The sequence below is a fragment of the Actinomycetospora sp. C-140 genome (genome assembly GCF_054796175.1).
In genome coordinates this window covers 1-55,469 of sequence record NZ_JBTWNF010000024.1, presented here as the reverse complement: position 1 = coordinate 55,469, position 55,469 = coordinate 1, and the positions used below count along the sequence as shown (strand labels likewise).

The following is a 55,469-nucleotide window of genomic DNA, read 5'->3' as shown; positions in this document are numbered from 1 at the left end:
GTCGGGCCCGTAGCGGATCTGGCCCACGCAGGAGAGGTCCTGCGACGGGTAGAGCGGGTCGTTGTCGGGCGGGGCGGCCTCGGCGATCCCGAGCTCGCCCAGCTCGGCGGCCGCGAGCTGCGCCTGGCCGCGCTGGCCGGCACCGTTGAGCACCTTGACGCGGACGTCGCCGGGCGCGGCCGCCTGCTGGTCGTCGAGGGCGTCCGTCGGCTGCGGCGAGCCGGCGCCCGCCACCGGCGAGGTGTTGCAGCTGGTGACCGAGCCCGCGGTGGAGCTCGTGAACACGATGGTCCAGGTGACGATGCTCGCCACGGCCAGCACGGCCACGAGCACCGTCGCGGGCCACATGTTGCGCCGCCGGTAGACGTCGCGGACCTTCTCCGTGCCCGCCCTGACCGTGCCGACCAACCGACGTCCTCCCGCCCCGACTCCGCACCCGTCCCCGCGGGTGCGGACCAGGGTAGTGGTGGTCGCCGCCGTGGCGGACTCCTCCGTCGTCGCGGCGCGCCCCGGGGGTCGGCTGACCGGACGGGGTCCCATGGGTTACCCTCCCGCCGCTCCACAGCCGCGCGGACATCACGTCGTCCGTGCCGAGGGACCTCCCAGATGAGATCCGGGTCACTTTCAGGCCCGGCACAAACGGTCGCCGTCCCGCGTTGTGGAGCCGCACGACCGAGATGGAACCGGGCAGGAAACCGGGCAAGACCGAGGGTGGGAACCGCTATGGCGACCGACTACGACGCCCCGCGCCGCAACGAGACCGACGAGATGGGCGAGGACTCCCTCGAGGAGCTCAAGGCCCGCCGCAACGAAGCGCAGTCCGCCGCCGTCGACGTCGACGAGACCGACACCGCCGAGAGCTTCGAGCTCCCCGGCGCCGACCTCTCCGGCGAGGAACTGACGGTCCGCGTGCTGCCGAAGCAGGCCGACGAGTTCACGTGTGGGAGCTGCTTCCTCGTGCACCACCGCAGCCGTCTCGCGGACCAGCGTGGAGGCATGTTCATCTGCCGCGATTGCGCGGCCTGACGACTCACCGCAGAGCAGCGAGGAGCTGCTCCGGGTGACGGGTGGACACGACCCAGTACGGGGTGGGGTCGTCCGGGTCGAGGACCTCGATCCGGACGACCGGACCCACCCACGGCCGGTGGAGCACGAAGGCCTGCGGGTCGAGCTGAGGACCCAGCGCGAGGCGCTTGTCCTCGCCCGTGACCACGTCGACCCGACCGATCGCCGACACCGGCAGGTGCGCCGGACCGGCCCGCAGCTCCCGCTGCGCACCGGTGCCGCTCACGGCGACGCGCACGCGGCCCATCCACACGAGCAGGGCCACGGCGATCGGGATCAGCAGGACGTACGGCAGCCAGGCACGCACGCCCGGGTGCCCCATGTGGAGCTCCGCGGCCAGCAGCACGGCGACCAGCACCGTCGGCGGCCACCACCACCACGGCACGCCGAGGCGCTCGGCGTGCTCACCGCCGGAAGCCGGGCTCGTGCCCGACCCGGCGTCGGATCCCGGTGAGGGCCGCGGGGAGCTCACGACACCCAGAGTAGTCTCGCCCGCCGTGGTGCCGGTTGACGTCGTCCGCCTCGACCCCGGGCTGCCGCTCCCGTCCCGGGCCCGCCCCGGCGACGCCGGCGCGGATCTGGCCGCGGCCCGCGACGTGACCCTCGCCCCCGGGGAGCGCGCGCTCGTGGGCACGGGGATCGCGCTCGTGCTGCCCGAGGGCTACGCGGCGTTCGTCATGCCGCGCTCCGGGCTCGCGGTGCGCGAGGGCGTCGGGCTGCTGAACTCACCGGGCACCGTGGACGCCGGCTACCGGGGCGAGATCATGGTGTGCCTGGTCAACCACGACCCGGCCGGGACCGTCACGGTGCGGCGCGGCGACCGCGTCGCGCAGCTGGTGATCCAGCGGGTGGAGCAGGCCGAGTTCCGGGTGCTGGAGGGCGTCGACGACCTCGAGACGCTCGCCACGGTCGCGCCGTCGGCACGGGGAGCGGGCGGGTTCGGCTCGTCCGGCACGGGGACGGAAGGAGAGCATCGGTGAGCGAGGGCGCAGGACGGCACCGGCATCGTGGCGGGCGCGTCGCGCAGGTGCCGTCGGCCGCCGACCCCGCGGGGCGGCGTCACCACCAGCGGCAGGGCCCCTGGGACGCCGAGGACGCCCCGCGCGACGGCCGGCTGCGCCTCGACCTGGGCTCGGTGCAGCTGCCGGTGCCCCGCGGGGCACGCCTGAAGGCCGAGCCCGACCCCTCCGGCCCGCTGCGGGCGGTCCACGCGATGATCCCCGAGGGCCGGCTGACGGTCAGCGCCTTCGCCGCGCCGCGCACCGGCGGGCTGTGGCCCGAGCTGGTCGAGGAGCTCGCCGCCCAGCTGCAGTCCGAGGGCGCGACGATCCGACGCGACCGGGGGGAGTGGGGTCGCGAGCTGGTGGCCCGCAACGGCAACACCGTCGCCCGCGTCGTCGGTGTCGAAGGGCCCCGCTGGATGCTGCGCGGGGTCGGGACCGGGCCGGTCGAGCACGCGCTCAAGCTGCACGGGCTGCTGCGGGAGATGATCCGCGGCACCGTGGTCGTGCGGTCGTCGGACCCGCTGCCGGTGCGCTCGCTGCTGCCGCTCGAGGTGCCCGAGGACGTGCCGCCGGAGTTCGCGGACTCCCTGGTCGAGTCGATGCCGACCAAGCCGCGCCAGATCACCCGGCCGGAAGGTCCCGTGATCCCGATGATGCTGCCGCAGCGCGCGGGCGCGGGGACGTCGCCGGGCCGCGGCTGACGCCCGTTCCGGAGTGTGGGACGGGCATACCGATGGCGCACGATCCGTTTATCCTTCAGTCATCCGCGGCCGAGGGTGCCCGTCCGGGCGCACTGCCGCGGGGACGCACGGGAGCGTTGTGATGACCGCCGAGACCGGATTCCTGCGCCGCATGGTCCGCCGCCTCACCTCCGACGTCGGCGACCTCGACGCCGACGACCTCTCCGCCGAGGCCGTGCGCTCGGGATGCAACCGCGCGTGCGACTCGAGCACCGGGGAGTCCGTCACCGTCAAGGGCCGGCTGCGGTCGGTGGAGATCTGCCCGCGCGGGTCGGTGGCCACCCTCGAGGCGGAGCTCTTCGACGGCACCGACGGCGTCACCCTCGTGTGGTTGGGACGCCGCCGGATCCCGGGCATCGAGCCGGGTCGTACGGTGCGTGCGAGCGGGCGGGTCGCCGTCCGCGACGGACGCAAGGTCATCTACAACCCCTACTACGAGCTGCAGCGGGCGCCCTGAGCCGAGCAGGGCACACGCCGCCCCGGGAGACCGCCATCCGACCCGACACGCGCAGCGGCGGCCAGCACGGCGCCGACCCGAGGCCCGACCGCCCCCGCTCCGCAGACCCCGCCGTCGCCGAGAACGCCGACGTCGACCCGCCGACCGGGCCCGTGCGAGGCCTGTGCGGCTCCGGGAACACCGAGCCGCCGACCGAGGTGCTCGCCACGCCGCCCGGCCCGGCCGACGAGGCCGGCGCGCTCGACGAGCCCGAGCAGGCCGACGGCGAGGAGGAGGCCGCCGGCCCGAAGAGGGCGCCCACGCTGCTTGACCAGATGGGCGGGATCTCCGGGATCGTCGCCTCCGGCGTCCCGGTGGTCGTGTTCGTCGTGGTCCAGGCCGTCGCGGGCAACCTCGTCGCCTCGATCATCGCCGCCGTGGTCTCGGCGGTCGCCGTGGCCGGGTGGCGCCTGGTGCGCGGCGAGGCCGTGCAGCCCGCGCTCTCGGGCCTGCTCGGCGTCGCGGTGTGCGCGTTCGTCGCCTGGCGCACGGGCGAGGCCAAGGGGTTCTTCCTGCTCGGCATCTGGACGAGTCTGATCTACGGCGGCGTCTTCCTGCTCTCGGTGATCGCCCGGCGCCCGCTGGTCGGGGTGATCTGGCACCTCGTCAACGGCGAGGGCCAGACCTGGCGGCGGGACCCCCGGGTCCTCCGGGCCTTCGACCTCGCCTCGCTCGCCTGGGTCCTCGTCTTCGGCGCCCGGTTCGTGGTCCAGCGCTGGCTCTACGACTCCGCCTACGCCGACACCTGGCTGGGCTGGGTCCGCATCGCCATGGGCGTGCCGCTCGCCGCCCTCGCCGCCCTCGTCACGGTCTGGGCCATCCGGCGCAGCCGCGCGGCGTCCCACGGCGAGCCGGCGCCCGGGCGACGGAGATCAACGGGGCGAACGCGCGCATAGAAGCAGTGAACATCCAGCTGAGCACGCCGATAGGGCGTTCGCTGCGACACACCTCAGTCGTCCGGGCCGCCCTGGAGGACGCGCTGGATCTCCTCCTCGACGTCCTCGCCGGCGACGAACATCATCTCGTCGCCAGGCTCGAGGGGATCGTCGGCCTGGGGGACGATGACCCGCCCGCCGCGCAGGATGGCGACGAGGGCGGCCTCGCGGGGCAGGGGCAGCTCGCGGACCGCGCGCCCGGCCAGCGGCGTGGTGGCGGGCAGCGTGACCTCGACGAGGTTGGCCGTGCCCTGGCGCAGCGTCATCAGGCGCACGAGGTCGCCGACGGAGACGGCCTCCTCGACCATCGCGGCGAGCATGCGCGGGGTGGAGACGGCGACGTCGACGCCCCACGCGTCGGTGAAGAGCCACTCGTTGCGCGGGTCGTTGACGCGCGCGACGACGCGGCGCACCGCGAACTCGGTCTTCGCGAGCAGCGAGACGACGAGGTTGACCTTGTCGTCGCCCGTGGCCGCGATGACGACGTCGCAGCCCTGCAGGCGCGCCTCCTCCAGCGAGGCGAGCTCGCAGGCGTCGGCGTGCACCCACTCCGCCTGCGGCACCGCCTCGGGCTCGACGTGGGCGAGGTCACGCTCGATGAGCATGACCTCGTGGTCGGCCTCGACGAGCTCGGCGGCGATCGAGCGGCCCACCGCCCCCGCTCCCGCCACGGTCACACGCATCGGTCGTTCCTCCCCGGCACACGCATGGCTACTCCGCCCTCTCCGGGGACGTCGCCGCGGCGGCGGTGACGGCGGCGACCGTGCCGCTGACGGCGGCCGCGTACACGACGTCCTCGGCCTGCAGCACCGTCTCGTTCGTGGTGAGCAGGCCGGTGCCGAACCGCACGATGAAGGCCACGCGGCTGCCGGTGGCCTCCTCGAGCTCGGTGACGGGGCGGCCCGACCAGTCCTCGTGGAAGTGCAGCTGCATGATCGCGACGGTGCCCGAGGGGTCGCGCCAGGCGGTCGCGACGCCGTCGGGCAGCAGCATCCGCAGCAGCCGGTCGGTGGTCCAGGGCACGGTCGCGACCGTGGGGATGCCGAGCCGCTCGTAGACCGCGGCGCGCTTGGCGTCGTAGATGCGCGCCACGACCTGGCCGACGCCGAAGGTCTCGCGGGCCACGCGCGCGGCGATGATGTTCGAGTTGTCGCCGGAGGACACCGCGGCGAAGGCCTCGGCGCGGTGGATGCCGGCGGCGGTGAGCACCTCGCGGTCGAACCCGGTGCCGACGACCTCTTGGCCGTGGAAATCGCTGCCCAGACGCCGGAACGCCTGCGGGTCGCGGTCGACGACGGCCACGTCGTGGCCGAGCCGCTCGAGGGCCAGCGAGAGGGACGACCCCACGCGCCCGCAGCCCATCACGACGATGTGCACCGCGTCATCCCTGCCTCCCCGACCGCTGCCTGTGGGCGGTGCGCACCGTATCGCCCGGAGCGTCCGTCCGACCGACCTCCCGACCCTCGGACGGGGGTCGATGGTCGAGCTCCGCTCCGCTACGTCTCCTGCCCGCGCCGGGTGCGCCGGAGCGCCCCCGCGCGCCTACGCTTCCGGTTGTGCCCAAGCTCGCCACGGCGACCAAGCGACTGCTGCTCGGTCTCCCGTTCCGCAGCGACGAACTGCACGGCACCCTGCTGCGCAAGCGCATCGCCCTGCCGGTGTTCGCCTCCGACGCCCTGTCGTCGGTCGCCTACGCCCCGCAGGAGGTGCTGATCACCCTCTCGCTGGCCGGGCTCGGCGCGTACGTGCTCTCGCCGTGGGTCGGGGTGGCCGTCATCGTCGTGCTGGCGACGGTCGTGGTGAGCTACCGCCAGAACGTGCACGCCTACCCGTCGGGCGGCGGGGACTACGAGATCGCGACGGTCAACCTCGGGAAGTACGCCGGGCTCACCGTGGCGAGCGCCCTGCTCGTCGACTACACGCTCACCGTCGCGGTGTCGGTCTCGTCGGCCGCCGACAACCTCGGGGCCCTGATCCCGTTCGTCGGCGACCACAAGGTGTTCTTCGCCGTCGCCGCGATCCTGGTGCTGACGGCGATCAACCTGCGCGGGGTGCGCGAGTCGGGCATCACGTTCGCGATCCCGACCTACTGCTTCATCGTCTGCCTCGCCGGCATGATCGTCGTCGGCGTCCTGCGCGTCGTCTTCGGCGACGGTCTCGTCGCGCCCAGCGCGGGCTTCGGCGTGCTGACCGAGGACGGCGGCTCCTCGACCAGCGACCTCTCCCAGCTCGCCCTGGTCTTCCTCGTGCTCCGGTCGTTCACCCAGGGCTGCGCGGCGCTGACCGGCGTCGAGGCGATCTCCAACGGCGTGCCGGCGTTCCGCAAGCCCAAGTCGCGGAACGCGGCCACGACGCTCGCGATGCTCGGGCTGATCTCGGTGTTCCTGTTCTCGGGGATGATCGCCCTGGCCCGCGCGTCGGGCGTGGTGATGTCGGAGCGCCCCGAGCAGCTCGTCGGCGCCCCGCCCGGCTACCGCCAGGAGACGCTGATCGCGCAGCTGGCGCGCACGGTGTTCGACGGCTTCCCGCCCGGGTTCTGGGCCGTCACGATCTTCACGGCGCTGATCCTGGTGCTCGCCGCCAACACCGCCTTCAACGGCTTCCCGGTGCTCGGCTCGATCCTCGCCCAGGACCGCTACCTGCCGCGCCAGCTGCACACGCGCGGCGACCGGCTCGCGTTCTCCAACGGGATCCTCTTCCTGGCGTTCTTCGCGGTCGTGCTCGTGGTGGGCTTCTCGGCCGAGGTCACCGCGCTGATCCCGCTCTACACCGTGGGCGTGTTCGTCTCGTTCACGCTGTCCCAGACCGGGATGGTGCGGCACTGGACCCGCCTGCTGCGCACCGAGACCGACACGGGGGAGCGCACCCGGCTGACCCGCTCGCGCTGGATCAGCGGCTTCGGCACCGCGATGACCGGCACCGTGCTGCTGGTCGTGCTGGTGACCAAGTTCATGGTCGGCGCCTGGATCGCCATCGTCGCCGGCGTCCTGGCCTTCCTCATGATGCTGTCGATCCGGCGCCACTACGACCGGGTCAGTGAGGAGATCGCCGCCCCGGACGTCATGACGAGCACGCTGCCCAGCCGCAATCACGCGATCGTGCTGGTCTCCCGGCTGCACATGCCGACGCTGCGCGCCGTCGCCTACGCCCGGGCCACCCGCCCGGACGTGCTCGAGGCGCTGACCGTGAACGTCGACGACGCCGACACCCGCTCGCTCGTCGCGGAGTGGGAGGCGCGGGACATCCCGGTGCCGCTCAAGGTCGTCGAGTCGCCCTACCGGGAGATCACGAAGCCGATCCTGCAGTACGTCAAGCGCATCCGGACCGACAACCCGCGCGACGTCGTCACCGTGTTCATCCCCGAGTACGTGCTCGGGCGCTGGTGGGAGCAGCTGCTGCACAACCAGAGCGCGCTGCGCCTCAAGGGCCGCCTGCTGTTCCAGCAGGGCGTCATGGTGGTCAGCGTGCCGTGGCAGCTGGAGTCCTCGAAGCGGGCCGCGGCGCGCCGGCCCCCGGGCGCCCCCGGCTCGGCCCGCCGGGGCTACGAGCCGCCGCCGGGCACGACCGCGGCCGCCGCGCCGTCCGACGCCGCGCCGGCCCCGCCGCCGAGCCCGGCGACGGCGGGCCGCACCCCGTCGCGCCCGGGCGGCCCGCGCGACGAGACGCCGGCCCGCCCGCGGTGAGGCCCGGGAGACGAAGCGCAGCGGAGCTCGACCCGACGGGTCGGGAGGTCCTCGACTGGACCGACCGCCTGCTCGAGGTCGACGTCGGTCCCGTGGCGCACGGCGGCCACTGCGTCGCCCGCCACGACGGCCGCGTGGTGTTCGTCCGCCACGCCCTGCCCGGCGAGCGGGTGCGGGTGGTGGTCACCGAGGACGGCGGCGGCTCGTTCTGCCGCGGCGACGCCGTGGCCGTCCTGCGGGAGTCGCCGGACCGGGTCGCGCCGGCGTGCGCCTGGGCCGGGCCCGGCGGGTGCGGGGGCTGCGACTGGCAGCACGCGACACCCGCGGCGCAGCGCGCGCTCAAGGCGGCGGTGGTGGCCGAGCAGCTCGCCCACCTGGCCGGGGTCGAGCGCGAGGTCGTCGTCGAGGAACTGCCCGGCGGGCCGCTGGACTGGCGCACGCGGATGCGGATGGCGGTCACCGACGACGGGCGGCCCGGCCTGCGGGCGCACCGCAGCCACGAGGTGCTGCCGGTCGGCGACTGCCCGATCGCGGCGCCCGGGGCGCTGGCCCCGGTCCTGGAGCGCGAGTGGACACCGACCGCCGAGGTCGAGGTGGTCCGCGACGCCGACGGCGAGGTCCACGCCGCCGAGCTGTTCGAGGGGGAGCGGCACCCCGAGGTCGGCAGCGGGGTCGCGCACGAGCGGGCCGCGGGGCGGGAGTGGGCGCTGCCGGCCGAGGCGTTCTGGCAGGTCCACCCGCACGCGGCCGACGCGGTGGTCGACGCGGTCCTCGAGGGCGCCGGCGACCTCGAGGCCGGCGCGTGCGTCTGGGACCTCTACGGCGGCGCCGGCCTGATCGCGGCGCCGCTCGCCGAGCGCGTCGGTCCCGGCGGCCGCGTCGTGCTGGTCGAGAGCGATCCGGCGGCGACGGCGGCGGCGGGCGAGTGCCTGGCCGACCTGCCGGCCGTGCAGGTGGTGCGGGGCCGGGTGGAGAAGACGCTCGGCGGGCTGCCCGGCCCGCCGTCGGTGATCGTCGCCGACCCCCCGCGCAAGGGGCTGGGACGGCGCCTGGCCGGCGAGCTCGGCGAGCGGGGCGCCGCGCGCGTCGTGCTCGTCGCCTGCGACCCCGCCGCGCTCGCCCGCGACGTCGCCGCGCTGGCCGGGCACGGCTACCGGCTGGAGCACCTGCGGGCGTTCGACGCCTTCCCGATGACCCATCACGTCGAATGCGTCGCAACCCTGCTCGCGACGTGAGGCGCTCCGGTACACAGGACCCGGCGGCGTCGAGGGAGTCACCGGTGAGCGGGAGCCCGAGCGGGAGCCTGGTGAGCGCGGGACTCGTGCCGGCCGGGCCGGTGAACTTCCTCGACGGCGTGCGCCTGGTCGACCACCACTGCCACAGCGTCGTCGACGGCCCGCTCGACCGGGCGGGGTTCGAGGCCCTGCTCACCGAGGGCGCGGCGCCGGCGGAGGGCACGAGCAGCTTCGACTCCGCGCTCGGGTTCTCGGTGCGCCGCTGGTGCGCGCCCGCGCTCGACCTGCCCGCCCACGCGGCCCCGGACGACTACCTCGCCCGGCGCGCCGAGCTCGGGCCCGACGAGGTGAACCGGCGCTTCCTCGGCGGGGCCGGGGTGGGGGCGCTGCTCGTCGACCACGGCTTCGCCGCCGGCGGCCTGCTCGCCCCCGCGGCCCTCGGGACCGCGGCGGGCGCCCCGGTCGGCGAGGTGGTGCGCCTCGAGACCGTGGCCGAGGCGGTCGCCGACGCGGGCGTGGACGCCGCGGGCTACGGCGACGCGCTGCGCGAGGCCGTCGCCACGCGCACCGACCCCGCGGCCGACCCGGTGCCCGTGGCCACCAAGAGCGTCCTGGCCTACCGCGCCGGGCTCGACGTCGACCCGACCCGCCCGGAACCCGCCGAGGTCAAGCAGGCCGCCGACCGCTGGCTGCGCGAGCGCGCGGACACCGGCGCGCCGGTGCGCGACCCCGTCCTGCTGCGCCACGGGCTCTGGGCCGGTCTCGACACCGGCCTGCCGCTGCAGCTGCACACCGGCTTCGGCGACCGTGACGAGGACCTGCACCGCGCCAACCCGGCCCTGCTCGTCGACCTCGCCCGGCTCGTCGAGCCGCTCGGCGTGCCGCTGATGCTGCTGCACTGCTACCCGTACCACCGGGAGGCGGCGTGGCTCGCCCAGGTGTTCGCGGTGGTGCACGTCGACGTCGGCCTCGCCGTGCCCTACACCGGTGCCCGGGCCGCCACGGTCGTCGCCGAGCTGCTCGAGCTCGCGCCCTTCGGGAAGGTCCTCTACTCCTCGGACGCCTTCGGACTCCCGGAGCTGCACCTGCTGGGGGCGCTGCGCTTCCGGTCGGCGCTGGGTGGTCTATTGGAGCACCTCTGCGCGACCGACGAGCTCGCGCCCGCCGACGCCGAACGGGTGGCCACCATGATCGGGACCGACAACGCGCGCCGCGTCTACGGGCGGATGCCGGGGTGAGTCCGCACGCCACGCCCCGTCCGGCGGTCCCCCCGCGGGTCGACCCGGCCCTGCGGGCGGCGCTGGACGCCGAGCTGGACGCCGCGGTCGCGCTGCGCCACGCCCTGCACCGGGAGCCCCGGCTCTCCGGCGACGAGGCCGACAGCCGCGACCTGGTGCTCGAGGCCCTGGCCGACGTCCTGCCCGCCACGCCCGACCCGGTCGCCGACACCGGCGCCATGGTGCGGCTGGGCGCGCCCGCCGAGGCCGGCGTCCCCGCCGTCGCCGTGCGCGCCGAGCTCGACGCCCTGCCCGTGGTCGAGCGCACCGGCCTGCCGTTCAGCGCCACCGGCCCCGCCGCCCACGTCTGCGGGCACGACGTGCACGTCGCGGCGCTGGTCGCCGTCCTGCGGGCCCTGGCGCGGGCCGGGGCCGACCGGGTCCCGACACCGGTGCTCGGGGTGTTCCAGCCGCGCGAGGAGAAGGCGCCGTCGGGCGCCGCCGACGTCGCCGCCGACGCGCGCTTCACCGCGCACGGTGCCGGGGCGATGGTCGGCGTCCACGTCCAGCCCGAGCTGCCGCGGGGCACCGTCTCGGTGCGCGGCGGCCCGGTCAACGCGTCGGCGGACGAGATCGAGATCGAGGTGCACGGGCGCGGGGGCCACGGCGGCTACCCGCACCGCACCCGCGACCCCGTGCTGGCGCTCGCCGAGATCGTCAGCGGCGTGCACCACATCGTGTCCCGCCGCGTCGACCCGATGACCGCCGGCGTCATCACGCTCGGGCAGATGGAGGCCGGGTCGGCGCCGAACGTCGTGCCCGAGACCGCGACGGCGCGGGGCACGGTGCGCGCCCTCGACGCCGACCGCGACGAGCTGCTCGCCGCCGTGCGGGCCGTGGTCGAGAACACGGCCCGGGCGTACGGGTGCGAGGCGACGCTCACCGTCGTGCCCAACGAGCCGGCCGTCGTCAACGACGAGGCGCTGTCCCGCACGGTCGCCCGGGCACTCGGGAGCCGGCGTGCCGACGACCAGGTGAACGGCACCGGGACGTCCGGCGACGGAGCGCCCGACGGTCCCGAGGTCACCGGGCTCGTGCTCGACACCACCTTCCGTTCCTGCGGCGCCGACGACTTCAGCCACTACGGTGAGCACCTGCCGTCGTTGATGCTGTTCGTGGGCACGGCCGCGGCCGGGACGACCCCGGGCGAGGGACCGGGCCTGCACCACCCCGAGTTCTCGCCCGACGACGCGATGGTCGGCGAGGTCGCCCGCGCGCTCCTCGCCGCCGTCACCGCGACGGGCGCGGCGCTCGCGCCACCCGCCGTCCCCTCGCACCCCGGAGCCGACGAGCCATCGTGACCGAGACCCAGGCGATCCAGGCCTTCGCCCGCGAGTTCCTCCGCGACCCGCTGCACGTCGCGGCGCTCTTCCCGAGCTTCCCCCCGCTGTGCCGCCAGGCCGCGGCGCCCCTGCCCGAGACCGGTGACCCGGTGGTGCTCGACCTCGGTGCCGGCACCGGCCAGGTCACCGACGTCCTCCAGGAGCGGTTGCACGGGCGGGGCCGGCACATCGCGGTGGAGTTCAACCCCCGGATGGCCGAGGTCCTCGCCGAGCGCCACCCGAAGGTCGAGGTGATCTGCGACGACGCCCACGCGGTGGTCGACCGCATGCTCGCCGAGGGGGTGCGGGTCGATCTCGCCATCTCCGGACTGCCGTGGCTCGCCACGGCGCCGAAGGACCGCTCGATCTTCGCGCCGCTGGCCCGTCTCGTCGCCCCGGGCGGCGCCGTGACGCAGCTCGCGCACGCCTGGATCCGGTTCTTCCCGACCGCGAAGCAGGTGCAGCGCAACCTCGAGGCGAACTTCGAGGAGGTCGTGGTCAGCCGCACGGTGCTGGCGAACGTGCCGCCCGCGGTGGTCTACATCGCCCGTCGCCCGCGTCACTGAGACCCGCGTCGTCGCGCGCTGCGGGGCCGCCGCGCCTCCGTAGACTGGCGGGGCCGTAGCCGTCCACCCGCCGAGCCGAGGTGTCCTGTGACGTTGCTGGACCGTGTCCGCACCCCTGCGGACCTGCGAGGGCTCGACACGGACGAGGTGACCGCCCTCGCGACGGAGATCCGCACGTTCCTCGTGGACAAGGTGTGCCGCACCGGCGGCCACCTCGGCCCGAACCTCGGTGTGGTGGAGCTGACCCTCGCCCTGCACCGCGTGTTCGACTCGCCGCGCGACGCCCTGGTCTTCGACACGGGCCACCAGAGCTACGTCCACAAGATCCTCACCGGCCGGTCCGGCGACTTCGACGGACTGCGCCAGCGCGACGGCCTGTCGGGCTACCCGAGCCGCGCCGAGAGCGAGCACGACCTCGTCGAGAACTCCCACGCCTCCACGGCCCTGTCGTGGGCCGACGGGCTGGCGAAGGCCGACGCGCTCACCGGACGCGACCGGGCGATCGTCGCGGTCGTCGGCGACGGCGCCCTCACCGGCGGGATGTGCTGGGAGGCGCTGAACAACATCGCGGCCGCCCCCGACCGGCCCGTCGTGATCGTCGTCAACGACAACGGCCGGTCGTACTCCCCGACGATCGGCGGACTCTCGCGCAAGCTCTCCTCGCTGCGCCTGCTGCCCCGCTACGAGCAGGCCCTCGAGCACGGCAAGCGCGCCGTGCAGGGGCTGCCGCTGGTCGGGTCGACGCTGTACTCGGCCCTGCACGCCGCGAAGGCCGGCGTGAAGGACGCCCTGAGCCCCCAGCCGCTGTTCGCCGACCTCGGCCTGAAGTACCTCGGGCCGGTCGACGGGCACGACGTCGAGGCCCTCGAGCACGCGCTGCAGAGCGCCCGCGACTTCGGCGGCCCGGTCGTCGTGCACGCCGTCACCGCGAAGGGCCGCGGCTTCGCGCCGGCGGAGGCCGACGAGGCCGACCTCATGCACTCGCCCGGACCGCTCGACCCGGAGACCGGGCGGCCCGTCGGGCCGAAGCCCCGGGACTGGACCACCGTGTTCACCGAGTCGATGCTCGAGCTGGGCCGCGAGCGCTCCGACATCGTGGCGATCACCGCGGCGATGGGGGGCCCGACGGGGCTCGCGAAGTTCGGCGAGGCCTACCCCGAGCGCCTCTTCGACGTCGGGATCGCCGAGCAGCACGCGATGACCTCCGCCGCGGGGCTCGCCGCCGGCGGTCTGCACCCCGTCGTCGCCCTGTACTCGACGTTCCTCAACCGGGCGTTCGACCAGATGCTCATGGACGTCGCGCTGCACCGCGCGCCGGTGACGATCGCGCTCGATCGCGCCGGGGTCACCGGCAGCGACGGCGCCAGCCACAACGGGATGTGGGACCTGTCGATCCTCGGGATCGTCCCCGGCCTGCGCGTGGCCGCGCCCCGCGACGCGGTGACCCTGCGGGAGGAGCTGCGCGAGGCCGTCGCCGTCGACGACGGCCCGACCGCGCTGCGCTGGTCCAAGGGCGCGGTCCCGGCCTCGGTGCCCGCGCTGCGCACGCTCGGGCCCGCGGAGGGGCCCGGTCGGGTCGACGTCCTCGCCGAGCCGTCGCGGCCGTCGCGGGTCGCCCCGCGCCCCACGGCCGTCGACCGCCTGCCCGACAGCGCGCTGCCCGAGCTGCCCGACGTGCTCCTCGTGGCGATCGGCGCGTTCGGCGAGCTCGGGGTGCAGGCCGCGGAGCGTCTGACCGCCCAGGGCATCGGCGTCACCGTCGTCGACCCGCGGTGGGTCCAGCCCGTGCCCCGGGCGCTGACCGACCTCGCCGCCGAGCACCGTCTCGTCGTCACCGTCGAGGACGGCGGGCGCCACGGCGGCGTCGGGTCGGCGCTGGCCGAGGCGCTGTCGGCCGAGGGGATCGACGTCCCGGTGCGCCGGCTCGGGCTCGACCAGGCGTTCCTCGCCCACGCGTCGCGCGGGCAGGTGCTCGCCGCGGCGGGCCTCACCGACGCCGACGTCGCCCGCCGGGTCACCGAGTGGGTGTCGCGCCGGGACGCGCTCACCGTCCCGGACGCGGATCTCGCACGCTGACCTGGGATTGTTCTCAGCGCCTGCTCAGGTGACCTGTGGCACCGTGGAGGACGTGCGAGTACTGATCGTGGAGGACGAGCAGGCCCTGGCCGACGCGCTGGCCCGGGGCCTGCGCCGCGAGGGGATGGCGGTCGACGTCGCGTACGACGGCGACGAGGGCAGCGAGAAGGTCGGCATCACCCGCTACGACGTGGTGGTCCTGGACCGCGACCTGCCGGGGATGTCCGGCGACGACCTGTGCGCCGAGATCGTCGGTGGCGTCACGCGCGTCATCATGCTCACCGCCAGCGGCACGCTGCGCGACAAGATCGAGGGCCTGGCGCTGGGCGCGGACGACTACCTGCCCAAGCCCTTCGACTTCCCGGAGCTCGTCGCCCGCGTGCGCGCCCTCGGCCGCCGCGCCACGCCGGCCGTGCCGCCCGTGCTCCGCGCCGCCGACGTCGTGCTCGACCCGTCGAAGCGCACGGTGACCCGCCACGGCGCCCCCCTGGAGCTCACGCGCAAGGAGTTCGGCGTGCTCGAGGTCCTGCTCTCGGCGAGCGGCGCGGTCGTGAGCTCCGAGGAGCTGCTCGAGCGGGTGTGGGACGAGAACGCCGACCCGTTCACCACCACGGTGCGGGTCACCGTCATGACCCTGCGCAAGAAGCTCGGCGACCCCGGCATCATCGACACCGTCGTCGGCTCCGGCTACCGCGTCCCGGTGCACGCCCCCGCCGCCGTCTGAGGACCCGGCCCGACCGTTCGCGGGGGCCAGACGCCGCGGGTCGTACTGTCCGCACGTGCCAGCCACCCGGGTCGACGCGCCCGCCGAGGTCGAGCGCTCGTCCCACGAGCGCCGGGGCCCCGGGCTGCGCGTCCGCCTGACGCTGCTCGCCACCGGCCTGGTCGCCGTGGTGGCGGTGCTGCTGGTGTGGCTGGGCTGGGTGCTGGTCGGCGAGGTCGTCGCCGCCGTGCCGCAGCTGCCGCCCGGGACGCCGGTGCTGGTCGAGGGCGTCCGGGTCCCGGCCGGTGAGCTGGCGGACGCGCTGGGGAAGTCGGCGCGCACCGAGGTGCTGCGCGTCGGGTCGATCGCGTTCGCGATGGTCGTGCTCGCCGCCGGGCTCGTGTCCTGGGTCCTGGTGCGGCGGGTGCTGCGCCCGCTGCACGACGTCACCGCGACGGCCCGGCGCCTGTCCGCCGAGTCGCTCGACGCGCGGATCGGGGTGTCCGGGCCCCGGGACGAGGTCGCCGAGCTCGCCGCGACCTTCGATGCCATGCTCGACCGCCTGCAGGCCGCGTTCGACGCCCAGCGGCGGTTCGTGGCGAACGCGAGCCACGAGCTGCGCACGCCGCTGGCCGTGCTGCGCACCGAGGTCGACGTGACCCTCGCCGACCCGGACGCCGACGCCGCCGAGCTCCGGCGGATGGGCGAGGTGATCCGCGACGCGACCCGCCGCGCGGAGCACCTCGTGGCGGGCCTGCTGCTGCTCGCGCGCACCGAGGCCGCCGACACGGTGCCGTCCGAGCCGGTCGACCTCGCCGAGACCGTGCCCGGCGCCCTCGACGCGCTGCGGGCCGAGGCCCGGGACCGGGCCCTGCGGGTGCGGACGGACCTCGCCCCGGCCGCCGTCACCGGCGACAGCGCGCTGCTGGGGCGGGTGGCCGGCAACCTCGTCGAGAACGCGGTGCGCCACAACGTCGAGGGCGGCTGGCTCACGGTGCGCACCGGCGCCGAGGACGGCCACGCGGTCCTGGCCGTGTCCTCGTCGGGGCCGGTCGTCTCGCCGGCGATGGTCACCGAGCTCTTCGAGCCCTTCCGCCGCGGCGCCGGGCGCACCGGCAGCGGGACCGGCCTCGGCCTGTCGATCGTGCGGGCGGTCGCCCGGGCGCACGGCGGGCGGGTCGTCGCCGAGCCGGTCGAGGGCGGCGGCCTGGCGGTGACGGTGGAGCTGCCGCTGCGTGCGGAGGCTCAGGTGCCGTCGGAGTCCTGAGCGGCGTCCTGGGCGGAGTCCTGGGTGGCGGGCGGCTCGGCCCGCAGCGCCTCGGCCAGCAGGGGAGCGGCGAGCTCCGCCTGCCAGGGGCGCGCGCCCAGCGCGCGCAGCGCGACGTCGACGGCGTCCGCGTCGGCCTCGGGCGGCGACCAGCACAGCCGGCGCACGAGGTCGGGCGTCACGAGGTTCTCCACCGGTGTGCCGACGCGCTCGGAGAGGCCGGCGAGCGCCGCGCGGGCGGCGGCGAGGCGGGCGGCCGCCGCCGGGTCCTTGTCGCCCCAGCGGTGCGCGGGCGGCGGACCGTCGGGTGCTGCGGCGCTCGCGGGCAGCTCGGTGCGGGGCAGGGCCCGCGCCTGCTGGATCGCCGACCACCAGCGGTCGGCGAGGCGGCGCTGCGCGCGGCCGCGGAAGACGGGCATGCCCGTGAGCTCGTCGCGGGTCGCGGGCTCGCGCACGGCGGCGTCGACGATCGCGGCGTCGGGCAGCAGGCGCCCGGGCGCGACGTCGCGGGCCGCGGCGAGCTCGTCGCGGGAGCGGTACAGGGAGCGCACGACGGCGAGCTGGGCGGGCCTGCGCACCTTGTGCAGGCCGGAGGTTCGACGCCACGGCTCGGCGCGCGGGGGCGGCGGCGGGGCGAGGCGGACGGCCTCGAACTCCTGCTCGGCCCACGCCGTCTTGCCCTGGCGCTCGAGGTCGGCGGCGACGGCGTCGCGCAGGTCGACGAGGAGCTCCACGTCGAGCGCGGCGTAGGTGAGCCAGTCGTCGGGCAGGGGGCGGCGTGACCAGTCGGCGGCGCCGTGGCCCTTCTGCAGCCGCACGCCCAGGAGGTGCTCGGTGAGCGGGCCGAGGCCGACACGCGGATAGCCGACGAGGCGGCCGGCCAGCTCGGTGTCGAAGAGGCGGTCGGGGCGCATGCCGACCTCGTCCAGGCACGCGAGGTCCTGCGAGGCGGCGTGCAGCACCCACTCGACGCCGCGCAGGGCGTCGCCGAGCGCGGTGAGGTCGCCGCCGCAGGCGATGGGGTCGACGAGCAGGGTGCCGGTGCCCTCGCGCCGCAGCTGCACCAGGTAGGCGCGCGCCGAGTAGCGGTAGCCCGAGGCCCGCTCGGCGTCGACGGCGACCGGACCGGTGCCCGAGGCCAGACGAGCGGCGGCGTCCGCCAGCGCGGTCGCGTCCGCGACGAGTGGCGGCACGCCGTCGGCCGGTTCGAGCAGGTCGACGACGTCCGGGTCGGGTGCCTCCGGTACGTCCGCCTGCCCGTCCCGTGCGGAATCCGTGTCGGTCGTCACGGAGGAGGCAGTCTGCCCCTCCGCGCCGTCATCCGCCGGAGATCCGGAGGAAGTCGCGGGCGTGTCGGCCCCGGATCCCCCGGGGACGGTCCGGCCACGGACCCCGCCGGCGCCCCCGGCGGGGTCCGTGGACCGCGAGACCTGGGCCGGCCGCCCTGCTTCGGCGGCCGACCCGCGTGCCCTCGCGCTCAGCGGATGACGCCGGCCCGCATGGCCAGCGCGACCATCTGCGCACGGTCACCCGTGCCGAGCTTGCGCCCGATCCGGGAGAGGTGGCTCTTGACCGTCAGCGCCGAGAGGCTCAGCGCGTCGCCGATCTCCTTGTTGGAGCGCCCGTCGGCGACCAGCTGCAGCACCTCGACCTCACGGGCCGAGAGCTCCCGCGGGGTGTTGTCCGTCGCCGGCACGCGGGTGCCCGCCGCGAGCAGCGGAGCGACCGACGGGTCGGCGTACAGGCCACCCTCGAGGACCCGCCGCACGCCGTCGGTGACGACGCCGGGCGAGGCCGACTTGAGGAGGTACGCCTGGGCGCCGGCCTGGAAGGCCGCCCGGACCGCGGACGGGTCGTCCGAGGCCGCCAGCACCACGACACGGTTCCAGCCCTGCGCACGGAGCTCGGCGATCAGGTCCAGGCCGCTGCCGTCGGGCAGCCCCAGATCCAGGATCGCGAGATCGCACGGCCCGCTGGCCAGCGCCCGGGTGCGGGCCTCGGAGATCGAGGCCGCCTCGTGGACGGTGCCCGCGCCCATCGAGGAGAGCCGCTGGGCGATCGCCTCGCGCAGCAGCGGGTGGTCGTCGACCACCAGGACAGTGAACATCTCTTCCCGCGGATGCGGGACCATGGCCGGCGGCAGCAAGCCGCTCGCGACGCCGCGAAGGGCCATGCCTGGGCCCACGGTTGCCACGTCGAGTACCTCCTAGAAGTCGGTCTTGCCCCCCGACATTCCGCACCGGGCCCTCGAACCATCGACCGCGCCGCCGATCGGACGAGGAAGTGCGTGCGAGAGAAGATATCCCCCCGGGCGAGTTAACGAGAGCATCAGGGCCAACTTCGCTCGGTGGAGTTTCGCGTGTTACGCGGCCGCGGTCACACGTTGGAGTGGACAGACTCCACGAAATCGTCTCTATGTGACACTGCGTGTAGTCGCTGCTACGCAGCGTGCTCGGTGGCGCCGACCGACGCATCCTGGCTGCAACCAACGACGCAGTGCCTGCGCGTGACCGACGCAGCACGCACGGGCTGATCGGACGGCAGCCTGTGCATCCTCAAAATTTGCAGGATGAGCTGCAGATGCATGTACAGAATTGCGGAAGCGATACCGCCAGTACCGGGGAATGTCAGCCGGAACGCCCGGCGCGACGGGCACCGAGCGTCGTCACGCCCTCGGGCGGAAGTCCCGCGGCGATCGCGAGAACGCCCGCGAACGCCTCGCCGTGCGTCGTGAGGATCTCCTCGGTGGGCGTCCACGACGCGCGCAGCTCGAGATCGGTCGCGTGGGTCGGCCCGCTGATGTCGCCGAACCGCACCGACGACGTCTGCGTGACGGTGCCGCCCAGGGCCGTCCAGCTCGCGCCCGAGTCCTCGAGCGCCCCGGTGAGCCAGGACCACGCGACCTCGGGCAGCAGCGGGTCGCCGGCGTGCTCCGGGTCGAGCTCCGCCCGCACGAAGGTCACCACGCGCAGGGTGCCGTCCCAGGCGTCCTGGCCCTCGGGGTCGTGCAGCAGCACCAGGCGGCCCGTGACCACGACGTCGGCGTCGTCCACCTCGCCCGCGCCCGGCGCCGGCGGGGTCGCGAGCACCTCCGCGCTCCAGGCGGCCGAGTAGGGGGCCAGGCGCTGGGGCGGGCGCATCGTGCGCAGCTCGATCTCCGGGCGCGTCCGGAGGTCGTCGAGGGACTCGACCGCGCGCCGGAACGCCTCGGGATGGGTGGTGGGCGCCGTCACCTCGATGACAGTAGGCCGAACGGGTTCCGATCTGTACCTCCCACGCCGGGCTGCCCCAGGCGTCCCTCCGGTGACCGCACGTCCCGCCCGTCACCGGTACCGGCATCCGGAGCACGCGCACGGTGCTCCCGGCGGGTCGTGGGAGGATGGCGGGACCATGAGCGGGGCAGGGGTCGTGAGCACGGGCAGCGCAGGCACCACCGGCGGCACGGCGCGGCGGCACCTGCCCGACGCCCCGTTCCTCGCCGCGGCGCGGCGCGAGCGGCCGTCGCGCCGGCCGGTGTGGTTCATGCGCCAGGCCGGGCGCTCGCTGCCCGAGTACCGGGAGGTCCGGCAGGGCACGGGGATGCTCGAGGCCTGCCTCACCCCCGACCTCGCCTGCGAGATCACCCTGCAGCCGGTGCGCCGCTACGGCGTGGACGCGGCGATCCTGTTCTCCGACATCGTCGTGCCGCTGAAGGCTGCGGGCGTCGGCGTCGACATCGTCGCCGGCACCGGCCCGGTCGTGGAGCACCCCGTGCGCACGGCCGCCGACGTCGCGGCGCTGCCGCGGCTGGAGTCCGAGGGCGCCGCCCCGGTCGCCGAGGCCGTGCGGCTGCTGATCGGCGAGCTGGGGGAGACGCCGCTGATCGGCTTCGCCGGCGCGCCGTTCACGCTCGCGTCCTACCTCGTCGAGGGCGGGCCGAGCCGCAACCACGAGCGCACCAAGGCGCTGATGCACGCCGAGCCGGACACCTGGCACGCGCTGTGCTCCGCGCTGGCGGACATGACGCTCGGGTTCCTGCGGGCCCAGATCGCGGCGGGGGTCGACGCCGTGCAGCTGTTCGACTCGTGGGCGGGCGCGCTGTCCGAGCGCGACTACCGCGAGCTGGTCATGCCGCACTCCGCGCGGGTGCTGCGCGGGCTGGCCGACGCCGGGGTGCCCCGCATCCACTTCGGGGTGGGCACCGGCGAGCTGCTCGGGGCGATGGGCGAGGCCGGCGCCGACGTCGTCGGCGTCGACTGGCGCGTCCCGCTCGACGTCGCCGCCGCCCGCGTCGGGCCGGGCCGGGCGCTGCAGGGCAACCTCGACCCCGCGCTGCTCTTCGCGGGCCACGCCGTCGTCGAGCGCGAGGTCCGCCGGATCCTCGCCGAGGGCTCGGCGGCGGAGGGCCACGTGTTCAACCTGGGCCACGGCGTCCTGCCCGAGACCGACCCGGACGTCCTCGCGCGGGTGGTCGACGTCGTGCACGCGTTCCCGTGACCCGCGTCCTCGTCGCCGGCGGCGGGGTCACCGGGCTCGCCGCCGCCCACCGCCTGCGCACGCTGCTCGGGCCCGACGCCGGGATCGTCGTCGCCGAGGCGGCCCGCTCCCTGGGCGGCAAGCTCTCCGCGCTCGAGGTCGGCGGGCGGCGCGTCGACGTCGGCGCCGAGGCGTTCCTCGCCCGCCGGCCCGAGGCGGCGGCGCGCGTGGCCGAGCTGGGGCTCGGCGACCAGCTGGTGCACCCGGGCGCGGCCGCCTCCGCGCTGCGCGTCGGCGGGCGCACGGTGGGGCTGCCCCCGCGCACGGTGATGGGCGTCCCCGGCGACCCCGACGTCGTGGGCGACGCGCTCTCCCCGGCCGGGGTCGCGGCCCTGCGCGCCGACCGCCCGGGGTCCTGGGAGCGGGGCGGCGACGTCGCGGTGGGCGCGCTGGTGCGGGAGCGCCTGGGCGACGAGGTCGCCGACCGCCTCGTCGACCCGCTGCTCGGCGGGGTCTACGCCGGACACGCCGACGGGCTCTCGGTCCGCGCGACCGTGCCGGCGCTCGCGGCGGCCCTCGACGCCGACCCGCGCTCGCTGCTGGCCGCCGCCCGCGCCTGCCTCCCGGCGCCGCCGGTCGAGGGCGCGCCGCCGGTGCCGGTGTTCGGCACCCTGCGCGGGGGCCTCGCCGACCTGCCCGCCACGCTCGCGCTCGCCGCCCGCGCCGAGATCCGCCTCGGGCGCACCGTGACCGCCGTGCACCGCACCGCCGGGGGCTGGCGCGCCGAGCTGGCCGCGGAGTCGGGGGAGACGGCGGCGCTCGACGTCGACGCCGTCGTCCTGGCCGTGCCGCCCCCCGCCGTGCGGCGCCTGCTCGCCGACCACGCCCCCGTCGCGGCGCGCGCGGCCGGGGAGATCGAGCTCGCCTCGTCGGCCCTGGTCGTGCTCGCCCTGCCCGCGGCGGCCGCCGCGCCGCTGGCCGGGCGCTCGGGGGTGCTCATCGGGGCGGGGGAGCGGCGTCCCGACGGGCTGCCCTGGACGATCAAGGCGGCCACGTTCAGCGCGGAGAAGTGGCCGCACCTCGCCCCCGACGCCGGCGACCCCGAGGACACCGCGGTCCTGCGCCTCTCGATCGGGAAGTACGGCGACGCGGCCTCGCTCGACGCCCTGCGCCGCGACGACCCGGACCTCGTCAGCGCCGCGCGCGACGACCTCGCCGCCCTCACCGGGGTCGACGCGGTCCCGGTCGAGTCCGCCGTCGTCCGCTGGCCCGGCGGGCTGCCGCAGTACGGGGTCGGCCACCTCGACCGTGTCGCGGCCCTCGAGGACGGCGTCGCCGCCCTGCCCGGGCTGGCCGTCGCCGGGGCGGCCCTGCGCGGCGTCGGCGTCCCGGCCTGCCTCGCCACCGCCGACGCCGCGGCCGAGCGCGTCGCCGCCCACCTGAGCACCGTGGCCCGCGCCTGACGAGCGGTCCAGACTCCCCGGGTATGGACGATCTCGCGGGAGCGCTCGGGGCCCGGGACGACGAGGAGCGGACGACGGTCATCGTCGCGACGCTCGCCGACGCGTTCGCCGACCTGATGGCGGTCTCGCCGGCGGGCTTCCGCACGAAGTTCCGCAAGATGGCGGCCGACGCGTTCGCGTTCTACCGGGGCAGCGCGTGCCTGTTCTACGCCGACCTCGCCGACCGCGACGACCCGTGGATCGACGAGCGGACCCGGCGGGTGTGGATCCAGGGCGACCTGCACGCCGAGAACTTCGGCACCTACCTCGACGGCGACGGCGTGCTCGTGTTCGACGTCAACGACTTCGACGAGGCCTACGTCGGGCCCTGGACCTGGGACCTGCGCCGGCTCGTCGCGAGCGTGGCCCTGCTCGGCTGGTCCAAGGCGTTCTCCGACGCCGACATCGACGCGCTGAACGCCGCCTACCTGCGCGCTTACCTCGCCGCCGTGCGCTCGTTCGCCGGCGGCTCCGCCGAGCGCGAGTTCGCCCTGACCCGCCAGAACACCGACGGCCCGATCCGCGCGGCGCTGCAACGCTCGCGGGAGCGCAGCCGGCGCGCCCTGCTCGACGACCTCACCGAGATCGAGGGCGAGGACCGGGTGTTCCGGCTCGGCCCCGGCGTCCGGCGCCTCGACGACGCCGAGCGCGCCGAGGTCGTCGCCGCCTACGAGGCCTACCTCGACACGATCCCGCCGGCGAAGCGCTGGCCGGCGCAGGCCTACACCGTCCACGACGTCGTCGGGCGCAGCGGCTTCGGCATCGGCAGCGCCGGGCTGCCGGCCTACAACGTGCTGATCGAGGGCCCGACCGAGGCGCTCGACAACGACATCGTCCTGTCGATGAAGCAGGCCGTGCGCGCCGCGCCGAGCCGCGCGGTGGACGACCCGGAGATCGCGTCGTCGTTCCGCCACCACGGTCACCGCACCGCGCTGTCCCGCCGGGCGCTGCAGGCCCACGCGGACCGCCTGCTCGGCTGGACCGTGCTCGGCGACGTCGGCTACGTCGTCAGCGAGCTCTCCCCGTACGAGAACGACCTCGACTGGGACGACCTCACCGAGCCCCGCGAGCTGCGCGACGTGCTCGTGCAGCTGGGTCGCGCCACCGCCCGGGCCCACTGCGTGAGCGACGCCGACGCCGAGCAGGCGCTGGTGGCCGGCCAGGTCGAGGACGCGATCCTCGCCGTCGTGGGGGACCGGGAGGACGCCTTCGTCGCCGACCTCGTCGCGTTCGGCCGCGACTACGCCGGGGTGGTCCGCGACGACCACCGTCGCTTCGTCGAGGCGTTCCGGGCCGACCGAGTGCCCGGGGTGTCGAGCGCCGAGGAGTCGCTGTGATCGGCGGGCCACGGACGGCCTCCGGGTCCGGTGGCACCATGGGACCGTGGCCCGGCTGAACTACGACGAGCTCAACTCGACCCTCCGCTACGCGATGTGGTCGGTGTTCCGCACCGACCCGGCGCGGCTGCCCGAGGACCGCGCGGCGCTCGGCGACGAGGTCGCCGGGGTGCTCGAGCAGGCCGAGGGCAAGGGTGTCGTGACGCGGGGGGTGTACGACCTCGCGGGCATGCGGGCGGACGCCGACTGGATGGTCTGGACCCACGCCCCGGACATCGAGGCGCTGCAGGCCACCTACACCGCGCTGCGTCGCACCGGTCTCGGCCGTGCCTCGACCCCGTTCTGGTCGGCCACGGCGCTGCACCGGCCCGCGGAGTTCAACAAGAGCCACGTCCCGGCGTTCATCGCGGGCGAGGAGCCGAAGGGCTACCTCTGCCTCTACCCGTTCGTCCGGTCGCTGGACTGGTACCTGCTGCCCGACGAGGAGCGGCGCACCATGCTGGCCGACCACGGCAAGGCCGCCCGCGGCTACGCCGACGTGCGCGCCAACACCGTGCCGGCGTTCGCCCTGGGCGACTACGAGTGGATCCTCGCGTTCGAGGCCGACGAGCTCGACCGCATCGTCGACCTCATGCGCGACCTGCGGGCCACCGAGGCCCGGCGCCACGTCCGGGAGGAGGTCCCGTTCTTCACGGGGCCGCGGGTCACCCCGGGCCAGCTGGTGACGGCACTTCCCTGAGCGCGCTCCCCTGTTCGGGTGCCGTCCGGCGTACCGGACGAGCCGTACATCGATCAAGTTGGCGCACCACGCAGGGCGACGTGACATATTCCGTGTGTGGCGACCGTCGGCTTCCTGCACGTGGCGGCCGCCCATGTCCACGCGGCCCGCCGGCTGCTGGCCGAGCACGCGCCGGGCGTGACCGACGTCCACGTCGTGGACCGCACGCTGCTGGACCCGACCGGCGACGTCCGCACCCGGATCGCCGCGCGGGTCGGCGAGCTCGTCGGCCGCGACGTCGACGCCGTGGTGTGCACGTGGCCCGCGCTGCTCGGCGACGTCGTCCGCGTGGCGCGCGAGCGCGGGATCGCCGCCGTCGGCGTCGAGGAGCTCGCGGCGGCCGCGCCGGAGAGGCCGGCTCTCAGCGCCTGACCCCTAGTGGTCGATGAGGTGCCAGGTGACGAGGTCGTGGATCTCGGCGGCCTGCTCCTCGCCGCGGCACGCGACCTCGTAGAACGTCCGGCCGATCTGGATGGCGACCGTCCGGGAGAAGATCGGGTCGTCCTCGGTCGAGACGAACGCGACGGTGGTGATGCGGCTGTACGGCGCCGTGATGAGGGCGGCGCGGGCCCCGGGGAACGCGGTGTCGAGCAGGATCACGCGGCGGTTGGTGAGCCCGCACAGCGCGATGGCGCTGTCGCTCGCGTACACGCCGTCGATGTGCTCCTCGGGCATGAGGCTGTCGCGGATGACGTCGTACTGGACGCTCTCGTCGAACCGCGGGAGCCGCGCCGCGAGGGGGTGCGGGCGCCGCGTGTGGTGGGGCGCGGTGCCGGGGCGGGTCGGGTGCGTCATCGACGGCATGTCCTCTCTCCCGTGAGACGGAGGCGGGCGGGCCGTCTCCCGACCGTAACGATCGTGCCCCGACACGCCCCCTACGGGTGGTCACGGACACCGGCGTGCCCCCGGAAAGCCGCATCCCGGGGGCGCACACTGGTCCGGACGGACCAGCGCGACGGTCAGCGGTACTCGAGGAGCAGGTGCTGTCCCCAGCGCGCCATCGACAGCGGCCGCACGGTCTCCGGGTGCTCCTCGACCCACTCCCACACCGCGCGGAGCTCCGCGTCGTGGTCGAAGAGGTCGTCGAAGTAGACCAGCGTGCCCGGGCGGAGGTGCGCCTCGAGCCAGTCGAGGACCTCGCGGGTGCTCGAGTACAGGTCGCAGTCGACGTTGACGACGAGCTCGTCGTGCTCGGGGAGCTCGCGCCCGGGCAGGGTGTCGGAGAACCACCCCGGCACGATCTCGACCCTCGGGTCGTCGAAGCGCGGGACGATCCCGGTGGCGAAGCTGCCCGCGGGGGCGTCCTGGTGCCAGTCGTTCGGCAGCCCGTCGAAGCTGTCGAACCCGACGAACCGGGCGCCGGGGGTGGCGAGGTGCTCGCTCCACCACTGCAGGGTCCGGCCCTCGTGGACGCCGAACTCGAGGTAGAGCGGCCGCGGCGAGCGCAGCCGGTCCACGATCTCGGCGAACACGTCGAACCGGTCCCCGCGGTTGGGGACGTGGGCCTCCATCTGCCGGATCCAGTTGCCCTGCTCCAGCGCCCCGAGGGCGGTGCGCAGGCCCGTCAGCTGGCGGGTCGAGAGCTGGCGGCCGGCCGCGACGAGCAGCCGGCGGGGCTGGATCGGGGCCAGGTGACGGGCGAGGGCGCGCAGGATGCGACGACGGTGAGCGCGCGTCGGGAGTACGGCGGCGGTCATGAGCCGAAAAGCGTAACGACCCCGTCAAAAAGCGAACAAGGTGGGGGGTTCAGGCCGTCGGCTCCAGGCGGAGGCTCACCGAGTTCATGCAGTACCGCTGGTCGGTGGGGGTGCCGTAGCCCTCGCCGCTGAAGACGTGGCCCAGGTGCGAGTGGCACGTGGCGCACAGCACCTCGACGCGGGTCATGCCCATCGCGCGGTCCTCGCGCAGGATCACGTTGTCGTCGGCCGAGGGGGCGTAGAACGACGGCCACCCGCAGTGCGAGGCGAACTTGGTCTCGGAACGGAAGAGCTCGGCGCCGCACGCCCGGCACGAGTAGACGCCCTCGGTGAAGACCTCGTCGTACTCGCCGGTGAACGGGCGCTCGGTGCCCGCCTGACGCAGCACCTGGTACTCCTCCGGGGAGAGCTGCTCGCGCCACTCGTCGTCGGACTTGCTGACCTTCGGGGCGCCGATCGAGGAGTCACTGCTCATGCACCCAGGCTAATACGCCCCGCGAGGTCAGAACGCCGAGCTGAGCACGACCTCGAGCGCCTCGAAGATGACGAAGCCGGTGCCCAGGAGCACCAGGGCCACGAGCACGACCGCGGCGAGCCGGCGCGCCCCGCCGGCGCGGTTGGCCGACTCGGCGAAGTCGCGGACGCCGGCCAGCTGGCCCTCGACCGTGAACGCCGGCGGGGCGACGCGCTCCATGCGGTCCAGGTGTGCGGCGAAGGCCCGGGCCTCGGGGTCGTCCGGGTCCAGGCCGACGAGATCCTCGGCGAAGCGCCCCGGCGGACCGGTGTGATCCCCGTCGCGGGGCATATCGGGCGAGGTCATCGCGCCACGGTAACCCGCGGGTCTTCACGGCGGGCCTACCCTGGTGTCATGAGCACGGACACCACGGCGACCACGACGCTCGACGCGCAGTTGTGCTTCGCGCTGCACGACGCGTCGCGGGCGATCGCTGCGTCCTTCCGCAAGGGCCTCGCCCCGCTGGGCCTGACGTACAGCCAGTACGTCGTGCTGCTCGTGCTCTGGGAGCACGGGCCCACCACCATGGGTCGCTTGTGCCGCGAGCTGCACCTCGACAGCGGCACGCTCTCGCCGCTGCTGCAACGTCTCGAGGAGCGCGGCCGGGTCGTGCGCCGGCGCCGCCCGGAGGACGAGCGCACCGTCGAGGTCACGTGCAGCCCGGAGGGCGAGGCGCTGCGCGAGCCGGTGATCGCGGTCCAGCAGCGCGTGCGGGCCGAGACCGGCATGGAGGAGGAGGACATCACGCGCATGCGCCGCGACCTCCAGGCGCTGGCCGACCGGCTGCGCACCGCCGACGAGAGCATCGTGACCGGCGAGGGCTGAGGGCCTAACCTGCCGCCGTGGCGAAGTCCCCGGCCGAGGAGATCGACGTCGACGGCCTGACCGTGCGCGTCACCAACCCCGACAAGATCTACTTCCCGGACCGGGGGATCACGAAGCGGCAGGTGGTCGAGCACTACGTCGCCGTGCGCGAGCCCCTGCTCGCGGTGCTCTACGAGCGGCCCACGCACCTCAAGCGGTTCGTCGACGGCGTGACCGGCGAGTTCTTCTACCAGAAGCGCGTGCCCAAGGGCGCTCCCGAGTGGGTCGACACCGTCGAGGTCCGCTTCCCCAGCGGGCGGCCCGCCACCGAGATCTGTCCGACGCGCACGGCGGTGCCCGCGTGGGCGGCCAACCTGGGCACGTTCGACTTCCACCCGTGGCCGGTGCGCCGCGGGCAGGTCGACCAGCCCGACGAGCTGCGGATCGACCTCGACCCGCAGCCGGGCACCGACTTCGCCGACGCCGTGCGGGTCGCCGGCGTGCTGCGGGAGGTCCTCGACGACGCCGGGCTGCGCGGACGCCCGAAGACCTCGGGCGGTCGCGGGATCCACGTGCTGGTGCCGGTGCGCCCGGAGTGGGACTTCGTCGGGGTGCGCCGCGCGGTGATCGCCCTCGCCCGCGAGGTGTGCCGGCGCATCCCGTCGGAGGCGACCGTGGACTGGTGGAAGGAGGAGCGCGGCGAGCGCGTGTTCCTCGACTACAACCAGGCCGCCCGCGACCGCACGATCGCCTCCGCGTGGTCGGTGCGCGGCACCCCGCGGGCGACGGTGTCGATGCCGCTCGCGTGGGACGACCTCGCCGACGTCGACCCCGACGACTTCGACGTCCTCACCGCCGCCGGCGTGCTCGCGGAGCGGGGTGATGCGCTGGCGGGCCTGCACGACGACCCGGGCAGCCTCGAGACGGTCTTGGAGTGGGTCGAGCGCGACCAGCGCGACCACGACCTGGGCGACCTGCCCTACCCGCCGGAGTACCCCAAGATGCCGGGCGAGCCCAAGCGGGTGCAGCCCAGCCGGTCCCGCGCGGACACGACGGGGAAGACGGTCGGCTGAGCGCGCGAACCACGCCGCTGTAAGTCACCGGAACGGCCAGTCGTCACACGCGACACTCGCGCCACACGTGTCCCGTACGTGATCGTCGATCTCCAGAGGATCGGGAGGCACTCGCCGTCCCGCCCGAAGGCGGGAGGCGCGGCGTGTCCGGTGCTGGGGGTCGTCACCTGGTCGGGACGCTCGCGTTCCTCCTCGCCGTGGGCCTCGTGCCCGTGCTCGCTGCGGCGCCGGACGGCGTCCGTGTCACCCTGAGCGCGTCCGGCACACCGTCGCCGACGCCTCCCACGCCGGACCCCCGGTCGCGGTACGACGAGGGCTTCGAGCCCCCGCCGCCGAGCGACCCGGCCACGCCCACCACGACGACCACGCCCACGACCACGCCCACGACCACGCCCACGACCACGCCCACGACCACGCCCACCACCACGCCCACGACCACACCCGGGGAGCCGACCACGTCGCCCACACCGACCCCGCCGCCCGAGGACCCGGCCACGGCGTACCCGAACGACCGTGGCGGACCGGTCGTCCCGGTCGGGCCGCGGGAGCTCTTCCGCGGCGACTACGAGACCGGCGACTTCAGCCAGTGGGACATCTGCCAGACGGCGACCACCAACTCGCGGTGCGCAGGCTTCGGGCAGGGGGACCGCACGATGCGGATCGTCACCGACGACGTCCGCCAGGGCCGGTACGCGGCCCAGTTCGACGTCGCGCCCGGCGACGTCCCCGACTTCGGCGGCGGCGAGCGGGCCGAGGTGCGCTCGGACGCCGACGGCGTCGTGGTCCACGACGGCGACGAGCGCTGGTACCAGTGGTCGATGAAGTTCCCGGCGGACTTCCCGAACCCGACCGGCGTGTGGTTCATCGTGATGCAGTGGCACGCGGGCTCCGGCTCACCGCCCCTGGCGATCACCGTCAGCGACGACGGTGACGTCCAGATCGGCGGCGACGGGCTGCGCAGCGAGCCGCGTCGCACCCTCGGGCCGGTCCGGCGTGGCGAGTGGGTCGACTACACCCTGCACGTGAAGTTCTCCCGCGACCACGACGCGGGCTTCGTCGAGGGCTGGGAGAACGGGGTCGCCACCGTGCCCCGCGAGGCCCGGGCGACCATGACCAGCGACGAGAACTACCTCAAGCAGGGCGTCTACCGGGACACGGGTCCCGCGACGTGGGTGCGGCTCGACGGGCTGCGCATCACCGGGCCCTGAGGCACCGATTCCTTCCGGTCCCGCCCCGGGTCCACCTGGGGGGAGGCACGTCCGCCTCCGTTCCCCCGGTGACGAAGGGCCCGTGACGATGCGCGCGCTGCAGCAGACCTCCCTCGACGGACCGCACGACATGCACCTGGTCACCGACGTACCGACGCCGCGCGCCGGTCCGGGCGAGGTCCTCGTCCGCGTCGTCGCGGCCGGGGTGAACTTCGCGGACGTCGCGAAGGCCCGTGGCACGTTCGGGGGCGGCCCCCGCCCCGTGTACACCGCAGGCTTCGAGGCCGCCGGGGAGGTCGTCGCCCTGGGCGAGGGCGTGACCGGTCCGGCGGTGGGGACCCGCGTCGTCGGTGTCGGCGACGGGGCGTTCGCCGAGTTCGTGGTGCTGCCCGCGGCCGCGGCGATGCCCCTGCCCGAGGGCTGGACCGAGCAGCAGGCGCTGGGCCTGGTCGTCAACTGGCCGACCGCGCTCGCCGCTCTCGGCCCGCTCGGCGGTCTCACGGCGGGGCAGACGGTGCTGGTCCACGCCGCCGCGGGCGCGACCGGGCAGGCGGCGGTCGTCGCGGCGAAGCACCGCGGCGCGATCGTCCTCGCCGCCGCCTCGCCGGAGAAGCACGGCGTCGTGCGGGCCCTGGGCGCCGACCACGTCCTCGACGCGCGCGGCGCCGACCTCGCCGCCGAGGTCCGGGACCGGACCGCGGGCGCCGGCGTCGACCTGGTGCTCGAGTCGGCGGGCGGCGCCGTGTTCGCCGCGAGCCTGGCCGCGGCGAAGCGGGTGACCGGTCGTGTCGTGGTCACGGGCTCCGCCGGCGGCGAGGCGGCGCTGACGACCCGGGACCTGGTGTACCGGCACCCGGTCCACGTCGTCGGGTTCAACCTCGGCGCGCTGATCCGGGCCGCACCGGCGGTCTTCGGCGAGGTCATGGGCGAGCTGACCGGGCTCGTCGCCGCCGGCGTCGTGCCGCCCGGCCGGCCCACCGCGTACGACCTGGCCGACGGCGCGACGGCGCTCGCCGACCTGGAGGCGCGTGCCACCATCGGCAAGCTCGCGCTGCTGCCCTGAGAGGACCCGTGACCGGAGTCGACCCGCGCGCTGCCCCCGACCGCGGACGGTTCAGCGCCGAGACCGAGCGGTTCCGTCGGGAGCTGGTGGCGCACTGCTACCGCATGGTCGGCTCGGCGCACGACGCCGAGGACCTGGTGCAGGAGACCTACCTGCGGGCGTGGCGGGCCTACGACGGGTTCGCCGGGCGCGCCTCGGTGCGCACGTGGCTGCACACGATCGCCACGAACGTCTGCCTCACCGCGATCGAGCGCCGCCGCGTCCGGCTCCTGCCCTCGGGGCTGACCGGCCCGAGCGCCGGCGACGATCCGCCGACGACCGTCGGGTCGGGCGAGGTGTCGTGGCTGGAGCCGCTGCCGGACGCCTGGATCGTCGCGCCCGCCGACGACCCGGCGGCGGTCGTGGTCGACCGCGAGTCCGTCCGGCTGGCGCTCGTCGCCGGCCTCCAGCACCTGCCCGCCCGGCAGCGCGCGATCCTGCTCCTGCGCGACGTCCTGGCGTTCTCCGCGTCCGAGACCGCGGAGGTCCTGGGGACCACCACCGCGGCGGTCAAGAGCGGCCTGCAACGCGCCCGGGCGCGGCTGGCGGAGGTGGCACCGGACCCCGCGGACCTGCTCGGCCCCGACGACGAGCGCGCCCGCGCACTGCTCGACGGGTACGTCGCGGCGTTCGAGCGCTCCGACGTCCGCCTGCTGGAACAGGTGCTGCGTGCCGACGCCACGCTCGAGGCGACACCGTTCCGCGACTGGCAGTCCGGTCGCGGCTCGTGTCTCCACGTGCTCGGGTCCTTCGTGCTGGGCACGCCGGGCGAGTGGCGGATGCTCCCGACCCGCGCCAACGGCCACCCCGCCGCTGCGGTGTACCGCCGCCGTCCCGACCACGTGATGCGCGCGGACGGTGTCGTCGTCCTCGTCCCCACCGCCGCGGGCGTCGCGCGCGTCGTCAAGTTCGCGGACCCCGCCCTCGTCGCGGCCTTCGGCTTCCCGGACGCCCTCGCGCCCTGAGACGTCGTGACAATGCCGCGGCGGCACGGTGTCGGCGACCCGTGTGTCCGAATCGGAACCCGCTGCGGAGGCGCCCGACCCGGCGGAGCACCCGTCGCCCCGGGACACGGGTGCTCGTCAGCCGAGGGAGCCCGGCGCCCCGTCGTCGCGCACGATGGCGCCGCCGTCGTCCGCCCAGGCCCGCAGGCCACCGCCGAGGCTGACGGCGTCGACGCCCGCCTCGGTGAGCGCGGCCGCCGCGCGCGATCCGCGCCCGCCGCCGCGGCAGGTCGTGATCACCGACCGGTCGCCGAACTCGGCCGGGTCGAGGTCGCCGAGCGGGCGGTGGAGGGCGTCCGGGGCGTGGCCGGCGTCCCACTCGTCGGGCTCACGGACGTCGACGAGCACCGCCTCGCCGGCGTCGAGACGTCGCCGTGCCTCGGCGGCATCGATCTCGGTCATCCGTCCTCCTCGGGGTGGATCGCGGTCAGGAACATCCGCTGCCAGGCGTCGACCAGGTGCTCGCCGACCGCCGCCGCCGACCAGCCGCGGCCGTCCACCAGCAGCGTCCAGTACTCGGGGCCGTTCATGCTCCAGATGATGTCGGCGACGGTGTCGTCGGTCAGCTCGGGGCGCAGCTCGCCCGTCCCGCGGAGGTCGGCGGCGAAGAGGCGCATGTTCGCGGCCCGCCGGTCGCTGATCTCCTGCCAGAGCGCCGCGGAGTCGGCGTCGGCACCGGCGGCGTCGCGCAGGGCGAGGTACACCGGGGCGAGGCGGACCTGCAGCGCGACCAGCCCGTCGACGTAGGCCCGGACCTTGTCGCGGGCGGTGGTGGCGGCCTGCACGCGGGCGACGTAGTCCCGCTGGAGTGCGGGCACGGCGTGGTCGGTGCCGGAGATCGCGCTCTCGAGGACCTCGCGGAGCAGCGCCGGTTTGCGGCCGACGGTGGCGTAGACCGTGTCGACCGCGACCCCGGCCCGGCGGGCGACCTCGGCGACCGGGGTCGCCCGATAGCCGTCGCGGACGAAGAGCTCGCGGGCGGCGTCGAGGACGGCACGGCGGGTCGCCGCGGCCTGCTCCTCGCGGCGGGGGGAGTGGTAGCGCCGGGTGGACCGCCGACCCCGGGCGTCGCTCGTCGCCAGCGCCTCGCTCCTTCCACGATTTCGCCCGAACGTACATCGGGCGGATTGACAGGAGCAATGCGCCGCGCCAACCTCTGTTCATCCGAACGAGCTTCGGGTCAACACAGAGGGGTCCGATGCCCACGACGAGCACCGCCGACGACCGCGTGGTCGCCCGCGCAGCCGGAACCGGCCCCGCCACCTGGGCGATGGGCATGTTGCTCGAGCGCCTGGTCGGCGGCGAGGACACCGGCGGCCGGCTGTCCGCCTCGGTCGTCACCCAGCCGCCCGGCCAGGCCAGCCCGCTCCACGTGCACACGCGGGAGGCGGAGGCGTGGTTCGTGCTCGACGGCACGGTCACCTATCGGGCGGGCGACGAGCTGACGCGGATGGGCGCCGGCGACTTCATCTACCTGCCGTCCGGGGTGCCCCACGCGTTCCGCGTCACGGGCACGGCCCCCGCGCGGTTCCTGGCGCTCGCGCTGCCGGCCGGCCTGCTCGACATCTACGACGAGGTCGGCCGCCCCGCCACCGAGCGTCGTCTGCCGGACGGCGGGTTGAGCCCCGCCGACCTGGAGCGCTGGACGGAGGCCGGTCCGCGGTACGGGCTCCAGGTGGTGGGCCCGCCCCTCACCCCGCAGGAGGCCTGACGCGGGCCCATGACCTGCGAGGTCATCGACGCCGTGACCTCGCCGGGGTGTGCTGTGGCTATGGACGGCACACCCGGGTTCCGCTACGACGCCACGCTGCGGGCGGTCATCCGGGCCGACGCGTTCCTGTCGGCCGCGGTGGCGCTGCTCGGGATGCTCAGCCCGGTGCTGATCGTGCTGCCGGTGCCGCCCACGGCCGGCACCGCGATCGGCCTCGCCGCCATCGCGGCGGCGCTCGTGCTGGCGGCGCTGGGCGCCGTCACCGCGGTGCTGCTGGCGGCGCGGATGCGGGCCGGGCACGGGCACGCCCCGCCGGGGCTGCGCCTGCCGCTGCCCGCCGGGATGCGACCGGATCTGGACGGCGCACCGACGTCGTGACGCCGCTCAATCCGGGGCGTCCGACGGCGGTGACGTCGTGCTGGGCGGTGTGCTCGTGGTGGGCGGTGTCGTCGATGTGGGCGGTGTCGTCGACGTGGGCGGTGTCGTCGACGTGGGCGGGGCGCTCGAGGACGTGGCGCCGGACGAGGCCGGGGGGCCGGCGGCGAACGCCTGGAGCTGCTCGGGCTTGCCGTGGAAGACGTCCTGGTCGCCCGGCAGGGGACCGGAATCGCTGTACTGCCAGAACGTCTCCTGCTCCCAGCCGGCCGGCAGGGTGCCCACGTCCTCGTCGTAGTGGGCGATGAACAGCGGGTTGTCGCCGAGCGCGGGGGAGTCGCCGGTGCAGGCGCTCCACCAGCGCTGGCTGGTGTAGATGGTGGGCAGGCGGTGGGTGCGGGCGGCGACGGTGTCGGAGAACGACCGGATCCACGCCACCATGTCCTCCGGCGACATGCCGTAGCACTGGTCGCCGTAGGGGTCGTCCTCGATGTCGAGCATCGGCGGCAGGGTCCGGCCGTCCCCGCTCGGAGCCCCGCCGTGGTCGAGGAGGTAGGTCGCCTGGGTCGCGGCGTCCGAGCGGTCCGGCAGGGCGAAGTGGTACGCGCCGTGCAGCATCCCGGAGGCGGCCGCCCCGTCGTACGCGGAGGAGAAGTCGTCGTTCTGGAAGTCGGTGCCCTCGGTTGCCTTGACGTAGGCGAACCGCGCCCCGGCCTGGCCGGCGGCGGGCCAGTCGACGTCGGTCTGGTGCCCGCTGACGTCGACGCCGTGCGGCAGTGACTCCCCGGCCTGATCCGCGTCGTCGCTGCGCGCTCCGTGGTCCGCGTGCGCGCCGTCCTCCTCGGGGTGCCACCCCGGCGGTGGCGGCGGTGTCGCGGGCGTGGCCGCGACGGCCGGGCCGGCCTGCAGGGTGACGGCGAGGAGCGCGGCCAGCGCCGTCACGAGCGCGCCGACCGCGGCGGCGGGGAAGCGATCCGTTGCCACCGGGGCACCATCGACCACACGGGTCCCACCTGTCACACGCGACCCGGTCTCGTCATCCGGACGGGTCGCCACAGCCGTGCGGACGGGCGGCCCGCCGCGCCGCCGTGGCGCGACGGGGCCCACGTCCCCGGTGCGCCTGCTACGCGGCGTTGACCTTCGGCATGATGTCGTTGTTGATCCGCTTGAGGTCGTCGAGCGTCTTCGACACGGGCACGTCGGTGAACGGCGGCCAGATCAGCGGCATGGTCATCCCGGCTTCCTTGTAGGCCTTGAGCCGGTCGGTGAGCTGCTTCTCGGTGCCCACCAGGAGGTTGGACGGCACGCCGTTGTCGGTCTGGTCGGTCTCCTGGTCGGTGATGACCGTCCAGATCATGCTGCAGATCTCGAGGTCCTTCGACCGCTTCGGGCTGCCGATCTCCTCGAACTGCTGGTCGATGGCCTGGATCCACCTCCCGAGTCCCTCGGGCGAGTCCTGGATGCCGATCCAGCCGTCGAGGTCGTACTTCGTGATGCGCTTCGCCGAGCGCAGCGGGTCCTTGAGACCGCTCATGAAGATCGGCGGGCGGGGCTGCTGGAGCGGCTTCGCGCCGAAGCCGCACCGGTCGAAGTCGGCGAACTCGCCGTGGAACTCGAAGAGGTCGTTGCCCCACACGCCCTGCAGGACCTCGATGGTCTCGCGGACGTGCTTGTGCCGCTTCGGGAAGATGTCCGTCGCGCTCGCCGCGGCGAACTCCTCGGGCATCCACCCGGCCCCGAGGCCGACGTTGAGGCGGCCGTTGGAGAGGTGGTCGATGGTCGCGAGCTCGGCCGCGAGCACGCCCGGCGCGCGGAACGGCGTGTCGATGATGCTCTGGCCGATGCGGATCGTCGAGGTCCGGGCGGCGAGCCACGGGAGCAGTGGGTAGCCCTGGAACCACTGCCCGCGAGCGGCGACCGGCAGGGCGTGGGGGAGGCCGTCCATCATCCCGAAGGTGTGCTGGAGCTGCTCGTTGTCGGACGCCTCCGGCACGACGATGCGGTCCAGCGTCCACACCGAGTCGAACTCGAGCTCCTCGGCGAGATCGGTGAGATCCTCCAGCTCCTTGATCGTCACCTCGGTGCGGAAGTTCGGCAGGTACAGAGCGAGCTTCATCGGGCTACGGCCTCCTCGCCGGGCGTGTTAGGCGGATCACAGTCCGCTGTGAGGACGCTGCCGCACCCGTCGATCCGACGCAAGCGTCGTGCGCAACCGACCCCTGGCCCGGGGAGGACGGCGACCGGCATGATCCCTCCGTGACCACGACCGGCACGCCCGGGACCTTCGCCGACCTCTGGCAGGACGCGGTCGCGCGACACGGCCGCCGCCCGTTCCTCGTCTTCCGCGGCGAGGACGGCGAGGTGGACACGTGGACCTACGACGAGTTCGACCGCGTCGTGCGGGACACGATGGCGCTGCTCATCGCCCACGGCGTGATCGAGGGCGACGCCGTGCACCTGTGCCTGCGCAACTGTCCGGGGTTCGTCGCGCTGTGGCTGGCCTGCGCCGAGCTGGGCGCCTGGATGGTGCCCGTCGACCCGGCGTCGAGCAGCCGCGACATCGAGACCCAGCTGGCCCGCGTCTCCCCGAAGGTCGGCTTCCACGCCGCCGAGCGCGCCGAGACCTATGGCGCGGCTGCCGAGGGCTCGAGGGTGCGGCCCCTCGCGCTGGAGGAGACCGCCGTCGACGTCCGGGCGGGGGGACGCCTCCGGGCCGGCGACGGCCGGACCGTCGACGCGGACCCGGTCGGGGCGGACGCGCGCCTGGCCGTGATGTTCACGTCGGGCACGACGTCGCAGCCCAAGGGCGTCGTGCTCACCCAGGCCAACTACCGCTACGTCGCCGAGGCCATGGCGGCCGCGGCGGCCCTCGCGGCGGGCGACCGGTGGCTGGTCACGCTGCCGCTGTTCCACGCCAACGCCCAGTTCTACTGCTTCGGGCCGGCGATCGCGGTGGGTGCCTCGGTCGCCCTGACCGCGACGTTCTCGGCGAGCCGGTGGGTCGGGCAGGTGACCGAGCTCGAGGCGTCCCACGCCAGCCTCTTCGCCGCCCCGGTCCGGATGATCCTGGCGCGCACCCCCGAGGGCACCACCTGCCGGCTGCGGCACACCTGGTTCGCGCAGAACCTGGGACCCGATCACCACCGCCGCTTCGGCGAGCTCACCGGCGTCCTGCCGCGCCAGCTCTACGGCATGACCGAGACGACGGCGATCGTCACCGCGGACCGCGGCGAGCCGCCCGCCCCGGACCTCATCGGCGAGCCCATCGCCGGGCGCGCGGTCCGCCTCGTCGACCCGGCCACCGGCGAGGAGGCCGCGTCCGGGACGCCGGGGATGATCACGCTGGCGGGGGAACGGGGCGTCGACCTCTTCCGCGAGTACCTCGACGACCCGGCGGTCACGGAGCGCTCCTTCACCACCGACGAGCAGGGCGGGACCTGGTTCCGCACCGGCGACCTCGCCGTGGACACCGGCGGCGGGGCGCTGCGCTTCGTCGGGCGCGTCGACGACGTCATCAAGGTCGCGGGCGAGAACGTCAGCCTGACCGAGGTCGAGGCGATCCTCGCGCAGGCCCCGGGCGTCTTCGAGGTCGCCGTCCTGGCGCGGGACGACGAGGTCCGCGACCACGTGCCCGTCGCCTACATCGTCCCCCACGACCCGGCCGACCCGCCCGCGCTGGACGACCTGGCGGCCTGGGCCGCCGAGCAGCTCGCGCCGTCGGCACGCCCCCGGGAGTGGCACTACATCGAGAGCCTCCCGCGCACGAGCGTCGGCAAGGTGCGCCGTTTCAAGATCGGGACGGACGCGGTCGGCTGAGCGGCGGGTGCTTGCCCGCCGGGCCCGGTCGGCGGTCTGATGATCCCCCGATCACGGTGAGGAGCAGCGGATGGACGATCTCGACCGGTATCTCCCGCCGTACACCGCGGACGTCGCCCGGGCGCGGCGCCAGTCGATCGGCTCGCTGCTGGCGCGCACCGCGATCAAGTACCCGCAGAAGACGGCGGTGGTGCACCGCGACACGCGCAGGACGTTCGCCGAGCTCGACACCGACGCGAACCGCGCGGCGAACGCGCTCGCGACGCGGGGCGTGGTCCGCGACCAGCGCGTCGCGATCCACTCGCACAACTCCTACGCCTTCGTCGTCGCCTACTTCGCGCTCGCACGGCTGGGCGCGATCTCGGTGCCGGTGAACTTCAACTTCGTGCCGTCCGAGGTCCGCTACGTCCTCGACGACAGCGGCGCGACGGCGGCGATCGTGGAGGACGCGCTGGTCGACACGTTCGAGGCCGCCGGCATCGAGGTCCCGCTGCGGATCGTGGTCGGGAACCGCACCGGTGGGACGAGCTTCGACGACCTGCTCGCCCACGGGGACGCGAGCGAGCCGGACCTCGCGATCGGCGACGACGACCCGGTGCAGCTGCTCTACACCAGCGGCACCACCTCGGCGCCCAAGGGCGCGATCATGACCACCCGCAACCTCATCGCGCAGTACGTCAGCGACATCGTCGACGGCGAGTACCACCGCGACGACGTCGAGCTGCACGCGCTGCCGCTGTACCACTGCGCGGCGCTGCACGACTTCCTCACGCCCGACGTCTACCTGGGCGCCACGAGCGTCGTGGTCGACAGCGCGGACCCGGAGACGATCCTGGCCACGGTCGAGGCCGAGCGGATCACGAAGATGTTCTGCCCGCCCACGGTGTGGATCCGGCTGCTGCGCTCGCCGGCGTTCGACACCCACGACCTGTCCTCGCTGCGCAAGGGCTACTACGGGGCGGCGATCATGCCCGTCGCGGTGCTGGAGGAGCTGGGCCGGCGCCTGCCCGACATCCGGCTGTTCAACTACTACGGGCAGACCGAGCTCGCGCCCAACGCGACGGTGCTGTTCCCGGAGGAGCAGATCAGCAAGGCCGGGACGGCCGGGCGCCCGAGCCTCAACGTCGAGACCCGGCTGCACGACGACGAGGACCGGCCGGTGCCGGTGGGCCAGGTCGGCGAGATCGTGCACCGGACCCCGCACGCCATGCGCGGCTACTGGGGCAAGCCGGAGGCCACGGCCGAGGTCTTCAAGAACGGCTGGTTCCACAGTGGCGACCTCGGCGTGATGGACGCCGACGGCTACCTGACGATCGTCGACCGCAAGAAGGACATCATCATCACCGGCGGCGAGAACGTCGCGAGCCGCGAGGTCGAGGACGCCATCTACACCCACGCCGCGGTCAGCGAGGTCGCGGTGTTCGGCGTCAAGCACCCCGAGTGGATCGAGGCGGTCGCCGCCGCGGTGGTCCTGCGCGACGGGGAGCGGGCCGAGGCCGGCGAGATCGTCGCGCACGCCCGGGGGAGGCTGGCCGGCTTCAAGGCGCCCAAGTACGTCGTCCTCGTCGACGAGCTGCCCAAGAACCCGAGTGGCAAGATCCTCAAGCGCGAGCTGCGGGACACCTGGGCCGGGCTCGCGGAGGACGGATGAGATGACCACGACGGCGCCCGTGCCGGATCGCGAGGAGGAACGGCCGACGGTGCCTCCGCGCCGCGGTCCCGTGCCCCGCGACGACGCCGCCCGCAACGTGCGGCTGGTGGCCGTCGCGTTCGGTGTCACCGTCGTCGTCACCCGGCTCTACCTGGCGCTCACGGGCTACCCGCAGATCGGCGGCGGGGAGTACCACCTGGCCCACGCCCTCTGGGGCGGTCTGCTGCTCCTGGTCGGCGGGCTGGTCGCGCTGCTCTACAGCAACCGGTGGGTGCCGACGGCGACCGCGGTCTGCGTGGGTGTCGGCTCGGGACTCTTCGTCGACGAGGTCGGCAAGTTCATCACCGCCCGCAACGACTACTTCACCCCGCTCGCCGCCCCGATCATCTACGCGGTGTTTCTGGGGGTGCTCGGCCTCGCGGTCCTGGCGCGGCGGGCCCGGCTCGACCGGCCGCGGGCGCTCGCGTTCTCCGTCGCGGTCCGGTCGCGGTATCTCGCCGACGGCCCGCTGCGCCCGGACGACCGGGCGGCCCTGCTCCGCGACCTCGTCGCGCTCGAGGCGGACACCGCGCGCCCGGACCTCGTCGCCTACGCCGCCGCGCTGCGCCCCGTCGTCGAGGCCACCCCGGTCGAGGAGCCGCGGCAGCGCGGGCGCCCGGTCGTGGCCGGTCTCCGGCGCGCCGAGGCGGTCCTGCTCCCGCGCTGGGTGCACCGGGTCGTCGTGGTCCTCGGCGCGGTCGCGCTCGGACTGGTCTCGCTGGTCGGGCTCGTCGTCCTGCTGGCCCTGTGGAGCAGCGACCCGGACGTCCAGATCGTCCTCGACGACCAGGTGGTCCCGCGGGGCTCGCGGCCCGCCATGCTCGTCGTCGCCTCGGCCGGCGAGGCGGTCGTCGGCGTGCTCCTGCTCGTGGCGGCCGCCGCGCTGGTCCTGCGCCGCGACCACCTCGGTATCCGGCTCTGCCGGCTCGGCCTGCTGGTGGCCCTGGCCGGGGTCAACGTGGCGCTCGGCTACCTCGACGCCGAGCTGGTGGTCGTGGCCGTCGTCGCCGAGCTCGCGCTGCTCGTGCTCGCGGACCGCTACCGGACCCGCTTCATCGGCCCGGGTCCCTGAGCCGGCGCCCCTCGCCCTCGGCGTGCGCCAGCCGCAGCGTCGTCGACAGCCACAGCAGCACGTCGTGCAGGCGCAGGCGGGTGGGCCGCGCGTCGCCGATCGCCGCCGCCACGGCGGCCTCGAGCTCGGCGAAGGCCTCGTCGTTGGCCCGCAGGTCCCGCCGCACCACCGCCTCGACGCCGCTGTCGCCCTCCTCGAGGTGGGGCAGCAGCGTGCGGCGGGTGGTGCGGGTCAGGTGCGGCACGAGGGCGGGATGACGGTGGTGCAGCGCCGCGAGCACGTGCGCGGCGTGCGACCCGGACTCCTCTCCGACCTGACGCAGCAGCGCGCCCACCGTCCCGGGCTCGCCGAGCACCGAGAGCTCGTCGTCGTCCTGGGCCCAGAGCGGGCTGCCGTCGGCGCGGGCGACCAGCGCGTCGACCAGCGGCGCCGTGCGGTCGAGGGTGTCGTGCACGTCGTGCCACCCGGCGCGGTCGAGGCGCCCGTGCAGGCCCTCGGCGAGCAGGACGTCGGCGTCGAGACCCGTGCTGGCCGGACGGGCGTCGAACCGCGTCCAGCCGAACGCCGGCACCTGCGCCCACCGGCCCTCCGGGCTGCCAGGGGACCGGAACCGCAACCAGCGCGTCGCCCGCGCGTACCCCACGACGGCGTCGAGCGCCCGGTCGAGCCCCATCGGCTCGGGACCGAGGCACGGCAGCCGCAGCACGGCCTCCGTCCGCTGCGCCCCCGCCACCATGCGCCCATGGTGCCGGAGGCGAGCGGCCCGCTACGAGGTGCGCTCCTTGATCTCACCCGCGGCCATGTCCTTCTTGCCGCTGTACTCGAGCTTCTTGTTCTTGGTGGCCTTGCCGGTGACCTCCTTCGCCTTCCCCTTCACCTGCTGCGAACGGTTCTTGACGGTGTCGTCGGCTCCCATGGCGATCGACTTCCCGGCTCGGCGATCTCCAGACGCTCCGGGACCGAAGAGCGGCCGATCGCCCGGAAGGAGGGTCCGTTCGGTCGGCAGCGCGCTGGGCCCGAGGTACGAGCCGGAATGCGGCCGGGGCGGGGCGGGGTTGTCCGGGCGTGACGGATGAGAAGGCGGAGCTGAGCCCGACCGACTGGGTGCGGGGCCAGACGCAGAAGATCCTGGAGACGGGCACGACCGCGGGCGTCGAGGTCCGTGGCGCGCCGATCGTGCTCATGACGTTGCGGGGCGCGAGGTCCGGCAAGCTCCGGTACACGCCGGTGATGCGCGTGGAGCACGACGGCAGCTACGCGGTGGTCGCGTCCAAGGGCGGCGCGCCCGAGCACCCGGTCTGGTACGAGAACCTCCGCGCGCACCCGGAGATCCGGCTCCAGGACGGCGAGACGACCCGGGCCTACCACGCCCGCGAGGTCTCCGGCGACGAGCGCGCGCAGTGGTGGGACCGCGCCGTCGCGGCGTTCCCGTCCTACGCGGAGTACCAGACGAAGACCGATCGGCAGATCCCCGTCTTCGTGCTCGACCCGCGCTGACGGGTCACGCGGTCCCCACGAGCTGCGCCCGCAGCTCGTCGAGGTCCGCCGAACCCGGCGCCCGCCCCTCGCGGGCGGCGCGGCGGGCGAGCCTCGTGAGCCCGGCGTTGATCGGCGCCGTGCGCCCCAGGCGCCGGGCGATCAGCACGATCTCGCCGTTGAGGAAGTCGGTCTCGATGGTGCCGGTGCCGCGCACGAGCGACTGCCAGCTGGAGCCGCCCATCACGGGCGGCTCGCCGGGGACGGGGCGGATCGCGACGCGGTCCGGTTCCCAGCCGGGCCAGGCCTCGTCGTCGGGCGTGACCGCGACGCCCGCCGCGTCGAGCACCGCGCGGGCCTCGGCCTCGGCCGCCCGCTGGATGTCCGCGGCGCCCGAGGCGTCGCCGAGCAGGGCCTGCAGCGCGTTGCCGAGGTTGGTCAGCAGCTTGCGGTACTTCCACGGCATCACCGCGTCCGGGCGCTTGACCAGCAGTCCGGCCGGCGTCCAGTCGCGTTCGAGGGCGTCGAGGACCCGGGCGTCGCCGGCGGGGTCGGCGGAGACGCCGTACCGGCCGACGTGGAAGACACCGCGCTGCGGGGCGGTCCGGACGAGGACCTCGCCGGGCTCGACCATCACGACCGGGAACCAGACGCAGACCGCGACGACGCGCTCGGCGTAGCGCAGCGCGATCTCCTCGCTCGCGACGCCGTTGAGCGCCGTGAGCACCGGCAGCACGTCGGCGGCGCGCCCCGTCACGGTGCCGTCGTCCCCGCGCACCGGGACGTCCGCCCAGGCGTCGATGGCCTGCTCGGCCTGGTGGGTCTTGGTGGTCAGGACGAGCACGTCGTCGACGTGGAGCCGCGCCTGGTCCGGGCCGGTCACGACGGGCACCGGCACGGTCATGCTGGTGTCGGGGCACCGGAGCGTCACGCCCCGCTCGGCCATCGCCCGGGCGTGCTCGCCGCGGGCGACGAGCAGCACGTCGCGGCCCTCCCTGGCCAGCAGGCCGCCGATCGCGCTGCCGACCGCGCCGGCGCCGACGAAGACGTATCGCGTCACCCCCGAACCCTACGCAGGACTCAGAGCGACACCTCGGTGCCGACGCCCACGCGCTCCGCGGCCGCGAGGACGGTCGCGGCACCGGCGGCGTCCTGCACGGCGACGCCGACGGACTTGAACACGGTGATCCGCTCGTCGTCCTGGCGCCCCGGGTGGTCGCCGGCGACGAGCTCGCCGATCTCGACGACGTCCTCCCGGGCGACCTCGCCGCGGTGCAGGAGCTCGGCGAGATCGTTGGAGCCGGTGGGGAACGGCTCCAGGGTCGTGGCGCGGTGCTCGACCGCCAGGACGGCCTCGCGCAGGATCGCGGCGTCGACCTCGCGCCCCTCCGGGATGTAGCCGACCGAGGCGATGTGCGTCCCGGGCCGGACCTCGCCGCCCCGCAGGATCGGCGCGACGGTACTGGTCGCCGCGCAGATCACGTCGCTCCTCGCGACCGCCTCCGGGATGGTGGTGGGTCGGGCGGGCAGGTCGAGCTCGCCGGCGAGCGCCGCGGCCTTGTCCGGGTCGCGCGCCCCGATCAGCACCTCGTCGAAAACGTGGACCCGAGCCGCGTACCGCGCGTGCTCCCGGGCCTGGGGGCCGGTGCCGAGCACGGCCAGGACGCGGGCGTCGGGCCGCGCGAGGTGGCGGATCGACAGCGCCGAGCACGCGGCGGTGCGGGCGGCGGTCAGGAGGTCGCCGTCGACGAGGGCGCGCATCCGACCGGTCGGCGGGTCGAAGACCGCGATGGCCGCCTGGTGCACGGGAAGTCCGGCGGCGGCGTTGTCGAGGTGGACCGTCAGCAGCTTGGCCGCCAGCACGCCGGCGCTCGGGCTGTAGGCCGGCATCGTCGCGAGGAGCCCCGCGCCCTCGACCCGTGCGGCGATGCGCGGCGGGAGAGAGGCGCGACCCCGGCTCAGGTCGACCATCGCCGTCGCCACGGCCGACAGGAGGGCGTCCGGGTCGAGCAGCTCCGCGACCGTCCCGCTGTCGAGCACCCGCACCCGGCCGATGGTCGGGTGCGGGTCTCGGCGGGTCAAGGCACGGGATCACGAGCATGATCGCTCCAGCTGCTCCGCTGACCCGATGACATCGGGTGGGAGGAGCACCTGGAGCGATCATGGCCGGCACCTCGCCCTCAGGCGCGGCCGGCGGGCTCGCCGGCTCGGGACGCTTCGGTCTCCGGAGCACCGGCGCCGGCCCGTGTCACCGGCCGCACGAGCACCGCGACGAGGACCGCGGCGGCGAGGGCGGCGACGCCGGCGACGGTGAACACCGTGTCGAGCCCGGCCGGGAACGCCGCGCCGACGACGGGCCCGAGCGTCGGGTGGGCGGCGAGTACGCCCGGGGCCCCACCGCCGGCCAGCACCGTCGCCAGGCCGTCGGCGTCCGGGACATCCACAGCCGTGAGCGTGGACGCGATCCGCCCCGTGAACACCGTCCCGAGCACCGCGAGCCCGACCGCGAGGCCGAGCTGGCGGAACGTGTTCACCGCCGCGCTGCCGACGCCCGCGCGCCACGGCGGCAGGACGGCGAGGGTGGCCGAGACGAGCACCGGGGTGGCGAGACCGACCCCGAGGCCGGCCACGACCAGGCCCGGGACGAGGACCCACGGCGCGGAGCCGGCGCCGACCACGGTCATGAGCAGCGCCCCGGTCCCGATGAGCGCCAGACCGCCGGCCACGGGGCGGGCGGGGGAGCCGGAGTGCAGGAAGCGCCCGGCGACCGCGGAGACGGCGAACGACGCGAGCGACAGCGGCAGCGCGACCAGCCCGGCGCGGATCGGGCTCAGACCCAGCACCGACTGCAGCCACAGCGACACCAGCGCGAGGTGCGCGAAGGCGGATGCCGAGAGCACGGCGGCGGCGACCATGAGGGCGGTGAACGAGCGGTTCGCGAACAGGGCCAGGTCGAGCATCGGCGCGGCGCTGCGGTGCTCGACGACGACGAACACCGCGAGGGCGATCGCCGCGAGCGCCAGGGCGACGACGGTCGGTGTCGCGCTCCAGCCCCGCTCGCCGCCGGAGACCAGGCCCCACACCAAGGTGCCCGCGGCGAGGGTGAAGCTCGTCGCGCCGGCGACGTCCAGCCGCCCCGTGCCGCGCGACGACGACTCGGTGACGACGGCGAGGGTCAGGGCGACCGCCACCACCGCGACCGGGAGGTTCACGAGGAAGATCGCCCGCCAGCCCCACGCCTCGGTGAGCAGTCCGCCGAGCAGCGGCCCGCAGGCGGCGGCGAGGCCGTTGACCGCGCCCCAGAGGCCGAAGGCGGTGCCGCGCCGCGGTCCGTGGTACGTCGCGGCGATCAGCGCCGCGGTCGTCGCGAACATCGCCGCGCCGCCGCAGCCCTGGGCGACGCGCGCGGCGACGAGGGCGCCGGCGGACGGTGCCAGGCCGCAGGCGAGCGAGGACACCGCGAACACCCCGAGCCCGGCAAGGTAGAGCCGGCGGCGGCCGCAGCGGTCGGCGACGGTTCCCGTGATCATGAGCAGCGCGGCGAGCGCCAGCGCGTACCCGTCGATCATCCACTGCAGGGACGAGAAGGAGGTGCCGAGCGACGCGGCGATCGGCGGGAGGGCGACGTTCACGATCGTCACGTCGACCAGGAGCATGAAGGTGCCCAGGCAGATCGCCACCAGGGGCCACCACGGACGCATGTGCTTCTCCTCGGGAGGCTCGACGACCGGACGTCGTCACTGCGACCATCGTCGACACCTGGTGCGGAGACGGACGACGTTCACGGACGTTCTCGGCGACTCTCGACCTCGGAGGTCCTCGTGACGGTGGAATTCGACGACCTCGACCGGGGTCTCGTCCACGCGCTCCAGGTCGACGGGCGGGCGCCGTTCCGCCGGGTCGCGGAGGTCCTCGGCGTGTCCGACCAGACCGTCGCGCGTCGCTACGCGCGCCTGCGCACGGCCCGGGCGCTGCGGGTCGTCGGCTTCAGCGACCCCACGGTCGTCGGCGACGAGCAGTGGCACGTGCGGTTGCGCTGCGCGCCCGACGCGAGCGTCGAGATCGCCGACGCCCTCGCGCGCCGGCCGGACACGTCGTGGATCGGGCTCATCGCGGGCGGCACCGAGATCGCGTGCTCACTGCGCGGACGGAGCGCCACGGCCGACGAGATGCTGCTGCACCGGCTGCCGCGCACGCCGCGCATCCTCGACGTCAGCGCCCACGAGGTCCTGCACGTCTTCTACGGCGGCGCCCGCGAGCCGTTCACGAAGCAGGGCGCATTGAGCAACGAGCAGGTCGCCCAGCTCGCCGAGCACCTGCCGCCGGCGGTGCGCGCGCCGCGCCTCGACGACGTCGACCGGCATCTTCTCGATCTGCTGGCGGTCGACGGCCGGGCGCCGGTGGAGGACATGGCGCGGACGTGCGGGACGTCGGCGTCGACCGTCCGCCGGCGGCTGCACGACCTGCGCGGGGGCGGGCTGCTCTACCTCGACGTCGACGTCGACCCGGAGGTCATGGACCTGCCGCTGCGCACGATGTTGTGGCTCGAGGTCGCCCCGGCGGACCTCGACGCGGCCGGCGTGGCCCTCGCGGCCCACCCGGAGGTGCCGTTCGCCGCGGCGATCGCGGGGAAGGCCAACATCTACGCCAGCGTCGCGACCACCGGTGCCGCCGGCCTGTACCGGTACCTGACCACCCGCGTCGCGACCCTGCCCGGCGTCCGGAGCGTCGAGACGGCGCCGGTGATCCGGACCGTCAAGGCCGCGGGGACGCACTACCCGGTGCGCTGATCACCTTCAGAGCCCCAGCGCCCTCCGCACCACCGGCACGTGGCGCCGGGACACCGGGATCCGCTCCTCCGGCGCCGTGCTGATCACGAGCCGGTCGCCGTCGCGGGCGACGTCGCGGATCCGCGCGACGTTGACGAGGTGGCTGCGGTGCACGCGCAGGAAGCCCGCGCTCGCCAGGTCCCGCTCGACCAGGTCGATGCCCCGCCGCGTCGCCCGCCGCGGCCCGTGATCGGTCGCGAACCAGACGGCGTGCCCGTCGGCGCGTGCCGAGCGGATCTCCCGCGGGTCGAGGACGACGATCTGCCCTCCCGGGCCGACGGCGGGGACCCGCTGCGGCCGGCCGCCACGACGCGGCGCGGGGAAGCGGTCGAGGGGCTCCCCGCACCCGGCGCGGAGATCGGTGCAGGCGAGGAAGGCGATCGGGTCGGCGCCGGCGACAACGGGGATGACGCGGAAGGTCTCGTCGTCGTCGGTGACGGCGGACCGCAGCGAGACCGTGCCGCGCCAGCCCGGGTCGTCGCGGACCCGCTCGCGGACGTCAGGGGCGACGTGCCCGAGGCTGTGGATGTCGCGGGGCCCGGTGGCGCGCTCGGTCGCGTACTCGCCCGGCACGGCGCCGCGGCGGCGCGCCGCGGTGTTGGCCGCGACGACGCGGCCGGCCAGGTCGAGGGCGAGCAGCGGCCCGGTCGTGCGCCGCTCGAGCTCGGCGAAGGCCGCCGCGATCCGGCGACCGTGGTGGGCGGCGGTGCCCTGGAGCAGGGCGGCGACGGGCGCGGTCGCGACGAGGAGGTCGACGGGCCGGATCGGCACCATCTCCCGCCAGCTCGCGAGGGTGAGCGTGGCGAGCGGAGCGCCGGTGACCGGGTCGGCGAACGCGACGCCGGTGCAGCTCCACTCGTGCAGCGCGGTGCTCCAGTGCTCCGGGCCCCGCACCGAGCAGACCCGCCGCGCCACGAGCGACGTCCCGACGCCGTTGGTGCCGGCGACCGGCTCGGACCAGGCGAGGGCCGGGTCGAGCCCGGCGTCCGGGGCCCGGCGGCGCGCCGGCCCGTCGCCCCACGTCGCGAGGACCGTCCCGTGACCGTCGGTGACGGTGGCGACGCGGTTGCCGGTCCGGCTCGCGAGCGCGGCCCCGAGCGCACCGAGCCGCGCGAGCACGCCGCCGTGCACCGGGCGGCCGGCGGGATCGGTGGGGTCGGCGGCAGCGGGCGCGGGTGCGGGTCGGGCGCGCGTCGGGTCGATCCGGTAGACGTCGCGGCAGCGGTACCAGGACATCGCGATGGCGGGCGGCACGTCGGAGGCGTCACCGTCGCCGGCGGCGAAGCGCTCCCACGCGGCGTAGGTGCGCGCGAAGGCGCGGTCGAAGGATCGGGCGGGGGCGTCCACGTCTCAGCCGATCTCCGAGATCACGCCGTAGCCCTCCATCGACTTGGTGAAGACGATCGGGTCGCCGTCGACGAAGGTGTCCGGGGAGAACGCCGGGTCGGCCATGACGCCCCACGCCCGGCGTCGCTGCATCGCGAGGTTCCCGGCGTCGTAGAGGGGGAAGACCATCGACTCGCGGTAGTACCGCGCCATCGGGAACTTCCGGTCCAGGGCGTTGACGCCGACGATCCGCATGCAGTCGAAGACGACGCCCTGCATGAGGTCACCGCAGTAGGTCTTGCTCATGGCGCCGAGCGCGTGGCCCTCGCCGCCGCTCGCGTCGAGGTGGTGGGCGGCCTTCCAGCAGAGGTAGCGCCCGGCCTCGATCTTGGCGGCGATCTCGGTGAGCAGGTGGCCCACCGCCTGGTGCTGGATGATCGGGCCCGCACCGCCGCCGGTGTAGGTCCTGGCCCACTTCAGCGCGAAGTCGTACGCCGCGCGCGCGACCGCCACCGCGGCGATCGCCGCGATCGGGGCGGACCAGGTGAAGTTCCGGTTGACGAGCAGGTCGCCGTCGCCGGGTGCGAGGAGGTTCTCCTCGGGGACCCGGGCGCCGCGGAAGGTCATCGTGACGTTCTGGCACGTCCGGTGGGCCATCTTGTCGATCACCGTGTACGAGACGCCCGGCGTGCCGCGCTCGACGAGGATCGCCGACAGGGCCTCCTTGCCGCCCGCGCGGCGGTCGGTGCGCACCACGCAGAGGTTCACGTCGGCGCCCTGGAGGTCCCAGCCGCCCGCGTTGCACGGCCAGTGCTTCTCGCCGTGCAGGACGTACTCGCCGCGGGCCCGGTCGTGGTCGGCGACGAGCTGGATGCCGGCCTGCGGGCTCGGGTGGTCGAAGTTCGCGGTGCCGCCGCGCTCGCTGACCACCCACCCGGCGAGGAAGTCGCCGCGCACGTCGGCGGCGGCCCGGCCGATCCAGCGTTCGCGCTGGGCGTCGGTGCCGTACCGCAGCAGCGGCATGAGGGCGAGCCCGTTGACCAGCAGCACGGTCGGGAAGCCGGGGTCGACGGCGCAGAGCTCCTCGATCGCGACGAGGAAGTCGACCGTCGACGCCCCGCCCCCGCCGTACTCGGCTGGCAGGAACATGCTCGTGAAGCCGAGCGCGGCGGCCTGCTCGTAGACGGGCCGCATCGCGCGGAACGCGTCCTGCGGGTCCGGGAGCGCGTCGGCGCGGTCGGCGACGGGGCGCAGCACCTCGCGCGCGAACTCGCGGGCGACGTCCTTGGTCTTGCGCTGCTCGGCGGTCAGGTCGAAGTCGATGGGCACGTCGTGTCCTCCCGGGCATCCGGCCCGCGGGCGGCCAGAACCGCTACGGCCCGCCGGCCACCAGTCCGAGCGCTCCCTTGAGCCCGAGATCGTTCGCTGCGATGTCCTCGAGGGAGGCCTCGTCGAGCACCGCGAAGTACGCGTCCAGCGCGCGCGAGAAGACGCTGCGGGCGCCGCAGACGCCCGCGACCCGGCAGAACCGCGCCGGCCCCAGGCACTCGACGACCGCGAAGTCGGACTCCATCGCCCGCATCACCTCGCCCACCGTGATCGACGCGGGGTCGCGCACCAGCCGCACCCCGCCGCCGCGACCCCGCGAGGTCTCGACGATGCCGGCGCCCGCGAGCCCCTGGACCACCTTCACGAGGTGGTGCCGCGACACGGCGTGCGACTCGGCCATCGCCGCGACCGACCCCCGCCGCCCCGGCGCCACCCGGAGGTAGAGCAGCACCCGCAGCGCGAAGTCGGCGTGACTCGTGTGCTTCATGACCTGCTCGTCTCGCTCGGGCCGCGACCATGGTGAGCTTCTCTCGCCGCAAATCGGTATCGCGGATGCTAGTTAGCTACTGACGGGTCCGGAAGCCGTTCGTGCCGTGCCGCGCCGCTCGTGACCGATGTCGTGCCGTCCGTGCCGCCGTCCTTCCGCCGGCGGCGCGCGCCGCTCCACGCTCATCGACGTCGCGTCGGGTGCCGGGCCGATTCCCGCACGGCGCGTACCTCTCATCCCGCTCCGTGGCCGTGGCGGGCACCGCACTGCGAGGAGGACCCATGACCGTCAACTTCACGATGTCGGACGAGCAGAAGAAGCTGCAGTACGAGGTCCGGGCGTTCGCCGAGAACGTGCTCAAGCCCGTGGTGGCCGCGGCCGACGCCGAGCCCGACCCGCTGGAGGGCTTCCGGATGACCAAGCCCGCCTACATCGAGTCCTACAAGGCCGGCATCGCGATGTGCATGCTGCCGGCCGCCTACGGCGGCGGCGGGGTGTCGTGCGTCGACCTGGTGATCGCCGCCGAGGAGATCTGCGTCGTCGACCCGGGCTTCGCCTGCACCGTGCTCTGCAACGGGCTCGGGCTGATGCCGGTCGCCTGGTACGGCTCCGAGGAGCAGAAGGAGCGCTTCCTGCGGGCCGCGACGTCCGACCCCACCGGTGAGTACCTCGGCGGGTGGACCGCCAGCGAACCGCCGGGCAACCCGTCGGGCACCGCGAACTTCGACATCCCGCTGCCGCGTCCCGCGGGCGTCGGTCTCACCGCCGTGCGCGACGGCGACGAGTTCGTCGTCAACGGCCGCAAGTACTGGCCGTCCTCGGCGGGCTGGGACGAGCGCGGCGTCAACGCCGGGACCCTCATCGTCCGTACCGACTCCGAGAAGGGCGGCACCGAGGGCCTGTCGGCGCTGGTCCTCGAACGTGACACGCCCGGCGTCACTTACAAGCACCTCGACAAGGTCGGGCACCGCCTCGCGTCGAACGCCGAGATCGTCTTCGACGACGCGCGCATCCCGGCGGCGAACCTGCTGCCCGGGGCCGAGGGCAACGGCGACCTCGTCATCAACCGCAACTTCGCGTGGTCCGGCCCGGTGGCGGCGATCGCCGCGGTCGGCATGGCCCGCGCGGCCTACGAGATGGCGTTGGAGTTCGCGCGCGGCAACACGGCCGGCGCGATCCGGCCGATCATCGGCTTCCAGAACGTCGGCTACGTCCTCGGCGACGTCGCGGCGAAGATCGAGATGGGCCGGTACTTCTCCTGGCGCGCCGCGGACTACCTGGACAAGCACGACCAGCACGCCGAGCTCGTCGGAGCGATGAACAAGATCCAGGTCACCGAGATGATGTTCGACTGCGTCTACAAGTGTCTGCAGATCGTCGGCGTCAACAGCCTCGAGACGAAGCACGGCTTCGGGAAGATCCTCCGCGAGGCGGCCGTCCTGCCGATCTACGACGGCGGCAACATGGGCATGCAGCGCCGCCGTGTCCACGGCATCCTCGCCGACCCGCTGTTCAACCCGCGGGCGATCATGGAGGACGACTACGTGAAGTTCGAGAAGCACCACGAGGCGATCGACACGGTCGTCGGCTGACGTCTCGGGCCGTGGGTCACTGGCTGGTATCGCTCACTGGGCGAGTGATACCAGCCAGTGACCGCGCACCGGTCACCCCGCGAGCCTCCGGTCGAGGTTCGCCAGCACCCCGTCGTGGATGCGCTGCAGGCCCTTGGGCGCGAAGAGGCGCTCGAAGAAGCCGCCGACGCCCGTGGCGCCGTTCCAGCGGGTGTCGACGGCGACGGTCGTCCCGCTGCCGGCGGGCTCGACCGTCCACGTCGTCACCATGCTCGAATTGCGGTCGCGCTCGACCACCGCGTGCCCGTCGACGGTGACGTCGACGGTCTGGTCGCGCTGCCGTTTCGAGGTCGCCTGGAGGATCCAGTGCGCGACGGTGCCGGCGCCCCGGCCGCCCTCCTCGACGCGGTAGTCGCGGTAGTGCTCGGTGAGGACGGCGGGCCGGACCTCGCGGTAGTCCGAGATCGCGGCCAGGACGTCCTCGGGCGGGGCCCCGATGGTGCGGTGCGTCGTCGCGGTCACCTGCGGCACGGTGCGGCCTCCTCGGTCGGTGGGTCCGGCGTCTGTCACGTTCCCGCCGTGCGTCGCGTCCTGTCGGTGACGGAACACCACGTACGGGAGGACACCATGACGCCACGCGTCCCCAAGAAGGAGCTCACCGGGGTCACCGGAGCGGTGGTCAAGCTCGTCAGCACGCGGATGTTCGGCCAGGTCGCCGAGCCCGCCGAGGTCGGGTGGCACCACCGGAAGGTGCTCATGGCGAGCATGGGGTTCGGCCGCAAGGTCCAGAGCTGGGACGTCGTCGACGCCGGCCTCAAGACCTACGCGCACATGGCCGTGGCGGCGAAGGTCGGGTGCAGCTGGTGCCTCGACCTCGGCTACTTCCAGGCGCAGAACGAGCACCTCGACCTCGCCGTGGCGAGCCAGGTGCCGCGCTGGCGGGAGGCGGACGTGTTCACGCCGCTCGAGCGGGACGTCCTGGAGTACGCCGAGGCCATGACGGACACGCCCCCGACGGTGACCGATGCGCTGGCCGCGCGGCTGCTCGACGCTCTGGGGCCCGCCGGGATGACGGAGCTGACCGCGGTGATCGGCTACGCCAACCTCACCACGCGCAGCAACGTCGCCATGGGCATCGAGTCGCAGGGCTTCTCCGCGTCCTGTGCGGTGCCGCTCGCGCCGGTGAGCACCCCGGCGACCACGGATCGTGCCGATCACGAGTCGGGTTTCGGACAGAACCTCCGTTCGGTCTAGTCATTGACGCGACAGTCCGTTGACACGGTCACGCAGCGTCAGAACGCTCGGAGACCGGCAGACGGTTCCTGTCCGAGGAGGAACGACGTGACCCGAATGATCGCCCCAGCGACGTCGACGGCGGCCCGCACGCGCGCCCGTCGCGGGCTCGCCGTCTTCTTCCCTCTCGTGATCGTGTTCGAGGCGCTGTGCCTGTCGGTGATGCTCGCGACCGGCAGCGTGCTGTGGATCTACGCCCTGATGTGGAGCGTCGCGCTGGCCTCGGTGATCACCCGCGTGGTGAACCGCGAGGGCTTCCGCGACGTGTCCTTCCGCTGGGGCGGGGGCCGTTCGGTGACGTGGTCGGTGGTCGGGGTGATCGTGCCGCTGGTGGTGGGCGCGCTCGCGTTCGGCACGGCGTGGATGACGGGGCTCGTGCCGTTCGCCCCGGGTCCGGGCGGGTTCTGGATGGGCCTGCTCGGCGCGCTGACCGTGGGCCTCGTGATCAACATGGTGTGGGCCGCCGGCGAGGAGATCGGCTGGCGCGGCTACATGCTGACCCGCCTCGTCGACGCGGGCGTCCCGCGCCCGGTGCTGGTGCACGCGGTGATCTGGGGTCTGTGGCACCTGCCGCTGATCCTCGCCGGGCTGATCTACACCGAGCACCCCGACACGGTCGTCGCCGCGATCGTGTTCATGGTCAGCGTGATCCCGATGGGGTTCGTCCTCGCCCGCATCCGCCTGAGCACGGGCTCGGTGTGGCCCGGCGTGATCGCGCACGGTGCCTACAACAGCATCATCCAGGGCGCCTTCTGGCCGGCCGCGGCGGCCGGCGGCGCGAGCGCCGCGGTCTGGGTCGGGATGGAGGCGGGGCTCCTCGTCGCGGTGGCCCTCGCCCTCGTCGCCACCGTGCTGTGCGTGGGCACGTGGACCTACCGGCGCACGCCCGACGAGATCATGGAGGGAGCGCCGCGGCCCTGAGCTATCGGTTAAGGGCGTCGCGATCGGTAGGTGATGGCATCAGTTGATCACTCAAGTTCCGCCATTGGGGGTGGGTGCCAGTAAGCGACGGGTATCGCACCTGTTGCTGTGCACAGCCTCGCTGTCTCGCACGTTGAGGCGACCTCGACGCTTCCGATGAGAGCCACTCGCTACTGACCGATATGTCTGCTTTATGACACAATCCCGTTATCCGGGCTCCCGGGCGCAGTATCACGTGGAGTAACAATCCCCCCGCGACACGCGAAGTAGCTTCGACTAGCCCTGTCCGGAGACGGGCGAAGGTCAACAATCCGCCAACAGGCGCAAGGGGGAGCTGTGAGCGTGGTGGCTGATTTGCATGTCGAGTCGTTCGATGACTGCTCTAATGAGGATATTGAAACCGCAGCGCGCCAACTAAGATCAGAACTGTTAGCTCTCGACGTAGAAGCGGTCGAGTTCCGTGAGTCGCCTGCACCGGGAAACGCGAAGGGCGCCGCGATCGGATTGGCCGACCTTGCGGTGACTCTGGTCGCTTCCGGAAGCGCGCTTACGGTCATGCTGCAAACAGTTCGTGACTGGCTATCGCGCAGGGGGCAGAAGCAGTCCGTAACGATCACGATCGGAAACGACACCCTCAGGCTCGACGACGTCTCTGACGTCGAAAGAGACGAGATTGTCAAGGTGTTCGTTCAGAAGCATTCGGCCGACTGAGATGGGTGGCCGTTTCGCACTTCTGATTGCAACGTTTGAGTACGAGGATGAGACGTTGCGCCGGCTTGAGGCGCCCCGATACGACGTAGAATCACTTGCAAGCGTTCTGCGAGATCCTGCTGTTGGCGAATTCGAGGTGGAAACCCTCATCAACGAGCCTTTGGAGGTTGTCGGCAACGCCATCCACGAATTCCATCGCAACCGCCGATCGAGTGACCTGACTCTTCTTTATTTTACGGGCCACGGCGTCAAGGATGCGCGTGGTCAGTTGTATCTGGCTCTGAAGAATACCAGGAAGTCGAACCTCCTCTTTTCGGGGCTCCCGGCGGTTGCGCTCGACGAAAGTCTCAGTGAGTGCCGGTCTCGCGAAAAAATCTTGGTGCTAGACTGCTGCTACAGTGGAGCTTTTCCTGCTGGTCGCCTGGCAAAAGGGGCAACCGATGTGGGCGCGCTCGAGCAGTTGGGTGGGCGCGGCCGGGCAGTCTTGACCGCCTCTGATTCCACTCAGTATTCGTTTGAAGGCGTAGCGGTTAATGAAGAGGGCATCAGCGCGCCGAGCTCGGTCTTCACGCGCTACATGGTCGAGGGTCTGCGGTCCGGTAAGGCGGATCTCGATGGCGACGGAGTGATCTCACTAGACGAGCTATATGGATACGTATACGACCGAGTCTTGGAGGAAGCTCCAGAGCAGCGCCCAAAGAAGAAAGATGACGTCGAGGGTCGCATCGTAGTTGCTGCGAACTCTCGCTGGGCTGTGCCGGAGTACATCAGATCGGACCTTATGAGTCCGATCGCTTCCACTCGGCTCTCTGCTGTCGACGCACTCGCGGCTCTTTATCGAGGTCCGAAGGTGATTAGGTCTGAGGTACTGGGTGTCCTGCGGCCTTTTTCTGAGGACGACAGTAAGCAGGTGTCTGCGCGCGCAGTCGAACACGTAGAACGTCTGCAGGCGATCGAGCAGGCGGAGCGTGAGCGCGCCGAGCAGGACAAGGCGGAGCGTGAGCGCGCCGAGCAGGACA

59 protein-coding genes and 1 pseudogene (1 of these 60 running past the window's edge) are annotated in these 55,469 nt (G+C 74.2%); 35 read left to right on the top strand and 25 right to left on the bottom strand.

Features of this window, described 5'->3' with window-relative positions; translation table 11 throughout:
• Window positions 1-408 carry the 5' portion of an envelope integrity protein Cei gene (cei, locus tag ACR9E3_RS29340; RefSeq protein WP_460384412.1) on the bottom strand. It extends 249 nt beyond the left edge of the window, so only the first 408 of its 657 coding nucleotides appear in the window; it begins with the start codon at window positions 406-408; its stop codon lies beyond the left edge, outside the window.
• A gap of 315 nt (window positions 409-723) precedes the next feature.
• Between cei and ACR9E3_RS29335 the strand changes: the two genes are divergently transcribed.
• Window positions 724-1,026: a DUF4193 domain-containing protein gene (locus ACR9E3_RS29335; protein WP_116706156.1), complete on the top strand. Its 303-nt coding sequence runs from the start codon at window positions 724-726 to the stop codon at window positions 1,024-1,026.
• A gap of 4 nt (window positions 1,027-1,030) precedes the next feature.
• Here the strand turns inward: ACR9E3_RS29335 and ACR9E3_RS29330 are convergent, their stop codons facing one another.
• Complete coding sequence (locus ACR9E3_RS29330) at window positions 1,031-1,537, bottom strand: DUF3093 domain-containing protein (protein ID WP_460384411.1); 507 nt, start codon at window positions 1,535-1,537, stop codon at window positions 1,031-1,033.
• Window positions 1,538-1,565: 28 nt separating this feature from the next.
• On the opposite strand from ACR9E3_RS29330, the gene dut reads away from it, so the two are divergent.
• From dut to ACR9E3_RS29310, 4 genes are all read left to right on the top strand, one after another.
• Window positions 1,566-2,045 (top strand): dUTP diphosphatase, encoded by a 480-nt coding sequence (gene dut, locus ACR9E3_RS29325; RefSeq protein WP_460384468.1) that lies wholly within the window; start codon window positions 1,566-1,568, stop codon window positions 2,043-2,045.
• Complete coding sequence (locus tag ACR9E3_RS29320) at window positions 2,042-2,770, top strand: DUF3710 domain-containing protein (protein WP_460384410.1); 729 nt, start codon at window positions 2,042-2,044, stop codon at window positions 2,768-2,770. Before dut ends, ACR9E3_RS29320 begins: the two co-directional genes overlap by 4 nt.
• 121 nt (window positions 2,771-2,891) lie before the next feature.
• Window positions 2,892-3,266 carry an OB-fold nucleic acid binding domain-containing protein gene (locus ACR9E3_RS29315; RefSeq protein WP_460384408.1) on the top strand — a complete coding sequence of 125 codons (375 nt, stop codon included), beginning with the start codon at window positions 2,892-2,894 and terminating at the stop codon, window positions 3,264-3,266.
• A 152-nt stretch (window positions 3,267-3,418) separates the two neighbouring features.
• Window positions 3,419-4,201, top strand: coding sequence for a DUF3159 domain-containing protein (locus ACR9E3_RS29310; RefSeq protein ID WP_460384407.1), 783 nt, complete (start codon window positions 3,419-3,421; stop codon window positions 4,199-4,201).
• 53 nt (window positions 4,202-4,254) lie between these two features.
• Here the strand turns inward: ACR9E3_RS29310 and ACR9E3_RS29305 are convergent, their stop codons facing one another.
• Together ACR9E3_RS29305 and ACR9E3_RS29300 are read right to left on the bottom strand one after the other, a co-directional pair.
• Entirely contained in the window at window positions 4,255-4,923 is a 669-nt protein-coding gene (locus ACR9E3_RS29305; RefSeq protein WP_460384405.1) for a potassium channel family protein, read from the bottom strand.
• Window positions 4,924-4,951: 28 nt separating this feature from the next.
• The gene (locus ACR9E3_RS29300; protein ID WP_460384404.1) at window positions 4,952-5,617 is read right to left on the bottom strand and encodes a potassium channel family protein; all 666 of its coding nucleotides are present in this window, start codon (window positions 5,615-5,617) and stop codon (window positions 4,952-4,954) included.
• A 179-nt stretch (window positions 5,618-5,796) separates the two neighbouring features.
• On the opposite strand from ACR9E3_RS29300, the gene ACR9E3_RS29295 reads away from it, so the two are divergent.
• The 8 genes from ACR9E3_RS29295 to ACR9E3_RS29260 all read left to right on the top strand — a co-directional run bounded on the left by ACR9E3_RS29295 (window position 5,797) and on the right by ACR9E3_RS29260 (window position 16,369).
• Window positions 5,797-7,923 carry an APC family permease gene (locus tag ACR9E3_RS29295; RefSeq protein ID WP_460384402.1) on the top strand — a complete coding sequence of 709 codons (2,127 nt, stop codon included), beginning with the start codon at window positions 5,797-5,799 and terminating at the stop codon, window positions 7,921-7,923.
• Window positions 7,920-9,158 carry a class I SAM-dependent RNA methyltransferase gene (locus ACR9E3_RS29290; protein WP_460384401.1) on the top strand — a complete coding sequence of 413 codons (1,239 nt, stop codon included), beginning with the start codon at window positions 7,920-7,922 and terminating at the stop codon, window positions 9,156-9,158. Before ACR9E3_RS29295 ends, ACR9E3_RS29290 begins: the two co-directional genes overlap by 4 nt.
• A 44-nt stretch (window positions 9,159-9,202) precedes the next feature.
• Entirely contained in the window at window positions 9,203-10,396 is a 1,194-nt protein-coding gene (locus ACR9E3_RS29285) for an amidohydrolase family protein (RefSeq protein ID WP_460384400.1), read from the top strand.
• Window positions 10,393-11,736 carry a M20 metallopeptidase family protein gene (locus ACR9E3_RS29280; protein WP_460384398.1) on the top strand — a complete coding sequence of 448 codons (1,344 nt, stop codon included), beginning with the start codon at window positions 10,393-10,395 and terminating at the stop codon, window positions 11,734-11,736. The genes ACR9E3_RS29285 and ACR9E3_RS29280 overlap by 4 nt, the downstream gene beginning before the upstream one ends.
• Window positions 11,733-12,323, top strand: a complete 591-nt coding sequence (locus ACR9E3_RS29275) for a class I SAM-dependent methyltransferase (protein ID WP_460384397.1) — start codon at window positions 11,733-11,735, stop codon at window positions 12,321-12,323. Before ACR9E3_RS29280 ends, ACR9E3_RS29275 begins: the two co-directional genes overlap by 4 nt.
• An 87-nt stretch (window positions 12,324-12,410) precedes the next feature.
• A complete protein-coding gene (gene dxs / locus ACR9E3_RS29270; protein WP_460384396.1) occupies window positions 12,411-14,399 on the top strand; it encodes a 1-deoxy-D-xylulose-5-phosphate synthase in 1,989 nt (662 codons plus the stop codon).
• A 52-nt stretch (window positions 14,400-14,451) separates the two neighbouring features.
• Window positions 14,452-15,123, top strand: a complete 672-nt coding sequence (locus ACR9E3_RS29265; RefSeq protein ID WP_460384395.1) for a response regulator transcription factor — start codon at window positions 14,452-14,454, stop codon at window positions 15,121-15,123.
• 124 nt (window positions 15,124-15,247) lie between these two features.
• Entirely contained in the window at window positions 15,248-16,369 is a 1,122-nt protein-coding gene (locus ACR9E3_RS29260; RefSeq protein ID WP_460384467.1) for a sensor histidine kinase, read from the top strand.
• Here the strand turns inward: ACR9E3_RS29260 and ACR9E3_RS29255 are convergent.
• The 3 genes from ACR9E3_RS29255 to ACR9E3_RS29245 all read right to left on the bottom strand — a co-directional run bounded on the left by ACR9E3_RS29255 (window position 16,348) and on the right by ACR9E3_RS29245 (window position 19,602).
• Window positions 16,348-17,658, bottom strand: a complete 1,311-nt coding sequence (locus ACR9E3_RS29255; RefSeq protein ID WP_460384394.1) for an HRDC domain-containing protein — start codon at window positions 17,656-17,658, stop codon at window positions 16,348-16,350. The genes ACR9E3_RS29260 and ACR9E3_RS29255 overlap by 22 nt on opposite strands.
• Before the next feature lie 188 nt (window positions 17,659-17,846).
• The gene (locus tag ACR9E3_RS29250; protein ID WP_425550260.1) at window positions 17,847-18,563 is read right to left on the bottom strand and encodes a response regulator; all 717 of its coding nucleotides are present in this window, start codon (window positions 18,561-18,563) and stop codon (window positions 17,847-17,849) included.
• A gap of 433 nt (window positions 18,564-18,996) precedes the next feature.
• Window positions 18,997-19,602 carry a DUF3000 domain-containing protein gene (locus tag ACR9E3_RS29245; RefSeq protein ID WP_460384392.1) on the bottom strand — a complete coding sequence of 202 codons (606 nt, stop codon included), beginning with the start codon at window positions 19,600-19,602 and terminating at the stop codon, window positions 18,997-18,999.
• Between the two features lie 157 nt (window positions 19,603-19,759).
• On the opposite strand from ACR9E3_RS29245, the gene hemE reads away from it, so the two are divergent.
• From hemE to ACR9E3_RS29220, 5 genes are all read left to right on the top strand, one after another.
• Window positions 19,760-20,845: a uroporphyrinogen decarboxylase gene (gene hemE, locus ACR9E3_RS29240; protein WP_460384391.1), complete on the top strand. Its 1,086-nt coding sequence runs from the start codon at window positions 19,760-19,762 to the stop codon at window positions 20,843-20,845.
• A complete protein-coding gene (gene hemG, locus ACR9E3_RS29235; protein WP_460384390.1) occupies window positions 20,842-22,287 on the top strand; it encodes a protoporphyrinogen oxidase in 1,446 nt (481 codons plus the stop codon). The genes hemE and hemG overlap by 4 nt, the downstream gene beginning before the upstream one ends.
• Before the next feature lie 23 nt (window positions 22,288-22,310).
• The gene (locus ACR9E3_RS29230) at window positions 22,311-23,663 is read left to right on the top strand and encodes a DUF2252 domain-containing protein (RefSeq protein ID WP_460384389.1); all 1,353 of its coding nucleotides are present in this window, start codon (window positions 22,311-22,313) and stop codon (window positions 23,661-23,663) included.
• A 46-nt stretch (window positions 23,664-23,709) separates the two neighbouring features.
• A complete protein-coding gene (gene hemQ / locus ACR9E3_RS29225) occupies window positions 23,710-24,402 on the top strand; it encodes a hydrogen peroxide-dependent heme synthase (RefSeq protein ID WP_460384387.1) in 693 nt (230 codons plus the stop codon).
• Between the two features lie 96 nt (window positions 24,403-24,498).
• Window positions 24,499-24,813: a hypothetical protein gene (locus ACR9E3_RS29220; RefSeq protein ID WP_460384386.1), complete on the top strand. Its 315-nt coding sequence runs from the start codon at window positions 24,499-24,501 to the stop codon at window positions 24,811-24,813.
• A gap of 3 nt (window positions 24,814-24,816) precedes the next feature.
• Here ACR9E3_RS29220 and ACR9E3_RS29215 read toward each other — a convergent pair whose 3' ends face one another.
• The 4 genes from ACR9E3_RS29215 to ACR9E3_RS29200 all read right to left on the bottom strand — a co-directional run bounded on the left by ACR9E3_RS29215 (window position 24,817) and on the right by ACR9E3_RS29200 (window position 26,958).
• Window positions 24,817-25,236, bottom strand: a complete 420-nt coding sequence (locus tag ACR9E3_RS29215; protein WP_285649931.1) for a PH domain-containing protein — start codon at window positions 25,234-25,236, stop codon at window positions 24,817-24,819.
• 164 nt (window positions 25,237-25,400) lie between these two features.
• The gene (locus ACR9E3_RS29210) at window positions 25,401-26,138 is read right to left on the bottom strand and encodes a TylF/MycF/NovP-related O-methyltransferase (protein WP_460384385.1); all 738 of its coding nucleotides are present in this window, start codon (window positions 26,136-26,138) and stop codon (window positions 25,401-25,403) included.
• Window positions 26,139-26,187: 49 nt separating this feature from the next.
• Window positions 26,188-26,613, bottom strand: a complete 426-nt coding sequence (gene msrB, locus ACR9E3_RS29205; protein WP_460384383.1) for a peptide-methionine (R)-S-oxide reductase MsrB — start codon at window positions 26,611-26,613, stop codon at window positions 26,188-26,190.
• Window positions 26,614-26,640: 27 nt separating this feature from the next.
• The gene (locus ACR9E3_RS29200) at window positions 26,641-26,958 is read right to left on the bottom strand and encodes a hypothetical protein (RefSeq protein WP_460384381.1); all 318 of its coding nucleotides are present in this window, start codon (window positions 26,956-26,958) and stop codon (window positions 26,641-26,643) included.
• Window positions 26,959-27,006: 48 nt separating this feature from the next.
• Here ACR9E3_RS29200 and ACR9E3_RS29195 point away from each other — a divergent pair, with 48 nt between their 5' ends.
• The 5 genes from ACR9E3_RS29195 to ACR9E3_RS29175 all read left to right on the top strand — a co-directional run bounded on the left by ACR9E3_RS29195 (window position 27,007) and on the right by ACR9E3_RS29175 (window position 31,804).
• On the top strand, window positions 27,007-27,477 hold the full coding sequence (locus tag ACR9E3_RS29195) for a MarR family winged helix-turn-helix transcriptional regulator (protein ID WP_460384380.1): 471 nt from the start codon (window positions 27,007-27,009) through the stop codon (window positions 27,475-27,477).
• Window positions 27,478-27,494: 17 nt separating this feature from the next.
• Window positions 27,495-28,529: a non-homologous end-joining DNA ligase gene (gene ligD, locus ACR9E3_RS29190; RefSeq protein ID WP_460384378.1), complete on the top strand. Its 1,035-nt coding sequence runs from the start codon at window positions 27,495-27,497 to the stop codon at window positions 28,527-28,529.
• Between the two features lie 143 nt (window positions 28,530-28,672).
• Window positions 28,673-29,737 (top strand): polysaccharide lyase, encoded by a 1,065-nt coding sequence (locus ACR9E3_RS29185; protein ID WP_460384377.1) that lies wholly within the window; start codon window positions 28,673-28,675, stop codon window positions 29,735-29,737.
• Window positions 29,738-29,825: 88 nt separating this feature from the next.
• On the top strand, window positions 29,826-30,800 hold the full coding sequence (locus ACR9E3_RS29180; RefSeq protein WP_460384466.1) for a zinc-binding dehydrogenase: 975 nt from the start codon (window positions 29,826-29,828) through the stop codon (window positions 30,798-30,800).
• Window positions 30,801-30,808: 8 nt separating this feature from the next.
• Complete coding sequence (locus tag ACR9E3_RS29175; protein WP_460384375.1) at window positions 30,809-31,804, top strand: RNA polymerase subunit sigma-70; 996 nt, start codon at window positions 30,809-30,811, stop codon at window positions 31,802-31,804.
• 117 nt (window positions 31,805-31,921) lie between these two features.
• Here ACR9E3_RS29175 and ACR9E3_RS29170 read toward each other — a convergent pair whose 3' ends face one another.
• The 3 genes and pseudogenes from ACR9E3_RS29170 to ACR9E3_RS29160 all read right to left on the bottom strand — a co-directional run.
• On the bottom strand, window positions 31,922-32,245 hold the full coding sequence (locus tag ACR9E3_RS29170; RefSeq protein WP_460384374.1) for a rhodanese-like domain-containing protein: 324 nt from the start codon (window positions 32,243-32,245) through the stop codon (window positions 31,922-31,924).
• The gene (locus tag ACR9E3_RS29165) at window positions 32,242-32,661 is read right to left on the bottom strand and encodes a hypothetical protein (RefSeq protein ID WP_460384373.1); all 420 of its coding nucleotides are present in this window, start codon (window positions 32,659-32,661) and stop codon (window positions 32,242-32,244) included. The genes ACR9E3_RS29170 and ACR9E3_RS29165 overlap by 4 nt, the downstream gene beginning before the upstream one ends.
• A 45-nt stretch (window positions 32,662-32,706) precedes the next feature.
• Window positions 32,707-32,925 (bottom strand): annotated as a pseudogene (locus ACR9E3_RS29160) (helix-turn-helix domain-containing protein); the annotation flags it as partial.
• A gap of 116 nt (window positions 32,926-33,041) precedes the next feature.
• Here ACR9E3_RS29160 and ACR9E3_RS29155 point away from each other — a divergent pair.
• Both ACR9E3_RS29155 and ACR9E3_RS29150 read left to right on the top strand, forming a co-directional pair.
• Window positions 33,042-33,554 (top strand): cupin domain-containing protein, encoded by a 513-nt coding sequence (locus tag ACR9E3_RS29155; RefSeq protein ID WP_460384372.1) that lies wholly within the window; start codon window positions 33,042-33,044, stop codon window positions 33,552-33,554.
• A gap of 60 nt (window positions 33,555-33,614) precedes the next feature.
• Window positions 33,615-33,932: a hypothetical protein gene (locus ACR9E3_RS29150; protein ID WP_460384371.1), complete on the top strand. Its 318-nt coding sequence runs from the start codon at window positions 33,615-33,617 to the stop codon at window positions 33,930-33,932.
• 6 nt (window positions 33,933-33,938) lie between these two features.
• On the opposite strand, the gene ACR9E3_RS29145 is transcribed toward ACR9E3_RS29150, so the two are convergent.
• Together ACR9E3_RS29145 and ACR9E3_RS29140 are read right to left on the bottom strand one after the other, a co-directional pair.
• Window positions 33,939-34,913: a lysozyme gene (locus ACR9E3_RS29145; protein ID WP_460384370.1), complete on the bottom strand. Its 975-nt coding sequence runs from the start codon at window positions 34,911-34,913 to the stop codon at window positions 33,939-33,941.
• Window positions 34,914-35,052: 139 nt separating this feature from the next.
• Window positions 35,053-36,045: an LLM class flavin-dependent oxidoreductase gene (locus ACR9E3_RS29140; protein WP_460384368.1), complete on the bottom strand. Its 993-nt coding sequence runs from the start codon at window positions 36,043-36,045 to the stop codon at window positions 35,053-35,055.
• Between the two features lie 140 nt (window positions 36,046-36,185).
• Here ACR9E3_RS29140 and ACR9E3_RS29135 point away from each other — a divergent pair, with 140 nt between their 5' ends.
• The 3 genes from ACR9E3_RS29135 (at window position 36,186) to ACR9E3_RS29125 (ending at window position 40,507) form a co-directional block, all read left to right on the top strand.
• Entirely contained in the window at window positions 36,186-37,745 is a 1,560-nt protein-coding gene (locus ACR9E3_RS29135) for a class I adenylate-forming enzyme family protein (protein ID WP_460384367.1), read from the top strand.
• A 70-nt stretch (window positions 37,746-37,815) separates the two neighbouring features.
• Window positions 37,816-39,396, top strand: coding sequence for a fatty acyl-CoA synthetase (locus tag ACR9E3_RS29130; protein ID WP_460384365.1), 1,581 nt, complete (start codon window positions 37,816-37,818; stop codon window positions 39,394-39,396).
• 1 nt (window position 39,397) lies between these two features.
• Complete coding sequence (locus ACR9E3_RS29125; RefSeq protein ID WP_460384364.1) at window positions 39,398-40,507, top strand: hypothetical protein; 1,110 nt, start codon at window positions 39,398-39,400, stop codon at window positions 40,505-40,507.
• Here ACR9E3_RS29125 and ACR9E3_RS29120 read toward each other — a convergent pair.
• Complete coding sequence (locus ACR9E3_RS29120; RefSeq protein ID WP_460384363.1) at window positions 40,488-41,243, bottom strand: hypothetical protein; 756 nt, start codon at window positions 41,241-41,243, stop codon at window positions 40,488-40,490. The two genes, ACR9E3_RS29125 and ACR9E3_RS29120, sit on opposite strands and share 20 nt — an antisense overlap.
• Before the next feature lie 30 nt (window positions 41,244-41,273).
• On the bottom strand, window positions 41,274-41,423 hold the full coding sequence (locus tag ACR9E3_RS29115) for a CsbD family protein (protein WP_460384362.1): 150 nt from the start codon (window positions 41,421-41,423) through the stop codon (window positions 41,274-41,276).
• A 149-nt stretch (window positions 41,424-41,572) separates the two neighbouring features.
• On the opposite strand from ACR9E3_RS29115, the gene ACR9E3_RS29110 reads away from it, so the two are divergent.
• Window positions 41,573-42,004, top strand: a complete 432-nt coding sequence (locus ACR9E3_RS29110; protein WP_460384361.1) for a nitroreductase family deazaflavin-dependent oxidoreductase — start codon at window positions 41,573-41,575, stop codon at window positions 42,002-42,004.
• Between the two features lie 4 nt (window positions 42,005-42,008).
• Here the strand turns inward: ACR9E3_RS29110 and ACR9E3_RS29105 are convergent, their stop codons facing one another.
• The 3 genes from ACR9E3_RS29105 to ACR9E3_RS29095 form a co-directional block, all read right to left on the bottom strand.
• Window positions 42,009-43,043, bottom strand: coding sequence for a ketopantoate reductase family protein (locus tag ACR9E3_RS29105; RefSeq protein WP_460384359.1), 1,035 nt, complete (start codon window positions 43,041-43,043; stop codon window positions 42,009-42,011).
• Between the two features lie 20 nt (window positions 43,044-43,063).
• Window positions 43,064-44,029, bottom strand: coding sequence for an ornithine cyclodeaminase family protein (locus ACR9E3_RS29100; protein WP_460384358.1), 966 nt, complete (start codon window positions 44,027-44,029; stop codon window positions 43,064-43,066).
• Window positions 44,030-44,163: 134 nt separating this feature from the next.
• Window positions 44,164-45,684, bottom strand: coding sequence for a DHA2 family efflux MFS transporter permease subunit (locus ACR9E3_RS29095; protein ID WP_460384357.1), 1,521 nt, complete (start codon window positions 45,682-45,684; stop codon window positions 44,164-44,166).
• 120 nt (window positions 45,685-45,804) lie between these two features.
• On the opposite strand from ACR9E3_RS29095, the gene ACR9E3_RS29090 reads away from it, so the two are divergent.
• Window positions 45,805-46,773, top strand: coding sequence for an Lrp/AsnC family transcriptional regulator (locus tag ACR9E3_RS29090; protein ID WP_460384356.1), 969 nt, complete (start codon window positions 45,805-45,807; stop codon window positions 46,771-46,773).
• A gap of 6 nt (window positions 46,774-46,779) precedes the next feature.
• Here the strand turns inward: ACR9E3_RS29090 and ACR9E3_RS29085 are convergent, their stop codons facing one another.
• The 3 genes from ACR9E3_RS29085 to ACR9E3_RS29075 are packed head-to-tail and all read right to left on the bottom strand — an operon-like array spanning window position 46,780 to window position 49,954.
• Window positions 46,780-48,159 carry a LytTR family transcriptional regulator DNA-binding domain-containing protein gene (locus tag ACR9E3_RS29085; RefSeq protein ID WP_460384354.1) on the bottom strand — a complete coding sequence of 460 codons (1,380 nt, stop codon included), beginning with the start codon at window positions 48,157-48,159 and terminating at the stop codon, window positions 46,780-46,782.
• A 3-nt stretch (window positions 48,160-48,162) separates the two neighbouring features.
• The gene (locus ACR9E3_RS29080; protein ID WP_460384353.1) at window positions 48,163-49,467 is read right to left on the bottom strand and encodes an acyl-CoA dehydrogenase family protein; all 1,305 of its coding nucleotides are present in this window, start codon (window positions 49,465-49,467) and stop codon (window positions 48,163-48,165) included.
• Between the two features lie 43 nt (window positions 49,468-49,510).
• Window positions 49,511-49,954, bottom strand: a complete 444-nt coding sequence (locus tag ACR9E3_RS29075; RefSeq protein ID WP_460384352.1) for an RrF2 family transcriptional regulator — start codon at window positions 49,952-49,954, stop codon at window positions 49,511-49,513.
• A gap of 281 nt (window positions 49,955-50,235) precedes the next feature.
• Here ACR9E3_RS29075 and ACR9E3_RS29070 point away from each other — a divergent pair, with 281 nt between their 5' ends.
• Window positions 50,236-51,546, top strand: coding sequence for an acyl-CoA dehydrogenase family protein (locus ACR9E3_RS29070; RefSeq protein WP_460384351.1), 1,311 nt, complete (start codon window positions 50,236-50,238; stop codon window positions 51,544-51,546).
• Window positions 51,547-51,618: 72 nt separating this feature from the next.
• Here the strand turns inward: ACR9E3_RS29070 and ACR9E3_RS29065 are convergent, their stop codons facing one another.
• The gene (locus tag ACR9E3_RS29065) at window positions 51,619-52,056 is read right to left on the bottom strand and encodes an SRPBCC family protein (RefSeq protein WP_460384349.1); all 438 of its coding nucleotides are present in this window, start codon (window positions 52,054-52,056) and stop codon (window positions 51,619-51,621) included.
• Between the two features lie 96 nt (window positions 52,057-52,152).
• On the opposite strand from ACR9E3_RS29065, the gene ACR9E3_RS29060 reads away from it, so the two are divergent.
• From ACR9E3_RS29060 to ACR9E3_RS29045, 4 genes are all read left to right on the top strand, one after another.
• Entirely contained in the window at window positions 52,153-52,779 is a 627-nt protein-coding gene (locus ACR9E3_RS29060) for a carboxymuconolactone decarboxylase family protein (protein ID WP_460384347.1), read from the top strand.
• A gap of 96 nt (window positions 52,780-52,875) precedes the next feature.
• The gene (locus ACR9E3_RS29055; protein ID WP_460384465.1) at window positions 52,876-53,739 is read left to right on the top strand and encodes a CPBP family glutamic-type intramembrane protease; all 864 of its coding nucleotides are present in this window, start codon (window positions 52,876-52,878) and stop codon (window positions 53,737-53,739) included.
• A 336-nt stretch (window positions 53,740-54,075) separates the two neighbouring features.
• Entirely contained in the window at window positions 54,076-54,450 is a 375-nt protein-coding gene (locus ACR9E3_RS29050; protein WP_460384346.1) for an effector-associated constant component EACC1, read from the top strand.
• A 1-nt stretch (window position 54,451) separates the two neighbouring features.
• Window positions 54,452-55,469 (top strand): caspase family protein (locus tag ACR9E3_RS29045; RefSeq protein WP_460384345.1); only part of this gene is annotated, 1,018 nt, incomplete at its 3' end.

Coding starts and splice junctions, on each gene's coding strand:
- ACR9E3_RS29335 (WP_116706156.1), top strand. CDS start 724: ATGGCGACCGACTACGACGCCCCGCGCCGCAACGAGACCGACGAGATG.
- ACR9E3_RS29315 (WP_460384408.1), top strand. CDS start 2,892: ATGACCGCCGAGACCGGATTCCTGCGCCGCATGGTCCGCCGCCTCACC.
- ACR9E3_RS29305 (WP_460384405.1), bottom strand. CDS start 4,923: ATGCGTGTGACCGTGGCGGGAGCGGGGGCGGTGGGCCGCTCGATCGCC.
- hemE (WP_460384391.1), top strand. CDS start 19,760: ATGAGCGGGGCAGGGGTCGTGAGCACGGGCAGCGCAGGCACCACCGGC.
- ACR9E3_RS29230 (WP_460384389.1), top strand. CDS start 22,311: ATGGACGATCTCGCGGGAGCGCTCGGGGCCCGGGACGACGAGGAGCGG.
- ACR9E3_RS29215 (WP_285649931.1), bottom strand. CDS start 25,236: ATGACGCACCCGACCCGCCCCGGCACCGCGCCCCACCACACGCGGCGC.
- ACR9E3_RS29210 (WP_460384385.1), bottom strand. CDS start 26,138: ATGACCGCCGCCGTACTCCCGACGCGCGCTCACCGTCGTCGCATCCTG.
- msrB (WP_460384383.1), bottom strand. CDS start 26,613: ATGAGCAGTGACTCCTCGATCGGCGCCCCGAAGGTCAGCAAGTCCGAC.
- ACR9E3_RS29200 (WP_460384381.1), bottom strand. CDS start 26,958: ATGACCTCGCCCGATATGCCCCGCGACGGGGATCACACCGGTCCGCCG.
- ACR9E3_RS29195 (WP_460384380.1), top strand. CDS start 27,007: ATGAGCACGGACACCACGGCGACCACGACGCTCGACGCGCAGTTGTGC.
- ACR9E3_RS29180 (WP_460384466.1), top strand. CDS start 29,826: ATGCGCGCGCTGCAGCAGACCTCCCTCGACGGACCGCACGACATGCAC.
- ACR9E3_RS29170 (WP_460384374.1), bottom strand. CDS start 32,245: ATGACCGAGATCGATGCCGCCGAGGCACGGCGACGTCTCGACGCCGGC.
- ACR9E3_RS29155 (WP_460384372.1), top strand. CDS start 33,042: ATGCCCACGACGAGCACCGCCGACGACCGCGTGGTCGCCCGCGCAGCC.
- ACR9E3_RS29150 (WP_460384371.1), top strand. CDS start 33,615: ATGGACGGCACACCCGGGTTCCGCTACGACGCCACGCTGCGGGCGGTC.
- ACR9E3_RS29140 (WP_460384368.1), bottom strand. CDS start 36,045: ATGAAGCTCGCTCTGTACCTGCCGAACTTCCGCACCGAGGTGACGATC.
- ACR9E3_RS29130 (WP_460384365.1), top strand. CDS start 37,816: ATGGACGATCTCGACCGGTATCTCCCGCCGTACACCGCGGACGTCGCC.
- ACR9E3_RS29125 (WP_460384364.1), top strand. CDS start 39,398: ATGACCACGACGGCGCCCGTGCCGGATCGCGAGGAGGAACGGCCGACG.
- ACR9E3_RS29120 (WP_460384363.1), bottom strand. CDS start 41,243: ATGGTGGCGGGGGCGCAGCGGACGGAGGCCGTGCTGCGGCTGCCGTGC.
- ACR9E3_RS29115 (WP_460384362.1), bottom strand. CDS start 41,423: ATGGGAGCCGACGACACCGTCAAGAACCGTTCGCAGCAGGTGAAGGGG.
- ACR9E3_RS29095 (WP_460384357.1), bottom strand. CDS start 45,684: ATGCGTCCGTGGTGGCCCCTGGTGGCGATCTGCCTGGGCACCTTCATG.
- ACR9E3_RS29075 (WP_460384352.1), bottom strand. CDS start 49,954: ATGAAGCACACGAGTCACGCCGACTTCGCGCTGCGGGTGCTGCTCTAC.
- ACR9E3_RS29070 (WP_460384351.1), top strand. CDS start 50,236: ATGACCGTCAACTTCACGATGTCGGACGAGCAGAAGAAGCTGCAGTAC.
- ACR9E3_RS29060 (WP_460384347.1), top strand. CDS start 52,153: ATGACGCCACGCGTCCCCAAGAAGGAGCTCACCGGGGTCACCGGAGCG.
- ACR9E3_RS29055 (WP_460384465.1), top strand. CDS start 52,876: ATGATCGCCCCAGCGACGTCGACGGCGGCCCGCACGCGCGCCCGTCGC.